The organism is Ignavibacteriota bacterium (genome assembly GCA_016708125.1).
Classification (GTDB): Bacteria; Bacteroidota; Ignavibacteria; order Ignavibacteriales; family Melioribacteraceae.
Genome location: JADJGF010000001.1, coordinates 3,867,273 through 3,924,943 on the forward strand (window position 1 = coordinate 3,867,273; position 57,671 = coordinate 3,924,943).

Consider the following 57,671-nt stretch of genomic DNA (forward strand, 5'->3'; position numbering starts at 1 on the left):
TCCTATGCGATTTCCACTTCTTGAATATTCATGTCTATGCGTTCCGCCTCTATGTGCTCCGTTAATTGTTTGAGTATTTTTAACATCGCGAAAATCTACTTTTGTAATTTTACCATTTCCCTCAGCGTCAACTTCAACCCCATTTCTATTTCGTATTCCGTAATAACCGCGTTCTTTTACCTCTTCCAAAAATGGACCGTGAATAAAAATTACTTTATTTATTTTGGGATGAAAAGACACTGCGGCAACTCCCGGAGCAGCATTTTCTCCGGTTATATTTTGCGGCTGCCACAAAATTGTTTCCTTACCGGTTTCAATTTCTACTTTTTCAATTGATTTGGAATTTGCCAAATTTTCATTATAAATAGTGGCTCTTGTATCATAGCATAAATATTTTCCATCCGGAGAAAAATTATCATTATTATCCAATGCGTGATTTTTAGTACTAAATGTTAATTGCTTTTCTTCCATCGGAATAAAAATTATTTTATTTTTATTTTGCATTTCTTCGCAACCAAAAAATATTATGTTAATACAAATTATTAAAACTATTTTATTAAATAAATATTTCATTTGCCGACTATTTTGTTAAAGGTTCGCTTATAGCATTTACATATCGTCCCGCCCAATATGGCAATAGATAAATATATGGCGGATATTCTTCTCTTCCTTTAGAATCTGCGTTATTTCTGTATGCACCATTATGTAAATGCAATGGACGCTCATCTTGCGGCAATACTTCACTGTATTCTTGTCTTCTAAAATTTTGTTCTAATTTTACGAGATCTTTACGATGATTATTTTGAACACTCCATGAAACTAAATCCATTGGAAATTCTCTCAGCCACCAAGCTGATTCTTCCGAATCATAATCCTTTCCGCCAATTAGCGCATATAAATAATTCCATAATGGATTTTTTTCTGATCTCTCAATATTCCAATGACTTTTCGCAGCTTCAAAAAATTTCTTTTTTAGTTCTTCATTAAAAGCAAAATTTATCAGATTCGGAATTGTGAGAAAATACATTTCATCATCCGAGTGATTCCAAGTATCACTTAAATCTTCACCTTCTACATATCCAATAACAGTAGCCGGTAGAGCTGCATTATCATCGTATCCGTAATTTTCCATAAGTTCAAAAGCTTTTTGCTTATAAATTTCTTCACCGGTAAAGTGATAAGTAGCTTGAAGGAATGCTAATATGAGAGAAGAATTTAATCTTCTGTCTCCGGTATGAATTGAGAATTTATTTACATAATCCGGATGCCACCTTCCCCATTGAGTTATTTCACCATTCCAAGTTTTTAAATACCAATCATTTTCTATGATGTGATCCATTTCTATTTTGAGTTGATGAATTGCACGATCTCTCCATTCTTTATCCGGAGCTATTTCTGCGAAAAGTGCATAAACAAAAAAGTGACCACAGCTTTCATCACTGCTGGTTGTGGATTTCCATCTCCATCTTTTATTTTCGGCAAGCTGCCAAATCTTTTTATCTTCAGACATATTTGGATCAGTATCACTGGATTGATACGAATCAATCTCATATGTTCTAGCCGGAAAACCTTTAACTGTACTAATTTTGGTTAATCTTTCCATAGCCTCAAAAGCTTCATAAGCATTTTGTTTAGCATCATCAGATTTTGTTACTGCGTATCTGAATAACTCACCAGCTAAATACATAGAAGTCCACAATCCATCATTATCGGTATCGTGAAGAACCATTGTTGAAAGATCACCCGGAGTTTTTAAATAACCTTCTGCATTAAATCCGTAACGAATATGACGTAACCGTTGTACTTTCTGAAAATGCTCAGCTTTTTCTGCTAAAGTCATTTTTAGGAAATTAATTTTACTCAAACCATTTTTTGTTAATACTAATACACTATTTTCTGGCCCTTTCGAAATATCAACTACAAAATCATCAACAAGCCAGCGTAGGGAAGCGTAATAGTCATATTTGCCATCATCACGCAAAGCAAAAGCTCCGTAAGAAGATCCGAACCATAATCTTCCTTCAATTTCAGTTATGCAATTAATTTCTGTACACGGCAATTTTGTATTCAAGTCAGAAGCTTTGTTACTTTTTGAATCAATATTTATAATTCCATCTTTTGTTCCCACAATAATTTTATCATTAATGATTTCAAAAGATGTAAAATCCTTACCGGTATAAATACTTGAAAACTCTTTATCATGACATTTTAATTGGAATAAATTATCACTTGATAAAATCAAAAATCGTTTACCTTTTTCATCAAATAATAATTTTTTTATTTCAATATTTTCAACGGATTTTTCCCAAACTTTTTTTTCATTTTGAAATAATGCCAATTTATTTTGGGATGAAACTAGGACAGTAAAATTATGCCCAATAACAAAATGATTTGGATTTTTAATTTCATGTTCAAAATATTTTTCTCCCGCCCAAGCATAACTAAAAATTGCTTTATCGGTCAAATAAATAAATTGATTTTCATAAGTATCAAATGAAATAATTTTTAGATCTGATAATGGTCTATATCGCAAATCAGGGACTAATCTTTTTTCCCAAGGTTGTAAAATTCCCGTACTTGCATTTATATTCATAACACCATTTCTATCACTTCTTACTTGAGATAATTCAGCACTTTCCATATCCACACTTAATTCAAACTTTTCGGCAAAATCTTGAATAAATGGTTTATCCAAATATTGCTGTGCAAAAATTTGAAATGCAATGAATGATAAAAAATATATTTGTTTTACAATTTTCATTATAACTCCTTTTGTAAACTTTGAAATGAAATTTATATTTATTTAAAGTTAGACAATCGTTTGTCTAATATCAAAAAAATTATGTAACTTGTCAAAAGTATTTTCAGCTAATTAAAATTGTTATGCTTTTTATTCACAATTTTATGTTAGTTTAGTAAAAACTTTTACGGAGATTTATGAAACCTTTATTAGATGTAATTTTCGTTTCCTTTCTTTTTATTATATGTACTTTTACTTCCATCGATGCAAACTACAAGACACAAAAAAAGATTTTATTAGTTTATGGCGGCTGGGACGGTCATCAACCAACAGAATTTAAAGATTTAATTTTACCCTGGCTTCATGAACAAGGTTTTGATGTAACCGTTTCAAATTCATTAGATATTTATGCTGATTCAGCCAAAATGAAAACTTTTGATTTGATAATTCAAACATGGACAATGGGTGAAATTACAAAGGAGCAAGAAGAAGGATTATTAAAAGCTGTTCAAAACGGCTGTGGAATTGCCGGCTATCATGGTGGATTAGGTGATTCGTTTCGTTCGAATACAAATTATTTATTTATGGTTGGCGGACAATTTGCGGCACACCCCGGTGGACAAATTGATTTTATTGTAAATATAGAAAATCAGAATGATCCAATCACAAAAGGAATTTCAGATTTTAAAGTTCACTCCGAACAATATTATATGCTTGTTGATCCAGGTGTTGAAGTTCTTGCTTCAACAACATTTTCCGGGGAACATGCTGATTGGGTAAAAGATGTAAAGATGCCTGTTGTATGGAAAAAGAAATTCGGTAAAGGAAAAGTTTTTTATTCATCAGTTGGTCATTCAATGAAAGATTTTGACGTTTACGAAGTTTATGAAATTTTAAAACGCGGAATTCTTTGGGCAATTAAAGAAAATTAAAATCACTAAAATATTGGGTTAAATATGAGTAACAATGAACTTACTCGTCGAAATTTTATAAAGAAAAGTGCTGGAACTTTAATTGGATTAACGGCTTTTCCTTATATCATTCCTTCAAACATTATTGGTAAAAATAAATTTATTTCTCCAAGCGATAAAATTAGAATTGGTTGTATTGGGCTTGGCTGGCAAGGACCCGGCAATATGGATTCTTTTTTAAATGAACCTGATGCTATAGTTGTTGCAGTTTGTGATATTGATAAAAATCATTTAATTGAAGGAAAGAAAACCGTAGATAATTTTTACGGAAATAACGATTGTAAAACGTATCACGATTATAAAGAACTTTTAGCAAGAGAAGATATTGACGTTGTTTCTATTGCTGTTCCGGATCATTGGCATGGAATAATTTCTATTGCCGCATTACAAGCCGGAAAAGATGTTTATGGAGAAAAGCCTCTTTCTCATAATTTGATGGAAGGACGTGCAATTTGCGATACAGTAAAAAAATATAATAGAATTTGGCAAACCGGAAGCTGGCAAAGATCGCAAAGCCATTTTAGATTTGCATGTGAATTAGTAAGAAACGGAAGAATTGGAAAAGTACACACAGTTGAAGTTGGATTACCTTCCGGAAATTCTGATTTTGGAGGAAACGATATTATTACAGAACCACCAACAGAATTAGATTATGAAACTTGGTTGGGTCCGGCACCATTAGCACCTTATTGTTCTGCAAGAGTACACAAAAGCTGGAGATGGAATTTGGATTACGGCGGTGGACAGTTTTTAGATTGGATTGGACATCATGGTGACATTGCACATTGGGGATTGGGATTTGATAATACCGGTCCGATTGAAATATCCGGAGTTGGAGAATATCCTAAAACTGGAATCTTTAATACTGCGAATAAATACCGCGTTGAAACAAAATATGCCAACGGTGTAAAAATGATTCTTGCCGGAGGACATCCTGATGTTTGCAACGGTGGAATGGGAACAAAATGGATTGGTGACGAAGGCTGGGTTTGGGTTGATCGTGGTGAAAGATTAGATTCAAGTAATAAACTATTGCTGCAAGATAAAATTAAACCAAATGAAATTCATTTATTTAAATCCCCGGGTCACATGAGAAATTTCTTAGATTGCGTGAGAAGTCGACAAGAAACACTTACTCCATGCGAAACCGCTCATCGATCTGCAACACCAGGGCATTTGGGACAAATCTCAATGTTATTAGGTAGAACAATAAAATTTAATCCAGAGACAGAAGAAATTATAAATGATACGGTTGCATCAAGATTATTGGGAAGACCAATGAGAAGTCCTTATCATCTTTAAGATTTTATAAACATTTTTGTTTTTCGTACTATTAAAATTTACGAGGTTTTTAATGTTAATTAAATATTTAGATTTGAAACAAAATAAATTTTTACAGAATATTTTTTTAGTAATATTCTTTTTAATTAACACAAATTTCTTTGCACAAGTAATTCCGACAAAACTGTTTGAAGATATTTCCAATTACAAAATTGGTGATGACAGAAGCAAGCTTATGGAAATTTCTGATATTGTTTTTAATTCAACAAATGATTCAGCAAAATCAATTTTAGTTGAAAAAGAAATTCTGAATTTTCTTAAAAGTAATATTTCTTATGATGCAAAAGATTTCGCTTGCAGACAATTAAGAGTTATTGGTTCTGAAGTTTCCGCAATTGAATTAAGGGATTTTTTATTAGATGATAATACTTGTGATATTGCAAGATACGCATTAGAAAATATTCAGATTGAATCAATTGATAAATTACTAATTTCAGCTCTGCCTCAAGTCTCAAAAAAAAATAAAATAGGGATCATCAATACTTTAGGAATGCGAAAAAGTGAAATTTCTGTTAAAGTATTAGCAAAAATAATTTCGGTAAACGATGAAGAATTATCAATTACAGCGGTTTCTGCATTGGGAAATATTGCAAATGAAGAATGCAAATTCGTTCTGGAAAAACATTTTAACATCCCAAATGAAAATCTAAGAAATAAAATATTTTCGGCTTATTTAAATTGTATTCAAAAAACTTCATCAAATTCATATTCTGATTATTTAAAACTCTATAATACAAATAATCTTCCAACACCAATAAAACAAGCTGCTTTAGCTGGTATTATTAATTTTTATGATAATAAAGTTGATGTAATCCAAAAGAGAATTTTAAGCGAACCAAACGATTTTAGATTTATTCCAATTTCAAAAATAAAAGAACTTCCCAAAGAAACTGATTTTTCAATCTTTGCAAAACTTCTTTCAAAATTAGAATCAGCTAACCAAATTCAACTTCTCGGCTCATTAGAATGCGTAGGTAAAAGTAATGTAAAACCTTTCGTTTTGGAAATGTTAGAATCTAAAAACGAACTTGTAAGAATTTCCGCCATCAAAGCTTTAAAAAACATTGGTGATAAAAATGATATTATAGCTCTTACTAAAATTGCCGCAGCTACTTCCGGCAGCGAAGCTGATTATGCAAGATTAACAATAGACTTAATGAAAGACTCAAATGTTGATGATGAAATAATTAAAAATATAAATTCTGTGGATGATAACGTAAAACTGGAATTAATTCGCGCAGTAGGAAGCAGAAATATTAAATCAGCATTGAAGGATATTTTCGAACTTGCTAAATCAGAGAATAAGAATATCAGATCCGAAGCATTTAAAACTTTGGGTGAAATTGCTTCAGAAGAAAATTTAAAAGATTTATTAAATGTATTGGTTCAGCAAAAAGAAGTTTCAGATAAGCGAAAAGTTGAAAAAACTATTTCAAATATTATTTCTAAGACTGAATCAAAAAACAATTCTGCGAATTTATTAATTGATGAATACAACAAAAATATCAATGCCGATAGCAAAATTTCAATTTTACGATTGCTTGGTTTCACAGATTCTGATAATGCACATTTAACATTAATTGAAGCATTGAAAAACGAAAACGAACAAATTAAAATTGCTGCGATTCAAGGTTTATCAAATTGGTCAACTCCCAAACCAATGAATGATTTATTAAGTGCTGCTGAAAACTCATCAAACGAAAATATAAAAAGTGCAGCTCTAAAAGGATATACAAATTTTATTGAGCTAAATAAAAATATTACCCCATCAGAAAAAATAGATCTTTATAAAAAATCTTTAAAACTTTCGCAAACTGATAATGAAAAAAATATTGCACTTGATTGCATTGGTCATATTGATGATTTTGAGTCTTTAAATATTTTTAAATCCTATATTAATCAGCCGGAATTAAAACAAACTATTGATGATGGAATAAATAGAGTTGCTTGGCATTTACACAAATTAAATCCGGAAAAAGTAAAAGAATATATTTTATATTTTCTTGATAATGTAAAAGATGAAAAATTTCAAACAAAGAATTCTGAATTAATAAATGTAATTGATCGTTTTATAATGGAAAGAGACGGAAAATAATTTTGTGTTATTTCTTTGCAATAATTGAATAAGTTCCACTTTCTAGAGAAAAAATATTTTTATTTTCTCCGGCAAAAAATATTTGTTTCTCCGGATATTTATTGAAAGAATTAATTTTAACTTCAGTAAATATTGAAGGAATAAAAAGTTCGGATTTTGTATTACCGGGAATAGTTAAAGTTAAATTCCATTCGTTATTTTTTACAAATAATTCAAAGTAAATTTCCCCTCTTATTGTTGGAAGTTTTAACTTAACAAAACTTAAATTTCCAATCTGCGGAACAATTCTAAATTTTTTAAATCCGGGTTCAATTGGTTCTATACCAACTAACTTTCTTGGAATAATATTCACCGGTGCGCTTCCCCAAGCATGATTCCACGTTAAATTTGGTTTGTAATATTCGTCCCAAGCTTCTGTCGTCATTGTCGAACCGACATTCAGCATATTCATCCAACTTCTTTTTGAATTGGAATTCATTAATGATATTGCAAATTCAGATTCTCCGACATTAAATAAACTTTCAAGAAAATATTGTGCTCCGTAAACACTGCATGCCATTCCTTTTGATTTAATAAATTGTTTAACAGTTTCAATATTTTTTTCTGGAACTAAATCAAATGCAAGCGGAAACATATTTGCATGTAAACTTTTATGTTTAGAAGTTTCTCCATCGTTATAAATACCTTTTAATGAATCAAACAATTTTTCATTTATACTTTTCCTAACTTCAAAAGCTCGCTGCAAAAAAAATATTTTATCATTTTCTTTACCTAAGTTTTCAGCAATTTTTGCCAATAAAATTAATGAGTTATAATGAAAAGAATTAACTACAGTATTTATATTTGAAAATTCAAAACCGTCTCTTTCTCCTTCCGGCGTTGGTCCGGCATTATTTGCTTGTCTAATTCCGATTGGTGTTCCTTTTGGCCAATCAACAATATCTTCAATTCCTTTTCCAGAGAAATTTATACTTTTTAGAAATTCTTCATTTACTTTGCCGGTAATTGTACTTATTAATTTGTCTTCCCTTGCAAGCGTAATTAGACTTTTATTTTTTAAATATTCATAATTTTTAATTAGCAATTCTTTATTACCAGTATAAATAAAATCATTCCATGCTATCATGATTGAATGCATATGCCATTCAGTCGGCCAAGACGGATTGTACACTAAAAAATCAGCAGAATATCTTGCAACAGAAAATTCTCTATCAACCGAATAATGACCAAGCTGCTGAATATATGCATCAGCTTCATAAGGCATACGTTCCCTATTTCCATCTGCATAAATTCCTAAAAATGGAGTTGCTTTTAATGTGTATTTACAAAGTTCCCAAACTTTATTAAGATTTGTATCGGAACATTCAAAATCCGAAGAACTATCATTAAAAGGATAAAATAATGCGAGCTGAGTAATTTGTTTTATATCAACATTTTTATTTTCTACAATTATTTCTACAAAACGAAACGGCATTACTTCAATTGAGAAAGGAGGTAATTTTTGATGATTCGGTGAATTCGAATGATGTGTTGGAATTTCAATTTTGTACTTATGTAATCCTTTATTTAATTTTAATGAGAATTTTTCATATCCAATATTTGATTTACCTTTATTTTTATTGACTGTTAAATCTTCATTTTTTCTTTCTCCAAGAAAAATTGTAATTGAATCATTATTGTTGTCAGCCGTTATTTCTAATTCTAAAGATGCAAAAGCCGCTTTATCGAAATCCGCGAACCATTTTTGTGAAGAAGTCTTGTTAAATATTTTTGGAGATATTTTATGAATAGTTGATGTTTGTCTATTTTCAGAAACCCAAGTGTTATTCGGCAGTTTAACAAAATTACTTTGTCCGAGCCATTCATCATTTTGTTTTTTGAATACAGATGTATGAAACTGCTGAGCTTCGCTAAAATCGCTTTCACGATTTTTAGAATCAAAAATTTTAACTTTCCACCAATAAGTAGAATTTTCTAATAGTGGATGTCCATCATAGTTGATGTTAATTGAATTACTTGATAAAACTATTCCCGAATTCCAAAAGTCTGCTTTATTTTTATCCAACAAAAACTTTGAAGAAGCTACTAAAATTTGATAACTTTTTTGTTCGGCAACTTCATAAGGTACAATCCAGCTAAACTCTGGAATTGAATCAGTAATCGCTGCAGATTCCGGAAATCTTAATAATTCGCACAATAAACCAGTAGGCGGCGAAATTCTATTATCCGAAAACGATAATGTAATTACGAATGAGAATAGTATTGAAATTATTTTAATTATCAATTTAAACTTTTGATAAATTTGCAAATTATTATTCTTTTTCAATGAACAAAACTCCAGCCGGAATTGGCTGAAAGCTAATTTCTTTTGAGCTAATCATCGCTTGTAATCCTTTACTTCCGCCGGTTTGAAAATACTCAACACTAATTTTATGAAATCCTTTTGTTAAGTAAATTGTTCCGCTTCCTTGTTTCAGAGCATGTTCTCCATCATTATCAACAACTAATTTATCATTTATATATAAATTACTTCCGTCATTTGATGAAGTAAAAAATTCATATTCTCCGTCTTTTTCAATTCTAATATATGAACTATATTGAATAGCAAAGTTATATTTTGGGATTGGAATATTTGCCAATCCAAATTGATAAATATTTCCTTGTTTTGTTGGTTTCAATTCATTGAAATCGGGAAGTTTTTTAAATTCGCCTTCAAAAAGTTTCCACTCAATTCCATTTTTTTTTGGATCAACAAAATTGTAAACTACTTTTGATAGCACACTTGGATTAAATCCATACATATATGCTTGGGCTTTTACAATCGTATTTTTTGTAATCTCAAATGGTTTTGTATAAACCGGAGAATTTAAGTTAGGTTCACTTCCATCAATCGTATAATGAACGATGGCATTTTTATCTCTACATGAAATTGATGCAATTATTTTTTTACCAAATAAAGCCGTTGAGTCCCTTGGAGAAATTACAGCATTTGAAGTAAAAGATTTAGTTACTTTTTTTTTAACTCCCTTAGTTGTAAAAGAATATTCTCCGGAACAAATTTCGAAAATTGCTAAGTTATCTTCCCAGCCAATAAATTTAATACCTTTAACACTATTTGCAATTTGGTTACCTTCATAAACATCTTCTTTATTTAAAGTAGGAATGTAAATAATTGCTGTTGTATTTGCCGGAATTTTTACATCCCACTTAAATTTATTTCCTTCCAATATCCAATTACTTTTTATTTCACCGCGCGAAGAATTATAATTTGCATTAACAAAATTGAGATCACCTAAAACTTCAGGTTTCATAATTATATGTTTGAATGCAGGGTTTAACGGATCTGTTTTTATTCCGGCTAAATTTTCATAGTACCAAATTATTAAATCACCAAGAAGCATAACATGATTTCCGGAATTCATTCCTGGATCACCATGATCCCCGTTCCATAGTTCCCAAATTGTGGTAGCACCTTGCTTAATCATGTATCCCCAACTTGGATATGTAGATTGCGATGCCAATAAATATGCAACATCAGCATGTCCGTTATAAGTTAGAGTACGCATTAACCATTGACCACCGATAATCCCATTTCCAACATGACCGTCGCTTTCACCTAAAATTTTTTGAATAAGATTTTGAATAATTTTATCTCGGAATTCGGAAGGTACTAAATCAAATGCAATGGCTAAAATATTTGATGTATGTGAATTATTTGAATACTGAATTAATTCCTTATCAAGAAATTTATTGTTGAAGGCAGTTTTAATCTCATCAGCTTTTTGTAAATATTTTTGAGCATCCCCGTCTTTACCAAGAAGTTTTGCAAATTTTGCCATTATTCTTAGTTCAAAATTGAAAAACACTGTTCCAATAAATTCCGAACTTGTAGTTCTTAAAGGATCACTTGTATGAATTAATTTCACATCTTCCGGCGGAACACACCAATCACCATAAGTATCTTTGTACATTATGCCGTCTTTAAGATATTGACTCATGTGGTCAATCCATTTCTGCATATTGGGATAATGTGTTTTAATAGTTTTTAAATCACCATATTGATTATAAAGCATATCCGAAACAAATAAATATGTTCCAGCCCAAGTTGTATTATCATTATAAAAAGGCCAATATGACGGAGCAACATCGGGAATACTTCCTTTTTCATTTTGCGCATCGCGCATATCGCAAGCCCACTTATTATATAAATTAGAAATATTAAAAATGAAACTTTCGCCAGTACTTTCAGATGATCTATCGCCAAGCCAGCCATGCCTTTCATCTCTTTGCGGACAATCAGTGGGCATGCTTCTGTAATTTCCTCTTATTCCCCAATATGCATTTTTATAAATTTGATTGATAAGTTCGTTTGAACAATTAAAAGTTCCGGTAATTTCAAGAGCATCGTGAACAACTTTACCTTTTAATGAATTTAAATTTGGTATGCCGGGATAACCAATCATTTCAACAAATCTAAATCCATGATAAGTAAATTTTGGTTCCCAGCTTTCGTTTCCTTCGCCTTTAAGAATATATGTATCGGTAACTTCAGCACTTCTGATATTATCTAAAAATAAACTTCCATCGGGATTTAATGTTTCGGCAAATCTCATTGTAACTTTGTCGCCTCTATTTCCTTTAACAAACAATTCAACCCAGCCAACCATATTCTGACCCATATCAAAAATAAATACACCGGGTTTAATTTCATTTACAGAAATTGGATTAAGTTCCTGCATAATTTTTATTGGTTCATTAGGCTGTGATAATAATTTTTCACCTGGCTTTTCAACTAACTCAGCATTCATCCATTTGGAATCATTAAAATTAATCTTGTCCCAATCAGCCATTTCCATTGTTGCATCATAATATTCTCCGTCATATTCATTATTCTTTCTTATCGGACCATCCGTAGTGAGTTTCCAATTTTTATCTGTGTATATATAATCCTTTGTTCCATCTTCATATTTAATTTCTATTTGACAAATAACTTTGGGAAACCCATAATTTCTTGTATTTACCGGAATTTCTTTTCGCGCAGCAAAAAATCTTCCGTTACCTAAAATTATTCCAATAGCATTTTCTTTATTAATATTTTTTGTTACATCGTAAGTCATATAAAAAGTTGTTTTATTGTATTCTGTCAAACCGGGAACCAAAACATCATCTCCAATTTTTTTCCCATTTATAGAAAGTTCAAACAAACCCATACCAGATATGAAGACTTTTGCATTTTTAACTTTTTTATTTATGCTGAATTCATGTCGTAACATTCTTGCAGAAAGAATTCTATTCGGAGTTTCCGGATTATCAGTTCCTACTGCTCTATCAAGTCCAATCCATTTTGCTTTCCAATCCGTTTCTTTAAATAATCCAGTTTCCCAAAAAGCAGATTCGCTTGTAAAAATATTTCCATCTTGATCCCAAACTTTTACTTTCCAAAAATACTTTGTATTACTTTCCAAAGTTTTACCTTCATAATAAACTTGGATTGTATTATCAGAATTTATTTTTTCACTGTTCCATATTTCAATATTATTTTCAGAATTTAAATTTTGTAAATCCTTAGAAACAAATATTTGATAAGCAGTTTGTTTTACACCTCGTTTTTCAGATTCCAAAACCCAGCTAAACCGAGGTTGATCAATATCAACGCCAATTGGATTGATCTTATATTCGCATCTCAAATTTTTAATAATTACCGACTCACCTTTTAAACTTGAACTAATAAATATGATTAGAAAAATCATAAATATATTTTTCATTATTGCTCCAAAGAATAATATCTAATTTTCTATCTAACTAAGTTCAGCTAATTCTATTAATTTTTCAATTTTTTGAATTCCGGTTTTTGCGACTTCATACGGATTATGTTCCCAATGATTTCTATTAAACATTTCGAGAGATAATGGACCGCAATAATTAATAGATTTTAAATCTTTGAAAAGTTGAACTAACGGTAATATTCCATCACCAGGATAAATTCTATGTTGATCGCCTTGTTCTTCTCTTGGAACTGAATCGCTGACATCGTTTATATGAAAGTTTGCAATTAAATTTCCATTTATTTTTTTAATATTGTTGAAACCGGAGTTTCCTCTGAAAAGATGAAATGTATCCATAATCAAACAAGCATCGGGATCGTTTGTATCCAAAGCTATTCCAGCGGCTTGTCCAAATTGATAAATACCTTTGAAGAAACCAACAAATTCAAAAGCTACAATAATTCCAAATTCTTCTTTCCCAATTTTCAATAATTCTTTATAACGCTTTATTCCAATTTGATGATCAAAATCAATTCTATCCGGAACCGGAATTGCCGCAACATGCTTTGAACCAACATCTGCACTTCTTCTCATTCTTTCTTTTGTTTTCAAAAGTGAATCTTTAAATCCATTTTCGTCCATCGGCATACAATCCCAAAGCCCAATAATGTTGGGTACAAACATTCCTTTTTCCTTAATCTCAATTCCGAGTTCTTTTAAATTTCCACCGGCATTTTCATAATCTTCTAATTCATTTATCCAAATTTCAATTCCATCATATCCAGCTTTTTGTGCTGAATTTATTTTATCATCTAAGGAAGCCGGTCTAATTGAAGAAGTATTTAAACAAATCGGCCATTGATGTTTAATTTTATTTTTCGTAAAAGCACTTACATTATTTAAATGAACACCAGATAGTAGAGCTGTTCCGGCTAATGATGATATTTGAATGAATTTTCTTCTTTCCATTTTCTTTTATTTTTATAAATTTTTATATGTTTTTAAGTTAACTGGGTTAGATTATAATTTGGTTATTTCAATGTTTTTCCATCTTATTTTAATACCGCCTCCGTCATGAATTTGCAAAGCGATAAATCCGTATCCTTCGCCTATTTTGCTATCTGTAAAGTTTATCATTTGTTCATCATTGAGCCATGTTTTTACATTATCATCTACGGCACGAATTACTAATTTATTCCATTGTCCTTCTTTTAAAATATTTTCTCTTTCTTCTGGAATTTGAACTAACCAGCCTCTTCCGTATGATTCATAAATTCCACCCGTATCATGATTTGGAGGCGCTACTTCAACTTGCCAGCCGCTAATTTTTACACCTTCAATTGATGAACGAAAGAACACTCCGCTATTGCCATCGGATTCTTGCTTAAACTCAAGTGACAATTCAAAGTTTTTAAACTTTTCTGAAGTACTCAAATATCCATAATCTTTATCCGGTCCGCTTTCACAAATTAATTCTCCGTTTTCTACATACCACTTTTCCGTTCCGTGAATATTCCAGCCGGTAAGATCTTTCCCATTGAAAAGTTTTGTTGTGTTTGTGTCCTTTACAAATTTATTGCATGAACATGAAATGAAATTTAAAATTGTAAAAAACGTTAATGTAATAATTATAATTTTCTTCATAATAATTTCCCGCTTAATTATAGTTGTCTAATTTTTATATTACGAAACCAAATACTGTTCCCATGGCTTTGCAAACCGATACTTCCTTCTTTGTAAAGCCCGTAATTATGATGTTCTCTCCATTTAGAATTTTGCACACGCATTTTCCAATCATTAGTCCACCGTTTAAATTCAACAATTTTCTCTCCGTTAATAAAATGTTGAACCAGCGAATCCTTAACAATAATTCTGCTCATATTCCATTCGTCAACATTTTTTAATTTTTTATTTTGAGATGGATTATGCATTGCATAATTTGCGCCGGTTTTTTGCCATTCTTCTAATTTACCTGGGAAACCAATATCATCAATTAATTGATATTCCGGTGCCGAATCAATAGGACTTCTAAAATTTTCACCTTCTTGAATATGATAGAATATTCCGCTGTTCCCGCCATTCGATATTTTCCACTCACAAATAAAATCAAAATTAAAAAATTTGTCATCAGTTATTATGTCGCTGCTTTTGTTATTTTCATCACTGAATGCAAAAAGTTCGCCATTTTTTACAACCCATCCGGTTTCAACTTTTTCTTTCCCAAACTCATGCCAGCCATTTGTGGTTTTCCCATCGAATAATAAAATCCATCCATTACTTTTCTCATTCTCGGTAAGAATATTATTTTTTGGTAAATATCGATTTACTTTTTCTGGTTCATTTTTATCAATACAATAATTTAATGTAATTGATAAAATGATTACTAATGCTAAATAAAAAGTTTTCTTCATAAAAACTATTTCTTCCTTTTAATGATTAAATTTTCTTTATCCGGTAAATTTGGAAATTTTTCATGCGGTTCGATTTGATACCAATATGCAACTGAAGCCAAATCATCCTCTAAAGGTAAATAACCATCATATCCCCAGCCTAAAGATTGAATAGTTATTTTTAAATCTTTATCAAATTTTATAGGATCTTCAATGTGCCATCTGTATTGACCGAAAACTCCAACATAGTCTGAAATTGTTGAATCTTTAACTTGATAAAATCCAGAATATAAACTGCTAAATTCTGAATAAATAGTTTTACCATTTTTTTCTCGATCGTTGTAGCCATATGATCCGCAGAAATAATCTTCTTCTCCGGTTCCACAAATTGTTGGAAATTCTTTGTCGCCATCAAGATAAAATTTTATTTCACCTTCGCCCCACCAGCCTTTTTTGCGCGCTCCGTGAGCTAAGTAAGTTCCAACATATTGCCCTTTGCCTTTAACATTATCTAAAATTGTAAAAACTTCTTTGTAAGGTAATGGATTTACTCTTCTAAACTGCGCGTGAAAATATGGAGTATTGGTTTCAAGGTTTTGCAGTGTATAGTTTATTTGATAATAAACAGTAGCTCTTTTCTCACCTAAATTTTCCATTGTTATTTTACATTTTTTTCTAAAAGGCATTTGCCAGTATGAATTAAAACCACTTCTTGGATTAACACAAACTGCAAGTGAATTTATAATTGGTTCGTTCATTATTCCCCAACCGGTTGCAAAGAAATCCCCAACTGGAACTTCTATTGACGGCACTTTTTCATCATCCCAATAAATTCGTAAAATCATTAATCTATAATCTCCAACCGGAGTCATCCAAATATGATTAATAATTCCGGAATTATTTATTTCTCCTAATGTGAATGTAGCTCCAGGTTCAATATGGATATAAGGATTAACTTTCCATCCTTGTCCTAATTTTTTTGCAGCTTTTGATGCAGTTCCTTCTTCAAGCGTCGCCATACCTCCTTTACCTTTTTCTCCGGTAAAATTTTCTGGACTTATTGATCTTGAAATTCCATCATTTAATTTATAGAGATTTTTCAAACTTGTACTTTGGCAAAATAATAATGAAATATTTGTAAAATTTATGAACACAATAAAAATCATTCTTAACATTCGAACCTCCATAAAATGTTTAAAAGTATTCTAAGATTAAATAATTTACTCAATCAATTTATAATATCTTCCCATCCAATAAGCTAATCTCCAATATACGCCATCACTTTCTGTAAGTCCGCCGTCTCCTTGAACTGCACGCCATGGATTATTATCCCATCTCATAATTCCTCTTTCGCTCGGGGAAACAAGTTTATTTGTCTGCAAATCTTCCATAATCGGAATTCTTGTTAAAATTATATCTTCTCTTTTTGAATTATCAATTTTCCATCTGACCAAATCAAGTGGATTATCTTGAAGTAAAAATATTGATCTATCTAAATTAAATTTATTTTTAGTAAATGCATTATATGTAAAATAGAAATAGGGGTTATCATCATTCACAAACGCAGAATACCAGTTATCTAAACTTTTTTTGTAATATTCCAAAACTTCGGAATCCGTTTCGTACATAAATAAAGCTGGGTAAGCCAGTGCAAGCAGTTCATCATCAATATATGTTCTCCAAGATGCCAAAGTTGTTTTAGCATTAATTACATTTTCCTTATAATAATAATCATTCCATAATTTATAATATTCTTTTTGATAAAATTCATCTCCCGAAACATGATAAGCAAGTTTTAAATATGATAATATTTCAACAGAATTTATTCCTCTTTCAGTTGCCCAATCCGGATTTTCATTTAAGTATTCCGGAGCCCAAACTCCCCATTCTGTATGCTTTCCGTCAATATCTTTAAAAACATATCCGCCATCAATTATATAATTTACAATTTTAGTAACATGATCTTTTATAATTTGTTTTTCTTTTTCATCTGCAACTAAATCATAATAATATAAATATCCATACATGTGTCCGGTAACTTCGTCACTGCTTGTTCCTCTTTTCCAGAACCATTTTTTATCTTTTGATAAAACCCAATGCTGCTCTAATCTATTGCGTCTGGGGTCATCAAGAATTCTTTTCGACCATTCGCGGTCATCAATAATTTCATTCGGATCTGCCATTTCAGTCCAGTCTGAGGGAATTACCGTTCTTGCGAAAAATCCATTAGTTTCTGTTACTGTTTGAAGAAATTTTAATGCATCAAATGCCTTCTTAGCATTATTTTTTGCATCGGAGTTTTTTGTTACTGCATACCTAAAAGATTCCATAGCCAAATACATGCTTGTATATTGTCCATCATTATCATCATCATTTGCTTTCCAATTTAGTGTGTCTCCCGGTGATGATAATTTACATTTTTCAACCAAATATGGTTTTCTTATATGTCTTTTCTCGGTAATATTTTTGTAATACTTTTCCTTTTCATCTAAAGTCATTATTCTAGTTTTAATTGCGCTAACTCCATTTGATGTTGCAATCCAAGCATTCCCATTTTTATCAAAAGAAATATCTTTAACTCTATCATCAATCAGCCATCTTCTACTGTTTCTCACACTCCAAGTTTTACCATCAAATCTTGCAACTCCAAAATCAGTTCCAATCCACATTTTTCCGTCTGGAGCTTTTTCAACACAACGCACCCAGCTATTTGGAATTCCTTCTTGCGCGATATAACTTTTAACTCGCTTATTATTTTCATAAACCGTTATTCCGCCAAGTCCAGCAATCCAAAGTTTATTATCATTTGAATAATCTAGTCCAAAAATATTATCACTAATTAGTTCATCTTCATTTTGAAAAAGTTTTATTCCTACTTTTGTTTTATGAAAGAGTCCCTTACCCGTAGCAACATAATATCCTCCGTCACTATCTTGAATAATATCTCTCACCAACAGAGATGTGGATAGATTCTCACTTTCCCAATTTGAATTATTTTGTATCCAAATTTTATCCAATGAAATTGCAGTAATTTTATTGTGTATTTTATTTACTACAGAAGTTGTCGAATTAATTTCATCAACTTTGGTAACGTTTACAATATTTCCAAAATACAATCCGTTCCAACTTGCTATCCAAATTTTCCCATCGGTATTTTCAAATAAATCATTTATTGGTCCTTGATTTTCTTTTGATAATTTCGGAATCCATTTTTTAGTTGATTTATCTAAAACAAATAATCCTTCTGAGGTACCAATCCAAATATTATTTTGATTATCAACCAATATTGTTTTTACTTCATTATGATTTTGATTTTTGAGAGGATAACTTTCGTGATATTCTTGTTCAAACAAAGTATCTTTTACTTGAGCAGTTAAACTTACACTGAAAATAAAATAGATAAATATTATTAAATTTAGTTTATAGTTCATAGTTTCCTTCGCTAATTTTTTACAGAAGAATTCTTTTACCACTTTTTGCACTTTCAATAATTTTATCAATAACAATCATATTATTTAACGAATCTTCTAATGTGATTGGTAGAATTTTATTTTTCAAAACAGCTTCTGAAAATTGATCTATTTGAATTTTATATTGATCGCAAATATCAAACTCAATTTTTTCCTTAATATTATTTTTTGTCAACCAAATATTTGAAACTTTATCATTATTAGGATTAAAAGGAAGTTCAAACTCAATAATTCCTTTTGTTCCGAATATTTTTACATTTTGGTTTTCATTTAATTGAATTGAACTAAAGAATGTAGAAATCCCGTTTTTATACTCAAGTATACAAGTTGTTGAAATATCCACATTAAATTTCGGATGAATTTCATTCGTTGCAAATATTGATTTCGGGAGATTTTCAAAAATGTAATTACTTAGTGAAACCGAATAACATCCAATATCCATAAGGCTTCCACCGCCATATTCTTTTTTATTAACAATGCTATTTTCATTGTCATCAAAAAAAGAAAAAGAAGATTGAATTAATTTTAATTTTCCTATTTCTCCTTTTTGTATAATTTTTTTTGTCTTAATCCATTGCGGATGAAATCTATACATAAAAGCTTCCATAATTTTTAGATCCGGAAACTTTCTTGCTTTTTTAATCAATAATTTCACTTCCTTAAAATTTAATGCGATTGGTTTTTCCACCAAAACATTTTTGCCGTATTCAAGCGATTTAATTGCATAAGTTACATGCAAATGATTTGGCAAAGGAATATAAACAGCATTAATTTCTTTATCTGCTAAAAGCTCTTCATATGATCCATAATATTTTGGAACGCCAAATTTCGTTGAAAGTTTTTTTGCATCATTAATATTTCTTGAAGCAATTGCTGTGAGATTGCAATATTTACTTTTTAATATTGCCGGAATGATTTGATTTTTTGCAATTGCCGCAGTTCCTAAAATTCCCCAGTTTAATTTTTTCATAACTTAAAATTATTTTATTAAAATCATTTTTTTAGTTTGAACAAATGAATCATATTTTAATTCATAAAAATAAACACCGCTTGATAATTTGGAACCATCAAAATTTATTTCATAATTTCCCGGTTTCTGTTTTTGATTTATGAGAGTTTTAATTTCTCTTCCCAAAGTGTCAAATACTTTTAATTGAACAGAACTAATATTTTCATTGCTAAAAGTTGAAGGTATTGTATATTTTATTGTTGTATTTGGATTGAACGGATTCGGGTAATTTTGATTTAATTCAAATTTGTAATGGAGTAAATTATTCTCAGAGATTTCTGTTAAATTTGAAAATGTAAATAATATTCCACTTCCTGGTAAAATTTCAAAATCAAAAGTTGTAACTCCGGAATTATTTTTAGCGTTAACCAAATTCCATTGATTTGAATTAACATCGAAATAAATAAGATTATTTGCAACTCCATTAATTGAAATTGTTGCTATAGTAGATTTTTCATAATCCTTATTCATCAGCATAAAATAATTCTTGTCGATTTTATCAATGAAATAGCCAATTACCAAATCTGAATTAGCCGAAACTGATTTTATTATGCCGTCACTTGGCAATTTCCATTTTGGTTCCGATATTTTTGTATGATATACTCCAGTTGTTTTTAACTGAACCATAATTTGACTTAGTGAATCAATTTCATTATTTATTTTTTGAATGGAAGGATAAATAATTTCTTTATCGGGATTGCCGGTTAAACCCCAATCTCCATGCCAGTGAAACCAAATTAATGCATGAACTCCATACGCCAACGAGGAATAAACCAACCAACGATGCTCAGCTTCATTTGGTGTCCGCCAGTTTAATCCCTCTTCTACTGTTCCGTTTGTTCCGATTCCTTGAATTATATTACAGAATGGAATATCATATTTTAAAGCATATTCTCTTATTACATCAATATTACTAAAGTATTCACCGCCGTCATATCCATTATAAAAATGATATCGGTCATAGCTAAGCAATTCCAGTTTTGTGGTCTGTAATAATTTATCAATATATTCTCTGTAGCCGCTGCCGCTTGGCCATATGTTTACAAAGCTCAATCGTGTTGGATCTTTTTCTCTAATTCGCTGAACGACTTTCCCGATATTTTCAAACGCTTGTTCATGAGGTTCATCACAAATATGATAGCCGATCAAATTTGGATCATACTTATATTTTTCAATAATTGCGTCTAAATTCAGCAGCATTTCTTCAGTAATTTCCGGTGGAATTTGTTCTTCCGGCGCTCTTAAATAAATATCTCCGCCAAGAATATTTGTAACTAATAGAAAATATTTTAGATTATGATTTTTGACTTTATTGATTAATTCATCTTCCGGTCTTACCCATAATACATTTTTAAAGTTAGCATTTTTATAATCTTCAAAAATATTATCTTCATAAGGTGGTCCGTACCAAGCATAAGGGGGAGACCAAGCACTTAATAAAAATTCATTTTGCTTCCAATATTTGTCTGTAACATCAAAAATTAATTTTGTTTCTGCTGTATCAATATCATTAAATAATTTTAAACTTATTTCATATTTGCCTAAGCTGGGAAATGAAATTACCCAATCAATTGTATCTGAAATTTCTTTAAAAATAATTCCATGTTCGTTTTCAATATTTCCATTTATTAAAATTGCATCCTCTGGTAGAACAAAATGACTTCTTAGATTTGTTTCAACATCACCATCATTTCTTATTATTGCCGTAAGCGGGATATTTTCATTTTGTTTAAATATTGTTCGTATCGCAGCAAAGTTTTCAATTTTGGGTAGAGCACCAAAATGTACAATTCTTATATAGTCAATATCTATTCTTGAACCAACCGTTGGATTAAAATCCAATCGCATTATTTTTGTTATTTTTCCAACCCACTGATTACTTTGATAAACCGGAATATTAAATTCTTGTAATGATGAATCACCGCTTGTTATAAATTGCATAAAGCCCCAAGCTCCGGAATCATTATTCCACATTATTTTACCGGATGTAGCACCCGGAATTCTTAATCGAATTTGAATAAATCCAAACTCATTTGCATTAATTTCAAATGGTTCACTGCTGATTGATGGAAAAACACTCGCTACTATTGCCGATAAACTACCATTTTCAACAACTGAATCTTTAAGTGATTTACTAAAAAGAATACCTTCAAAATTACCATCTTCATTAAATTCCCATGATTTACCAATGTCTTGTGCATTAATAAATTCTACTAATAAGATGAAAAGAAAAGAAATTGTAATTTTTTGAATCAATATTGTTTTCATAACAAAAAATATTATTAATAAAATTTGATTACTATAGTGTAAAACTTTTATAACTATTAAATCTTACAGCTCGTAAAGAAAACATCTGCCGGAATTTTTTGCTTTTCAATATTCGGTCCTTCATATTGTAATTCAAGTCCTTTGCCACCGCCAGCTTGAAAATAATTTAATTGAATTTTGTGTTTTCCCATTGCTAAAATTATTGATCCCGAGTTACCTAAAAAAACATGCATGTTATCAGAATCTGCAATCAATTTATTATCAATCCATAATTTGCTTCCATCGTTTGATAGAAGATAAAATGTATATTTTCCTTCTTTGGTTATCTCTATTTCACCGTTAAACACTATTCCAAATTTATCATCAAGATGCTTGAATTGATTTAGATTTACATCAAACATTTTGCCAGTTTTATGCGGATTTAATTTTGAAAAATCCGGTAACTTTTGCCAAGCTCCGATGTAATATTTATAATTCAATCCATTCTTCAAAGAATCTAAAATAATTATTCTATTCGATTTCGAATAACTATAATCAATTTTACTTCTGAAAACTTTTGCTTTTACAGTTGTACTTTTTTTTACTGTGAAAGGTTTAGTAAAAAGTAAAGAGTTAATGTTTGGCTCACTTCCATCTATGGTAAAACGAATTTCTGAATTCTTTGAATACTGTCTGATATTTACTAATACTGAATCCGGTGAAAATAAGATTGAATCCGGAGGATCAATAATGGGAATAGAAACCATCGGTGTTTTTATTTTGTCACTAATATTTTTTGAAATAAAAATATATTCACCAGAGGGAATTTGGAATTGCAATAATCCGTTTTCAAAGCCTATAAACTTTGCTTCGGAATTATTAACTTCAAATTGATTTTTATTATTTCCTGGAATATAAACTGAAGCATAAGTATTTGGCGGTATGTTGACACTCAGTTTTAAATTTCCGTTTTTATATTCCCAATTACTTTTTATTTCACCATACATTGATTGATAAGTTGAATTAACATAATCTAATTCATTTACTAATTCTGGTTTTATAATTACATGTTTAAATCCGGGTACTCCTGGGTCTGGATTTATTCCGCCTAATGATTGATTAAACCATGCACAAACGCTTCCAAACATTGGGTGACTATGAGAATCATGACCAATCCACGTTTCCCAAATTGATGTTGCTCCCCTTTCAATGTTGTAACCAAAACTTGGAAAATCTCTTCTGTTCATAATTGTATAAGCTAAATCAGTTCGCCCATATTTTGTAAATACTTCAAGCAAATATGGAGTTGCCATCATACCGGTATCAAAGTGACCTTTTTCATCAATTACAATATTCTTAACTAAATTCGCAAATACTTTTTCAACCAAATTTTTGGGGACAAGTTCAAACGCTAACGGAAAAACATTTGCTCCTTGTCTGCCGATAGAATAATTATAATCATTTAAATTCAAATATCTTTTATTAAATGATTTTTTTGTTTTTTCTGCAATTTTTGAAAATAAATTTGAATCAGAAGTTTTCCCCAAAATATTTGCAATTTTTTTAAGAAGTTTTAAATCATAATAATAGTATGCAGAACTTACAAATGAAGGAGGAATTTCAGTTTTTGTTGGAGGGACCCATTCGCCTAATTCCTTTTCAATAATTAAATTTTCAGAATCAGTTTGAGATTTTAAATAATTTATATAATTTTTCATGCCATCATAGTGCTCTTCCAAAACTGCAACGTCACCATAATATAAATACATATACCATGGAATAATAATAAATGCAGATCCCCACGCTGTACCGCCCCCGCCCCCGTGATATGGAACTGTGTTGGGGACATATCCAGTTTTTTTATTTTGGGCATCTGAAATATCTTTCAACCACTTTGTATAAAAACTGTGCATATCAAAATTGTAAATAGCAGCTTGTGCGGATATTTGACCATCGCCGGTATAACCGCGTCTTTCCCTATGCGGGCAATCGCTTGGCACGCCGCCATGTATATTTCCCAATTGTGTTTTTCTATAATCATTTTGAATTCTATTAAATAATTGATTTGAACAAACAAATTTTCCAGATGATGAAACATCTGTATTTACAATTCTACCTTCTATATTATTTATTGACAAAGAATTATTTGGAGAATTTACTTCAACAAAACGGAAAGCATGCCATGTAAAGCACGGTTCCCAAATTTCATTTCCATTGCCTTTTAGAAAATACGTATCGGATTGCTCAAATGAATTTCCGCTATCTTCAAAAAAAGTCAACTTTATTTCATCGCCTCTTTTGCCATTTATATTTAATTTAACCCAGCCCGAAAACATTGTACCAAAATCATATCTGTAATTAGTCTTATTAATTTTTGATATTGAAATAGGTTTAATTGAATTTATAATTCTATCGGGAGGCGACATTTGACAACACAATTTTCCTTCCGGAGCTCTTAATATTTTTGCATTTGTACATTTGCTATCATCATAATTTGGTAAGTTCCAATTTGGAATTTCAAGTCGCGCATCATAAATTTCTCCATGATAAAGATTATTATCTAAAATCGGTCCAGTATTAATTTTCCACGAATCATCACTTACAATTATTGTTTTGGTTTTAACTAAATTTTGAATCTCCAGTTGAGCTAATAATCGCGGAGAATCAAAATAAAGTGGTAAATATTCTTCTCGTTCATTTTGAAAATACCAGCCATTCCCAAGTATAACGGAAATTACATTTTCACCTTCAACTAAATATTTATTTATTTCAAATGTCTCGTAAAGAATTCGAGTTGACATATTTGCAATTCTACCGTTTTCAAAACTTTCCTCTTGTCGTTTATCATAATTTGTTTGATTTGGCGAGAGAACATGATCCCCAACTTTTTTGCCGTTTATATATAGTTCGTAATAACCTAATCCTGAAATATAAATTCGCGCATTGCTTGTTTTATTAACTATATTAAATTGTTTTCGCAAATAAATTGCTGGATTTTTTTGACCAACAATTACTTTTTGATTTTCATCTTTCCCAATCCATTTAGCATACCAATCAGACTTGTTTAATAAACCCATTTCCCAAGTTGATATTTCACTCCATGAAGAAACAACATTTTTTTGATCCCAAATTTTTACTTTCCAAAAAACTTTTTGACGAGAAATTAATTCCTTGCCTAAATATTTTATATGAATAGATTGATCTGAAATTATTTTCTTTGAATCCCATAAATCTCCAATATTTTTTTTTAAGTTCTCCAAATTGCTTGCAACTATTATTTGATAAGCTGTTTGTTCAATATAATTTTTATTAGAAAAAAGTTTCCAGCTTAATCGCGGAGATTTAACATCAATTCCTAATGGATTAATTAAATATTCACATTTAAGTTCAATAACTGAAATTTTTTCATCATGATTATTGCATGAATAGAATACCGAAAATGAAAGAATTAAATAAATAATTTTTATATGTGCTATAAAATTTGTATTCATTTTCTTTTCTACTTTAAATTGAGATAATGCATAATTGACTCATCACCAATAAGAGCATTGTCTGGTCTTGGATTTACTATGTTAAATACTTTTAATTGTTCAGGAGATAATATTTTTACAAAACTTTCATCGATTGTTTTATCAAATTGAACTTCACTTACATTTAGTTTAAGATGATATGCTAAAAAAATGTAAGCTGCTGCTCTTTTTGAATAACCATAATCATGCTTCTCAGATGGGAAATGTACATTTTCAACTTTATGTTCTGCATTATAAAGTGAATAAACTTTTTGAATATACGGATATTCAATTCGAGGAGTATTTCTCGTCCAATCCATTCCATCTGAAATTAACATTAATGGACGCGGAGCACACAGAGCAGCAATTTCAACATTATTTGTTTGAAAATCTTCCGTTCTATGAATTGGCATTCCGCTTTCACAAATGCATCCGCCAAAAAAATGTGCTGAAACTTGAACAACAGGCACAGAAACTTTTATACGTTTATCAATTGCTGTTAAAATAAATGTTTGAGTTCCACCACCGGATTCTCCAGTCATTCCAATTCTATTTGAATCAACATCCGGTCTCGATAGTAAATATTCTAAAACTCGTCTGCTATTAAAAGTTTGAATTGTTAATGCAATTGGAATTTTATGATTTATTTGAGTTGATTCACCATATCCAATCATATCATAAGCAAAAACTATTGCTCCCATTTTTGCCAATACTGCCGAACGATATTGAACATCTTCTTTAAGTCTTTTATTTTCTGTATGTCCATGAGTGCAAAGTATTGCAGCATTTTTTTCTTTAGCATTTATCGGCCGATATAAATTCCCGGTTATATAAAATCCGGGGAAACTTTCTATTGCAATATTCTCAACTATGTAACCATCCATTACTTTGGTGTCTCTTATTATGGGATTAAAATTCCCTTTTATTTTCGGCATCTGTTCTAATTTCATTCCACTAATTATATTTTTTCTAATTATATCTGCACGTTCTTCCCAAGATTTTAAATCATTCCATTTAGTTGCAAATTCTTTCATTTTAATATTTGCTTCGTCTTCCGACCAATATTTTCCTACACATAACATATCTTTTTGCGAATGCATTATAGATGAAATAAAAAATAATGTAATCAGTAATTTAGATTTCATAAAGTGATCCTAAATGAATTTGTATAATTTTTAATGCAAATTGTTAATCTATAAGTTTGTGGTATCTTGCCATATAATAAGGTAATAAATAAATCGTTCCTTCATTTTCCGTATAACCATTTCCCTCATTAGAATCAAGAACAAATCCGTCTCTATCTAATCTAACATGACATCTTTCATCAATTGGTAATGCTTTGCCATCTACCGCACTCCATCCAACTTTAAGATTATGTTCTTTTGCATATTCAAAAACATTTTCTGTTCTAATTGGATCAATTGGACGCCAGCCTTCATTTACAATTTGTCCCGGTGTCAAATCAAATTGAATATCCAAACGATGTCTATTATCAATGTGATAACCAATCAAATCAAGTGGAAGTCTTTGTAATGTTTCAATAATATCATTGCTCGAAAATTCTTCCATATAAAATCTTGTTGAGGTATATTCGGAATATGATCCGGCTTCAGGAAATATTTTCCCGGTTTTATAAATTCCAGAATCAACCAGATCATTAAACTTTTTAGCCATTGCATAATAAAGTGAATTCCAAAAAGCACTTTTTTGTTTACTTACATTTAGCCATGAATTTTCCAAACTTTCTCTATACATTAAAATTAGTTCAGGATCTTTTTCATAATTTAACAATCCATACATGCTCATTAAACATAAATTATTATCCCAAGGGACAACATCTTCCGGTGGAAAAAACATTTTGGATTGCATTGCGCTAATATGATAATGATAATTATCCCTTAACATTTTTGCAGTAACTAAATATTTTGAATCTTGAGTTACATGATATGCAACATTTAGAAACGATAGCATCATCATTGAATTTAATCCCTTTTGATCCCAACCCCAAATCGAATTAAAATATTCCGGTGAAAAATTTCCCCATCGAGTTGGCATTCCATCATGATCGACAAGCTTAAATCCATTACGAATTAAATGATCCGTTATTGCTGCAACAACATCTTTAACTTGCTCTTTTTCCTCTTTAATTTCCGCAACCAGATCATAATAAATTGCATAGAAAAAATAATGTCCCGTCAATTCATCAGAACTTGTGTCACATTTCCATAAATATTTTCCATCTTTACTTTTAGGAAATCTAGGAAGAATATCTTTCCAGAATGGATCTTCTTGCTGCTTAGTAATATTATATTCGTGATTATATTGTTCATTAACCGGTTCATCCCAATCAATTGGAATAATTACTCGTGCCGGAAAACCTTCTTCATGTGTAATATCAACTAACCATTTGCATGCTTCAAAACTTCTTTTTGCTAGTTTTTTTGCTTCATCATTTTTTGTAACAGCGTATCTAAATGCTTGTGCGGCACCGTACATTGCGGTGTACATTCCGTCGTTATCCGAAATATTATATTTCCAAGAATTTAGACCGTAACGTTCCGTTAATTTATTTTGTGCAATAAATCCATCTCTATTATGTCGTTCTTCAACTTGTGATGTAAAATATTCAGCTTTATTTTCTAAGCTTATTTTTTTTATATCAATTTTACTAATGCCTTTTTTTGTTGCAAACCAAATTGTGCTATCATTTTGAACTTTAATTTCATTTATAAAATCATCTGCTAACCATCTTCTGCTAAATCGATAATAAAATTTTTCTCCGTCTGATCTAATTGCACCTTTTTCTGTACCAAACCAAACATCGCCGTAATTTGTTTTTTCAATACAAGTAAAATTTTTATAAGGCAACCCTTCTTTTCCAGTAAATAATTTCCATTTATCGTTTTCTAAAAATCCTACACCTTCGTTTGAACCAAACCACAATCTATTTTTTGAATCAACAATTAATACTTTTACATTCGTAAGTTTCCAACTGTAATTTTTATCACTTGGAAATATTTCATTCCATTCTGAACCAGAAATGGCTTTGAGAAAAAGTCCGTTTTCCGTTCCAACAAATTCTAAATCATTAAATTTGATTTGCGATAAAATCGGTTCATTAAAATTTGATATCTTTTGTTTGCCTTCAACTCTAATTAATTTGGATTCACTATTCGATTGTCTCCAAAGTTTACCATCAAATATAAATTCGCTCTTATCTGAAAAAGCAATTATATTATTGTTTCTATCAAAATTGATATGTAAAATATTTGTCTCCGGTAAACCATTTTTTTCAGTGAAAACTGTTGCAGTTTCTTGAAAAAAAATATCCGTACTTTTTATTTGTCCATGCAAAAACATATATGTAAAGATTAAACAAAAAAGTATTTTCATTTTATTCCTTTAAATAAAATTTGAATTTTCATTTAGATTTTCCGAAGAATTGTTTATGGCATTTTTGATTTCTGTTACACCGGATTTTAATTTCTCAATTACTTTTTTGCTATCCATTTAGATAACTCATTTCATTAAAATTGAAAAACTGTTTGTGAGAAATTTTTTGAGATTACATTTCAGTCAAATTCAAAAAACATTAATTAAATATCTTTTTTTGAATTTATAGATACTGCATTTTCAGTTTAGTAAATCGATTTCCTAACTTAAATTAGGAATATTAATTTGATTTTACAAATTTTATAAAATTGATTTATGGATGAAATTTTGAATATGTGCAGAGGATAATATTTTAATTTATAATTAATTACTTAATCAGGAATTTGGTAAATATGATAATAAAATTCGATATGTGAATTTTATTAATTATTGATTTTATCAAGAATAAAAATTCAGTAAATTTATTATAACTAAGATATAAATCTTTCATCATCCCAAAGAGAAAACCAATGAAATTAAAGTACTTTTTATTTTTAATAATAAGTTTGCCTATTATAAATTGTTCACAGAATGTAAAAATATTGCAAGTTCCGGGAAAAGATCAATTTTGTAAAATTGATACAAACGGCGGAGTATCTATTCTTCCAAGCGGACGTTATGCAACTCCAGCTGGCGATTTTTTAAGAATCACTCATGATCCTTATGGTTTAGCAATTTCACCTGATGGAAATAAAGCGGTAACTCTTCACAATGGAGTGCTCACAATTATTGAACTAAATTCTCTAAAAGCTACAAGAGTTCCAAGTTATGATAAAAAAATTAAATCCCCTTTATCTAAAGGTTCATTTCTCGGTGTAGCTTTTTCTAATGATTCTAAAAAAGTTTATTTGAGCGGCGGTGATAACGGAGCAATAATTGTTTATGATATTTACAAATTAGAAAAAGTTGATTCAATAAGTTTAAATGGAATTGTTAGTGATATTGATTATCAAGATAGTTTTACTTCGGATTTATTATTGAATGAAGATAATAATGAATTACTTGTACTTGATAGAGGTAATTTTAGAATGGTCAGAATTGATTTGAACACTCGTAAAATTTCTGCATCAATAAATGTTGGACGACAACCTTTTGGTATTGCAATTAGTCCGGATAAAAAACAAGCATTTGTTGCAAATGTTGGAGTTTATTCTTATCCGGTAATTGATGGAGCAACTCCGGAAAATATTGATTCATTAATGATTTCTCATCATCCTTATGGCGATAATACTAAAGAATCTATTGAAGGAACAATTGTAGAAGGTAGAAAAGTTCCGGGTTTGGGAAGTCCGCTTCATCCCGATGCAATGAGTGTTTTTACTATTGATCTTAATAATAATAAAGTGAATCGTAAGTTTAAAACTGGATTTCAGATTGGGCAAACTGTTGAAGATGCTGAAGTTGTAGGCGGCGCAAGCCCTAATTCTATTGTGGTTGGTAAACAATTTGCATACATAACAAATGCGACAAATGATAATATTGCTGTTATTGACTATGAAAAACAAGAAATTGTTGATCATATTCCAATTAAGATTGATAAGCGAATAGATAAACATCGTGGTTCGTTACCATTTGGAATAACAATGAGTAAGGACGAAAAAACTTTATACGTTGCACTTTTAGGATTTAATGCGATTGCCGTGATCGACATTCCTACAAGAACTACAAAAGGATTGATACCATCTGGATGGGGTCCAACACGGGTTGAACTTTCAAAAGATGAAAATTTCCTTTATGCAATTAGCTGCAGAGGTTTAGGTGCCGGTCCCAATGGTGGAAAAGATTTTATAAGTCCAATACAAGGAAATTATGTTGGAGATATTCAGTTGGGAAGTTTTCAAAAAATTAAAATGCCGACTGATATTGAATTAGCAAATTTTACAAAACAAACTATTGATAACACTTTTATTGAAACAACAATTGTTGATGATGTGAAAAACCCATTGCCGCCTTTACCGGGTTTGCGTGAAAGTCCAATTAAACATATTGTCTATATCACAAAAGAAAATAGAACTTATGATGAAGTTTTTGGTCAATTGAAAAATGCTTCCGGCGATAGTACATTAGCCAGATTCGGTATTAATAATGAATATACTCTTCCCGAAGAATATCGTGAAAAATTTCCAAATCTAAAAATTTCTCCAAATCATATTAAAGCAGCAAAGCAATTTGCATTTTCAGATAATTATTATTGTGATAGTGATGCTTCTGTGCATGGACATCATTGGTTAGTTGGCGTTATACCAAATGAATGGGTTGAATCCAATGCAAGTACAAGTAAAACTTTTATGACTTTTTCCAAAGCTCCGGGAAGACGTTTCCCAGCTACAATCGGAAGTGTGGATCCTGAAGATTATGCAGAAATTGGCGGTATTTGGGAAGCTTTAGAAAGACAAAATGTTGAATTCTATAATTTCGGTCAAGGTAATGAAACTGGTTCCGTAAGAGAAGAATGGTATGATACAAATACCGGTGCGGCTCACGGAGTTATGGTTCCAATGCAAAACGCTTTATTCAAACGAACAAGTCACAACTATGCCGGATATAATACAAATATTCCGGATCAATATAGAATGGATCAATTTGAAAATGAGTTTACCGCAAAATGGATAAATTGCAGTGAAGAAATGCCTCCTTTAGTTACAGTTATGATTCCAAACGATCACGGTGCCGGAGTTAGACCGGAAGACGGATATTTTTATCCGCAATCTTTTATGGTGGATAACGATCTTGCAGTCGGTAGAATTCTGCACTTTTTATCCAGAACAAAATATTGGAAAGATATGCTTGTAATTATAACAGAAGATGATCCTCAAGGTGGAGTTGATCATATTGATGCACATCGTTCTATACTTTTACTGGCTGGTCCATATGTCAAAAAAGGATATGTTTCACATACGCATGCTAATTTTGGATCAATTTTAAAAACTATTTACAATATTTTAAATGTGCCTTATGTAAATCATTTTGATGTAACAGCTTCTTTGCTGCAAGATTTTTTTACAGATACACCGGATTTTACTCCATATACTTTGGAAATGCATGAAAAAAGAGTTTTCGATGCTGAATTATCAATGAAAAGATATAACAAAACTATTGACTGGCGAAAGATTGAAAAAGGTCCGGCAATGGATGATGTTGATGATGCAAGAGAAAATCATTACAAAGAGAAATCTAAATAAAGTGTAGAATTCTTTTAGATAAAACAAAATCGTGAATGAAATATTTACATTACTAACTGAAGTTACGCAATTTGAGGTCTTTGTCATATTGAGCGAAGCGAAATATCTCAAAATAGAGTAAATTTGCAACATTGAGATTTTTCACTTCGCTCAGAATGACATTTTGCGTAACTTCAGTTACTAAAATAAATTAAAAGATAATTAATAGTTAAAATTTTAAGCAAATAATTTTGGGAAGAATAATCTTATTTTAAAAATAGAAATTTTTTAGTTACCGAATATCCATTTGATGTCTTAAGTTTATAAAAATAAATTCCGCTTGTTAAATTTTTTGCATTGAATTCTGTTTTATAAGATCCGGCAAATTTATATTCGTTTACTAATTCTGCTATTTTATTTCCAAGTATATCATAAACACTCAATTTTACTTGGCTGTGTTCTGGTAGTTGATATCTAATAATTGTAGATGAATTAAACGGATTCGGATAATTTTGGTAAAGGTTAAAAATATATTTTATTTCATCAGAATTTATTGTTGAAGATGGATTGTTATATTTTAAAATGTTAACACCTTCTTCATTGTTTGCAACGAAAATAAAATCGTTCTCAATTAGAATTCTTTCTCCAACATCATTCAGTGAATACGAAGCAATGAAATTTAAATCATCCTTTCCGTAAATTTCTACACCATCATTTGTTGAAACATACAGATTTTTTTCGTCTGCAATTAAATCTTGTGGAATTCCAATAATTTGTTTTCTGAGAAGTATAGACGGAAGCACAGTATCTGTTATATCTAACATGTAGATATAATCAAGATCGGCAACATAAGCATTAGTTCCATTCACAAACACTAAATGTGAATTTTCCAAAAATCTGCCGTGCAATTTTGGATTTTGCGGATCTTCAATTTCAACAATAAATACACCGGCTGCCCAAGAGCCAATATATGCGAAATTCCCTTCTACATCAAATCTTGTAAGTCCTAATGATGATTCGGGTAAAGCTAATTTTCCTAAAATGGAAATTGTATTTTCACTGCTTATATCCAAAATATAAAAATCATATGAAGCAATTGCATAAAGAATATTTTCGGAAATAAAAATATCATTAATAATTGCATCCAACGTAATTGAAGCAATAGAATCCGGACTATTTGGATTAGCAATATCAAACTCATAAATAGTTCGATTATTTGCCACAAATATTTTTTCGGAATTTCCAACAATATCTTCACTAAAAAAAGACGAACCCAAAGTTAATTCCCCAATAAGTTGAGGTACATTTGGCGTTGAAATATCTAAAATTTCTAACTTATTATTTGTTGTAATAAATGCAAAATTATTTGAAACAAAAACAGAAGTAGTTTGACCGGTTGAATTCCATTGCCCGATATGATCTATATTTTCTTCAAATGTGAATTGGGGACTTTGATTTGGAAAACTTTTTTGCGATAATAGTTTTACCGAAAATAATAGAAGTATAATAAATGCAATTTTAAATTTCATACTAATTTGTTTTATTACATTTAATTTGAAATTGATTTCCAGTACCCGTCAACAATTGGTTCAGCTAATCTATTAACTCCGGATTTCATAAGTTGAAAAGCACCGCCTTTTGATTTTTGAGTTTCGTTAACTTTTACAGTATCAAGCATTTCAGAATTAATATAAATATCATATTTTGATTTTAATAAATTCAAATCAACATTAATTTTTTCTTTTATATTTGAATTTGATGAAGTATTCTGAGCCACGTAATTCTTAAATATTTCTTCAAATGCAAATTTTGAAGTCCATTTCATAAATTGATGTTCAAACCAAGGTGAATTATCATATCCTTTTTCCATTGCGTCAAGTTCCATAAAATAATCTCTAACTGACATGCCAATTAAAAAATTCAAATGATTTTTAAACTGTTTTCTGGTTTGATATTCTTCAGAAATTTTATCGAAGTAATAATACTTTTGAAATTCTCCAAGTGTAAAAGATCCACCATTATAGTTTATTAAAATTGAATCTTGATAAGTGAAATATTTTTGAACAATTGGATTATCCGCATTGGCTTTTATCCAATTAGAAAAACTTTGAGAATTTTTATCTTTTGAGTTATGCCAATCAATAATTGCATCTGCAAAAATATTAAATACACGGGCTTTTGTTCGTACATTTTTTGGAGTTACAAGTTTATCAACATAATCAATAACTCCATCTTGCAGTTTAGCATTAAATAGAATTTTTTGAAATGTTGGTGCTTTGCTCAAGTATTCTTCATTTCTAACTGCCTCACGCCTTATATCTTGAACTTGAAAAATAAAATATAAATCGTCAATTTTTATCGGATCAGAAAATTTATTTACCGGAAGATCTTTAATTGCTAAAAATGTTTCTTCCGGAATATCCAGCCAAGATTTGTAATCTGAAATATATTTAGAATAATCAAAATGGAAATCTGATTTTTTACCGCTTAACTTTTTAAATGTCTCATCAATACCATTTTTCTCGAACATTTCTTTAATTATTATTGCGTTATTAAAATCAGTTTCCGGCCAAAAGAAGAATTTAAAACTAACTTTTGATTTATTAATTGCATCTTTTATTTCATCGGGGTTAACCTTAATATTTTTCTTTATATCGTTATCAATAACACTTTCTAATAATAATTCTTTTTTAATTCTTTCGGTTTGAAATTGCACATCAGGAGAAAGATTTAATTGCTTTGATTCAGCATCTAAAGCAAGTAAATATTCATTAATCATAAATTGAAGGTAATTTTTTTTTCGTTCAATTGTTGTATTACCGATTTTTAAGTGCGGAAATCCAAATTCATAATTCAAAAGAAAATCTTCAAGTGTGATAACTTTTGTACCAACTTTTGCAAGTACTTTTATTTTCGAATTATTAAAATTGAAGAAATAAAAAATTACAATAAAAGTAATAACGATAAGACTTGTAAAGATTAATATATTCTTTTTTGAAAAGTATTTTTTTTTATTCATTCACAAATTTTGATGTATTATAAAGTATTTTCCTAAAAAGTCATCTGATTAAAAAATAATTCCGACAGAAAATCTTTGAGCATTTTTTAAATTTCCCCAATCAGACCAAGAATAATCAAATCTAACTCCAAATCCGGTTTCTTTATTGTAATAATCAATTCCTGCACCTAAAGTAAGACCGTTTACTGAAGTATTATCAAATAAATTTTGGTATCCGGTTCTTAGGAAAAACATATTTTTGAAACCATATTCTAATCCAACATTTACAGCTTCGGGAGAATGACTCGGGTGAAGTAGATCTGCCGCAAAAATTGCATTCCCAAAATCATCAAGATTCAATTCATATGATAAACCCGCACGAAATAAAATTGGTAAAGGATAAGAATCAGTTTTATATTGCGCAGGAACTCTATCAAAATTTTCCACTTCTTTGTCAGGATCAATCGTTGAATCAAGATCTCTGCCGCTAAATTGAACTCCGGAACCAAAGTTGGACATACTAAAACCCAATCTTAATCCTTTCAATTCTGTGTTATAAAAAATACCAAAATCAAGCGCAAATGCGTTTGCTGATTCATGCCAAATACGAGAAGTAATATATTTAGTGGATAGACCAAAAGAAAATCTATCAGTTAATGCAGTTGCCCAAGAAAGTGCTACGGAAAAATCTCTTGCATCGTACATTTCACCGGTTCCGGTGGGACGTTCGACAGTTCTTACAGCCTGTTCGTCAAATCCCATTGTTACAATACTAAGTGCCATGGAAGAATTAAACTGAGGAAGTGGAATAACTCCGCTAAATGATTGAAGTTTGGAATCTAAAAACCATTCGTTATGACTAATTTCAACTTGAACTTTATCTGCCCAAACGATACCGGCAGGATTCCAATATGTAGCCGAGGCATCGTTTGCAACTGCTACAAATGCGCCTCCCATTCCCATTGCACGGGCTCCTACGCCAATTTCAAGAAACGTCATTGTAGCTGTTCCAATTGCATCAACATCAGTTGTGGCTGATGTTTTTACAGGATCATCACCCGCAAGAATAACATTAAATGAAATTAACAGAGCCAGAGAAATTTTAATTATATAATTAATAACTTTCATATTTTTTCCAATAAAATTATTATTTAATTATTGCAAATCTACCAGTAAATTGTCCCGCTCCAGGAGCTTTAACTACATAAAAGTATATTCCGGGCGCAATTTCTAAACCATCTTTTGTTCTTAAATCCCACGATAATCTTGCTTCCGAATTTGCAGAAGAATGAAATAATTCTCTAACAAATCGACCAGAAGTAGTGTAGATTTCAATCGAACATTCATTAGGCAAATTCACAAAATCAATTCTTCTATCCCCTCTTCCTTCATCTGTATTTATAACTTTTCTTTCAAGTGAGCTTACTGCTATATATGGATCGGGAACAACATAAATATTATTTAGGTCTTTTTTAGTTTTACTTGTTTCTATATAATTTCCATCAATTGTAAAAGTGAATTTATCGTTTCTATCAAAAGGTTTTCTACTTGTTATTTTCAGAATATCTCCTTCAACCGGGTAAATTATCTGATCCGCACTCAAGTTTTCAAAATCGGGAACGTTAATATCAAAAAACCATGTTCTTTGAGCTTCATTATATTTAGATATTAGTTGAAGTTTATCGCCATGACTTAAACTTCCCTTCTTATTCTGAGTTTGAGTTCCATCTCTAAATCTAAAATCAATTTTAAAAGTGCTGTCTGGATTTGTAACATCCCATACTTGAAAATTCGTCGGCGTTTTATTTGAATAAACAGAAGTATCTGCACCGGCACCAGTTATTGAATCAATTGGAGCAAAAATTCTTATTTCATAATCGCGAGATACCATATCACTGCCTAAATCTTCGGTACTTGAAGAAATCTCAATGTTAGAATTTCCAACAATCCATTCAGCCGAATTGAAGCTTACCGAATCATTCTTCAATTTTATTCTGAAGCCATCTGCAATAAATTCATCTATTTTTTCATTGTTATCCGGATCATCAATACTATTTATTATTGCTCCGGTTGTTTCATTATATATTATTGCCCGAGTTGTTTGTCCGGTAAATGAGCTGTCATATTTTTGTTGTGAGCCATCATCTGAAAATCTAACAGAATAGGATGTATTTGTTTTTATTTCTTTTGGGCTGAAAATTTCCAATTCAACTTTCCCAGTTGCGAATCCTGAAACTTTTTCAAAACCTTTTTCGCTTAAAGTTGGGGCAACCCAACCGGCTGGATATTCGTAAGGAGTTATTATAACCGTATTCTTATCTGTTTTAACTGCTCTTCCCAATAAATCTGTTTGAATAATTGCAGAACATTCTGTCGGTGAAGTATTTACCAAACCTTCTCTTGAAGAAATATTTGGATAAAATGAATCATGGTAACCCTGATCTACAGAAACTACAGCGTAATAATATGTTCTGCCGTTTGTAACATCTGTATCTTCATAGAAATGTTTTAAACCGCTATCAGTTCCCATATTATAAGAAACGCCAAGATTGCTTTCTTGTCCAAGCTCCGAACCAATATTCACCGGATGAATACCTTTTAATCCGTCTTTTTTATCAAAAATTGCAACAGGTTCCATAAGTATTGGATTATTATAAGCATCTGTAATGGTTTTTATATTATCAAATGTCGGATCAGTACTTTTATAAATATAGTAGCATTCAAAATCAAGCCCGTACAATGGATCTTTGGAATTTTCAGCATCGCTGTTCCAATGTAAAATAATTTTTCCATCACCTGAAGTAGCAGAAACAATTGGTTTTCTTGGAGGTTTTGAGAAATTATAATCCGCATCATAAATTACTTGCATGGTTCTTTTATTTCTTAAAATGTCTGTTGCATTATTTCCAAAAACTAAAGCAATTGCATATCTGTGTTTTCTTTCTTCGCCAGCAAATTTAACATATCCGCTTCCATAGCTAAATGCTATATCGCGTTGGTATCCGGGTCGTATATTAAATACACCAGGTTTAATTTCAACATTCCAATAAGTTTCATCATCACCCATAGTATTATCACAATCTCTTAGATAAAATGATGTTAACCCAACTTGATCGGATTCATCATTATCCGTAAAGTCAAAATTTGGTTCACCAGGATTTGGGATTCCATTAGTTTCAGTTCCATCCGGATCTGGACCAAAATACCCTTCATCATCCGGTCCAATTCCATCTGAACCAACATCATTGTTTATGGATTCATTATCAAGCAATCCGTTATCATTAAGATCTTCTTCCGGTTGTAATGCTCCGTCATATTCACCAAAATCTCCCGTGGCATGAATTCTATCAATTCCTACATCTTCCCAATCCCAGACTCCATTTAAATTATCATCTTCCCATGCAAGCCAATCACCATCATCATCAATTCCATTATTTTGACTTTCATCAGTTATTCCATCAGTATCGTTATCTTTTCCATCAACTAAGCCCGGACTTTCTAAGAATGCAAAGCCAAAATAGCCAATTGGTAATCCCTGTACTGAAACACCAGTTTTTGTAAACGCATAAGTTATATCATCAACTTCATCGAAATCAGCATCATCACCTTCAAGTGATCCCCCTAAATCTGGATCAACGTACATTCCAACTGTTGCTTTATTTAATTCTTTTCCTTCATTTTCAATATCGTAAATCGAAATCATCAGATCTTCAGCAAGTCTTGCAGACCATTGATAATTGCGAACTGAAACTTTTACACCCAAACCTCTTCTTCCATTTGGCCATGGCAATCTTGATTCTGCATCAGTAAAAGGATAATAATCAAATTCGTCATTTTCCCTATCATCCATAACATAGTAGGATTCTTGATCAGAGCGAATATATGAGCCAAATTCACCGTTCCATCTTCCTGCACGTATTCCGGGTCTTTCTTCGCCAGGTTGTCTATCATCTCCGGGATAAGTCCCTACCGGCCAATATTGAGGCCAAGTTTCTTTTCTATGACTAATTGCAAACCAACCAACTCCGTTTTGTAAGTGCAAATCCAAAACGCCATTCAAATTAAAATCTTCTTCATCTTGAAGAATTCCGTCTCCTTCACCAAAATCACCTGTGTTTGGAGTTTCATCAATACCAACGTCTTCACTCAAACCTCCCATATCAGGATCAAGAGCACCAGGTTGATCATTATTAAAATATTTTCCAAGGGGCATAAATGACCACCAATGTGATTGATCTAAGGATTCTTCAACATTGCCTCTTCTAAAATTATCTGAAACAATATGAATTGAATCGCCGGATTCATCGACAACTTCCGAGGCAACAAAAAAATTGGCTCCGTATAGTATTGGAACTGATTTTGGTCCTTTAGGCCATGCCATCATCGGAGCTCCAGGAACATAATGATAAGACAAAATTCCAGAATTGATAACTGCACCAGTAATTAAATTTCCGTCATGCACAGTAAATCTGAAATATTTGGCATTTCCTTCAGCTTGCGTTTCTTCTACTTTATTAAAAACACCCGAGTAGCCTCTTGAACCAGTAATTGATTGAGGTCTTAAATAAATAGGTGTATTTTTTTCCTCGTCAACAGTTTGTCCAACTACTTTAAATGTAACTAATGCTAAAGTTAGTATTAACAATTTGGAAATAAAATTATTTAGCATAAATTCCAATTCTCCATAATTTAAAAATTTAGGGTAAACCCTAATCTAATTTTTCTTGGGCTTGAAAACCATTGCGGTTTATTATCCAATTCTTCAAGCATAAATAATCCGGCTTGTTCTAACCTTTCTACTAATGTTTCTTCAACATCTGGTAATCTTGCATTGTTGTATGCATTTCCTGTAGTAACAAATACTCTATTTTGATTTAAGTGATCAAATAAATTATCAACTTGTAAAAAAGCTGTAATAGTTGACCAGCCAACTTCAAAGTCATATCTTGCTTTTAAGTCAACACTCCATTGTACTGGTTTATTATCTGAGTTAAGATACTCAATTTTAAGTATATCATATTTTTCAACAAATTCTGGACTGTAAGGCTGTCCAGTCCAATATGTACCAATTACAGACATAAATAAATTACTTGCAAATTTCAAATCAACAAGAGCATTTAGCGTGTGTGTTTGATCCCAATCTAATGCTATTACTTGTCGATCAAGAAATTCAATTGCATCTCCGCCAATTTGGGTTGAAGATTGGATTGTTGCAATTCTTTCTGGATCAGAAGCGCTTCCGTTAACGGTTGAATATGAATAATTTAAGCTGCCATTAATAAACTCATTTCCAAATGCATTAATCCCAATCGTCAATCCTTTTGAATTTCCATAATCTCTGTTTGTAAATCTTCTAAATCTTACGTTGTCTATAGTAGTTAAATATTCAAGTCCCAGCAAATCACTCATATTTTTATAATAAACTGAGACATCTGTCGTAATTCCGGGAAAAATTTGCTGCTGCAAACCTAATTCGTATTGAATTGTCTTTTCCGGTCTTAAATCAGAATTCCCCAATTTCATATCATTAAGTTGAAGTGGAGTAAGCACATAAATCGGTTCGCTGAACATTTTTTCAAAACTTGGCATTTGGTAAAAATGTCCGTAAGCCGCGTGGAATGCTCCTGTTGCCGATATTGGGAAAGAAACACCAAACCTTGGACTTAAATTAACTTTATTGGAAGCATCCTTTAAATTTACATCGGAAGCAAGTTGTGCAGACTCAACTCTATAATTTATTGGAACTCTTTCATTCGGCATAAATAAATCTAAACGTAAACCGGCATTAATTATTATTTCTCCCAACTCAACTTTATCTTGAATGTAAGCTGCTGCTTCACTTGGAGTAATTGTATAATCACGCCATAGTGTATATTCATCTTCATAATATTTTCTATATCTCACAGTATCATAAATATTTTCCCAATTTTTCCAATAGTCAACCATTATATTCCAATAATCGTTAAATGTTAAGGTTGGGTCAGCATCAAAATTTATCCATTTTTTTGTATTCCAATCCGGAGTTGAAATATATCCCCATGAATATGTGTTAACTTCATGTCTTTTATATTCAAAACCGGCTTTTAGAAAATTATATTTATCTATCTGCCAATTAAAGTCTCCGTTAAAAATATATTGTTTTCTAAAATTTTTCCCATCAGCATTTGAATAAAATCCATCAGTATTACCAACTGAAAATCCATCTGTCGAATAACCAATTAGTTGAATTCCTGTATCACCAGGATATAGAGCTATTTTGTTTGATTTATCAAACCAAGATTCACTTCGGTTATATTGATATGATCCTGAAATATTATAATAAAAATTATCTGTAGGTGTATGTCTAAATGATAAAAAATGACTATGACTATATGATTGACCGGTACCTGCTCCATCGGGTTGATATCTTCTTAAATCTTCGTTACTTATTCCGCTTCCGCCAATTGTTTCATCATAACCTTGTCTTTCAGAAAAATCACCAAACGCCTGATAAGCAATTTTAAAACGGTCAAAAGGATAATAGTTAATTTTAATATTACCAGAGAATCTATCGTTGGTTAATAACGGACCCATTGAACCGTCGCCGGTTTTCAAGGAATCGGGAATATTAATTGCTTGCGAGGCACCTGCTTCATCCGATCTTTGTTCTCTAAACCATCTTTCGTAAGCAGCTATTCTCCATCCATCAATTGAATTGAATCGTTTCTCGTACCAATTAATACTTTCGTAATAATTATATCTTCCAACAACAGAAACTCCTAATTTATCATGGATAATAGGGATGCTAATATTTGCTTGAATATCCCGTTCGGATAAAGGATTTATATGATCAACACCAAGGAAAATATCTTTTTGATCACTTACCCAATCACCAATGAATGCATTAATATTTCCTGTTAATTTAGATGATATACCTTTAGTCACTATATTTACCACTCCGGATTGCGCAGATCCATATTCAGCATTAAATGTACCTGTGATTACTTCAAGCTGTTCAATCATGGAATTTTCTACAGAAACGTTGGAACCACCGGATTGATTAAAAGCATTTGTTACAGAAACACCATCAACAACGTAAGCAACTTCTCTTGACCTGCCTCCTCTAAAATGCAGTTCGCCTCCGGTTTTTACAACTCCAGGCTGCAAAGTAATTACTTGGCTCATTTCAGTTACCGGCAATGCTTGAATTGCATCTGAATTTACAACGGCAGATGAATAAGTTCTGTCTTTTTCAATCGGCGGCTTTTCAGCCTTTACCACTACTTCCGAAATTTCAATTGTTGAAATACTTAATTGGGCATCGACTTTTGTAGTTTTATCTACGTTAACAACTACTCCTTCCACTCTATAATCAGCATAACCAATTGTTTTAAAAACAATAGTATGAGTTCCCGGACTAACATTTAATATTGTAAAATGACCATTTAAATCTGAAGCAGTTCCTTGTGTAGTACCTTCAATCATAACATTAACACTTGGCAAGGGTTCTCCAGTAGTTTTATCAATTATAACACCTACAATTTTCCCTGTTGTTCCGGCTTGCAGATTCGGATTAAAAATTATAAATGTTATAACTATAAAAACAAATACACTGAAAGAATTTTTAATATGCAAAACATCCTCATTATTTAAATTAGAACAAAATAGTTTTAATTTACATTATCAAAATTTATTTTGAATATTTCTATAAATCAAAAATGAAGTTCAATAAATTATTTGCTAAAGTTTTACGGGTAAAAAAATATATTTTTGAAAAAATTTTGTAACAATTTCAAATTCCCCCAAGAATAATTACTTACTCTTGGAGGATTAAGAATTAACAAATTAACTTGAAATTTTGCAGTTTACTTTATTAGCATCATTTTCTGAGTTTTTGTGAAATCACCTGCTTTGATCGAATAAAAATAAATTCCGCTTGTTAAATTTCTTGCATTAAATTCAAATTGGTATGTTCCGGCACTTTGTTGTTTATTAACAAGTGTAGTTACCAATTGACCAAGTACGTTGTATATTTTTAAACTAACCATACTTTGTTTTGGAATAGAATAACTGATAATAGTTGATGGATTAAAAGGATTTGGATAATTTTGGTTCAAAGAAAATACTTCAGGTGTAAATGTTTCATTTTCTTCAACACCAACTATATGTCCGTAACCGCCTAATGCTTCAACTTCTTCTGCAGACAAAACTCTATCAAAAAGAATTACTTGAGCAACATTAATTAAACCATCATCATTGTCATTATCACCCATTAGAATTAACTGATCTACATATCCAACCGAACCAAATGAGAATCTATTATCAATTCTTTGATAACCGCTTTCTCCATGAGGAACAGCTTGTCCATCAATATAATATTTTATTGCATTTTTAGAAGTATCCATAAGATCAACAGTAATGATTAATCTATACCATTCATTTGGGGCTACTACAACGCTATCTGAATATCCAAGGTCACCAACGCCAATTTCTCCAGTTTTTTTAATAAAGAATTCAGCATCATCTTCATTAAGAGAATCTGTCTGGTAAAATGCTCTCCAATTTCCTAAAGCATCAACACTAAAATCAAATCCAATTGTATATCTATTTACTTTTAGCCCGCCGCCATTTGGCTGCATATTCGGATTAGCAATAAAATGATTTCTTGGACCAATCTTAACTGCACCATCACCAACTACAGGTCCGGCAACAGCTTCAGCCACTGGTTCAGCACCATCTTTATTTGCTAAGATTAAAGGATTTCCAACAGTTGCTAATGTTAATGAATCTGCATTATCAAATTTCCACAATCCTACTATTGATTCTTCAACAGTTCCGTGCTGATAACCACCTAATCCAGCAACAGCCTGACTTGTAAGAGCAGAATCATAAATAGCTATTTGAGAAACTTCAATTGTATTATCTTCTCCATCATTATCCGCAAAGAATAATAATGTGTTTTCTAATGAAAATCTGCTGTCAATTGTTTGAATTTTTCCTTTTACAACACGTTTACCGTCAAGATAAATATCAACCGATACTGAATCAGTTTTGAAAGCATTTGCTACCATTACCATTCTATGCCAATCACCTTGGTAAATAATTCCCGGATCTGAATAACCTAATGCTCCAACACCTATATCATAATCCGGAGATGTTAAGAAAAGATCACCGTCATCATCATTTATAGGATTTAATTGCATTAAACTTATCCAATCACTCCATTCATTTACTCTAAAATCCATACTTAATGAATATGTATTAACTTTTGTACCGCCACCGTTAGGAGCAATAGAGGTAAGTGCTTTAAAGTAACTTCCAACTCCAATAGATACAGCACCATTTCCATCTTCAGGACCAGCCACAACTTCTGCTGTTCCAACTAATTCAAGCGGTGAACCAATAGTTGCTGCGGTTAAATCTGCTGGATCATCAAAATCCCACAAACCAACAGCAGTAAATTCTTCGATTTCTTGATGTGGATAACCACCCAATGCAGCAACTTCAGCAGCGTTCAAAGCTTGTTCATATATGGATACTTTCGCAACTTCTATAATATCATCTTCTTCACTTTCATCAGCAAAAAGTAACAACTGAATTGCAGAATCTGCACTAGCAATTGAAAATCTATTATCAATTGATTGAACATGACCTGTGCTTTGTAAAGACTGCGCAACTCCATCAAAATAATATTTAACACCGCTATTATCATTTGTATCAGCGGTATTAACAACAATTGCTAATCTGTACCATTCACCAGGAGTAATTGAATTTTTTGTATAACCAGAAGAACCAACTCCTACGTTACCGTCACCTGGATTAATGAACCATTCTCCATCATTCAAATTTGTAGGATCTGTTTGACCGAAACAATGCCATTGCTCTAAATCCAATACTCTAAAATCGAAAACCATTGTGTAAACATTTACACGTTTAGCCGTATCTGCGCCATTTGGCAACATATAGGGATTTGCTATATAATAACTTCCAATTCCAATAGATACAGCACCATCCCCTGCCTCAGGTCCTGAAACTGCAGAATCAACACCAACAAGAATTAAATCATCACCAATTTCAGCTTTTGTTAAGTTACTTGGATCATCAAATAACCATTCTGCTACTGGCGTTTGGGCAAAGGAAAAAGTCATTGCCGTTAGAAAAAATAAAAATATTAACTTTGTCTTCATAGAAGATACTCCTTAATTTAGTTACTGATTTGGATAAGATTACAAATTATAAGAACTGACTTCTTTATTAATTAAGATTTTATAAATAGTAATTAAAATTTCTTAACCTAAAATTATTTTAATAATAACATTTTTTTTATATCAACAAAATTACCTGCTTTTACTCTATAATAATACATTCCACTGCTTAAATTTGACGCATCAAAATTTATTGTATAACGACCTCTATTCAAATTTCCATTATGTAATTCTTCAACCAACTCACCAAGATTATTGAACACTCTTAAATTTACATAGCTTGATTCTTTTATATCAAATTGAATTGTTGTTGTTGGGTTAAAAGGATTTGGATAATTATTGAATAATTTATATTCATCGACAAGAATCGACTCATTTTTTTCGGTATTGCTTAAGGTGCTTACAACTAAATCCAATTCCGAAGACCAATTTGACCATTGAAGATTTTTATCACGGTATCTAACTCTTGCCCAAATATCGCCGGTATAATTTAATTGAGTAACTGATAATTGTGTAAGGTCAATTCCACTATTTAAATCAATTTGAAAATAATTGGGTGCTTGAGGTTTTCCATAAATATCTTCATAATCTCTTTGAATATCTAAAATCGGCGAATCATAATTACCCTTATTGTTTGTAATTTGGAAATGGGAACTCATCATTTCATAAGTTCCGTTAAACTCTGAAGCTTCGAGAATAAAAGACGGAGAAACTTGTGCATCTCCACTTGGCGAAATAAATGTTGGAACCATTGGAGGTGTTTCATCAGCTTTATTTCTAAAAAATTTATCTATTACAATATTGTCTAATGGATTATCCGGATTGCCGATGCTGTATGTTGTAATTTCACATGATTTGTTTGCAATATCTATATCAACAATTGCATAACAATGATGATCAATAGTTTTTTGTATTTCTTGATAATTAGTTTGGTTATTATACATTTCCCAACGATCTAATGCTCCTCCGGCTCCGCCAATACACATTAATCGTAAATTACTATTTAGCGCCGTTCCTCTTTCATAATTGTGTGAGTGTCCGTAAGTTAACATATCAACTTTGGAATATTTACTTAGCGTTGGAATAATTCTATCTTGCACGTAAGTTGTATTTCCATCCGGCCAAAGTTCACTATGCCCAGGATGATGATTGAAAGCAAATATCCACTCAATTGTTTCATCATTTTCTGCAGTAGTTAATATATTATTTAACCAGTCAATTTGCGTATCATTTCTATAACCTGAGTTACTATTTAGAGCAACAATTAATACTCTTCCAATTCTAAATGAATAATATTTTTCATTTTCAGGTCCGCCAAAATCTTCATATTTCATAATATCATAAAAGTATGGAGAATCGCCTTCATGATTACCTATGCTAACCATGTATGGAATTGAAGTTGATATTAAATGCGAAGGATTTAAATATTCCTGTAAATATTGCTGCAATGACCATCCATTTCCAACTATATCTCCTGAATCAAAAACAAGATTTAAATTATCTTCAATATTATTTCCATATATTGAAGTAAATTTACTTAATAACGAATCATTGATCTCTGTAAATTTTCCGAAATTAGTTTGATTATCACTATATAAAGCAAGTCGAATATGTCCGGTTGAATCATTATCAGCAGGTTGTGTTTTAAATTTATATATTTCAGATTCTGCGCTATCTGTTTTCACTTTATAATAGTAAACAGTATTTGGAATTAGATTTTCAAGCTTTGCTGAATACCAATTAAAATAAATATTTCCGTCATCAATAGGAGTTTTTTCGGGAACTACTTGATTTCCCAAATTTGTTGTAGTACCAAATTCTGCAATTGCATTATTTCCCGCGAAAGTCCAGCAAACATAAATTGAGTTTGAGGTTGGTGATTGCAAATACGGATATGATTTAATTCCTAAATAAACCGGTTCATGTTCATATCCGCCTAAAATACTAATTTCCGTATCTGATAAATCACTTGAATATAATTGAATATCGGCAATATCAAAAATATTATCTTCACTATTTTCGTCTGCAAAAAATAATACTTTTGAAGCTAAAGAAAATCTTCCATCAATTGAACCTTTGTTTCCGCTTAATGATTTTACACCGTCTATATAATAATCATAACGAATTCCATTGGAAACACTAATTGCTATTCTATACCACTGATCAGCGAGGAGAGCTTTTGGTGTATATCCAATCTCACCAATACCAATATTTCCACTTGGATTAACGAACCAATCGCCATCATTTGAATTTGTAACATCCGTTTGATAAAGTGCGTACCACATTCCGGTAACTGGGATTTTTACATCCATTACCAACGTATATTTATTTACTAAACTACCGCCGCCATTTGGTGAAATTCCATGTGTTGCAGTAAAAAAACTTCCGATACCAATTCTTACTGCACCGGTTGTTTCAGTTGGTCCATCAACTGAAGTACAATTTCCAGATAAAGTTAAAGGATTGCCAACGGCTGCTTCCGTTAAATTATTAGGATTGTCAAATGTCCAATGACCAACTAAATTCGCAGAAATTTTTTCTAATGTCTTATTTTGCGCAAGTACATTAAGAGTCGAACTCAATAAAATTATTAAGTAAAAAAATAATCGGGAAAAACTCTTCATTCTTACGCCTTATGTTCTAAAGAAAGACAGAACTTTTTATGTTGTTTTTGCTACAATAACTTTCTAATCTTGTTCTAACTTCAACATAATTATAATTTATTTGATTGTCAATAAATAATTTTACTTTAATTATGTGCCTTTTACTATTTCCATTTTCATAGTTGCTAGATGGATTTCGAATTAGCTTACAAACTTCTACATCGTATAATACTGTTTTGATTGTATCTGCTAACAGATTGCAAAAAGGTATTATTCGAATTTTGATAAATACTTATCGTGAGTTTTAATGTTGTAAATAAATCACTAAGAAACAATTGAAAAATAAATCTAAATTATCAATTTAAGATTATGCAGATATTAAGAAATTGTTAAGCTTTTTTTGGGGGCTTAAAATTTAAATGAAAAATTAAAATTCTTGCAAATTTAATTTTAAAGCACAAAAAAAGCTATAATATTATTTTGAAAGTGTATTCTACTAAAGTTATTTGACATTAAAATATTTTATAATTACTTTTGTAGCCATTATAACATTGTTAAAATTTTCTTGTTGTATATGCTACAATGATTTTTTTAATTTGTTAGTTTTTAACAACTTTAAAATAATACAACGAATTGATTAGTTAGATAGTTGTTAAATAACATAACTAGTTTTGATAAAAAATTCGATCTGAAATAATAGAACAGAAGAATAATATGAACAGTCCGCTAAATTTGATCAACAAACGTTTTAACAATTTGAGTAAGAGTGAAAAAACTGTTGCTGAATTTGTTCAAAAACATATTGATGAAGTTGTTCTATTAACAACTCAAGGAATAGCTTCCAGATGCAAAACAAGTGATGCTACTGTTATTAGATTTTGCAGATCTCTCGGTTATCAAACTTTTAATGAATTTAAAACTGCACTTGTACCAGAACTTTTGAGAAGCGGTAAAAGTTTTATTAAAGAAATTGAAAACACAACCAACGCGCAAAATATTACACAAACTTTTTTATTCAATTTAAAACAGCAAATAGATTTTACTATTAACAATTTGGAAATGAATTCTTTAGAGTTAATTGCTGAGCAAATAATAAAATCCAAAAGAATGGTTATTGTTGGAATCGGCGGAGCTGCTGGAGTTGGTTATATATTTAACGATTCATTAAGCGTTTTAGGAATTTACAGTAATTATATCAATGATCGTTCAATTATTCAAAGTATTATTCCAACTTTAAACAGCACAGATATAGTTTTTGCAATTTCACATTCAGGGAGACTGAAGAAATTGTTTCCGCAATGAAAGCTGCAAATGAATATGGTTCGGTAACAATTGCGCTTACTAATTTCTTATCATCACCTTTAACTAAATATGCAAAATATGTTTTACACACAAGCGTACCGGATAATCTTTTAGGCAGTTTTTCTTGTCAATCAAGAATATCACAATTAGCTCTTTTGGAATTAGTACTTATAGAAATAAAAAACAAATTATCTAATAAGAATAATTTGCAAGATTAATTTGTTTTGCAAACTTAAAATTTTTGATGCTTGCTTTGGTTCAACAAAATATTAAAAGATTTTTTACTAACTATTTTCTGAAACATTTTACTAAATTTTAATTTCTACTTTACATTGTAATAACAAGGAAAAAGTGTCATGGAAAAAACATTTAAAGTTATATCACCAATTGATTCGAGTATTTATTATGAAGGAAAGCTGAATAATGCTGAAGATATTGAAGCCTCATTAAAATTAGCTTTAAAAGCTCAATCTGCATGGAAAGAAACTTCAATAACAACAAGGAAAGTTTACATAAGCAAATTCGTAGAAGCATTTAAAAGTAACGAAAAAAGAATAAGTGAAGAGTTAACGTGGCAAATGGGACGTCCTATAAAATATGGCCCATCTGAAGTAAGAGGTACAATCGAACGCACACTTGGAATGATTGACTTAGCGGAATCATCATTGTCAGATATTTTCGTTGGAGAAAAAGATGGATTTAACAGATACATTAAACGCGAACCATTAGGTATTGTCTTTGTTGTTCCAGCTTGGAACTATCCCTATTTAATTGCTATTAATAGTATTGTCCCGGCTTTATTAGCTGGTAACGCCGTAATACTTAGACATTCTGCTCAAACTCCATTGGTAGCCGAAAGATTGTTTGATGCTTTTCAAGCAAGCGGATTGCCAGAAGGACTTTTCCAATTTTTACATCTTACACACGAAGACACTTCAAAAGTTATTTTAGATTCACGAATTAATTTTGTTGCTTTCACCGGTTCTGTTAAAGGCGGATACGAAATTCAAAAAGTTGCGGCAAATAGATTTATCGGTGTTGGATTAGAACTCGGCGGTAAAGATCCGGCTTATGTTATGCCAGATGTAGATTTAAATTACGTAGTAGAAAATTTAGTTGATGGTTCGTTCTTTAATTCGGGACAATCTTGCTGCGGAATTGAAAGAATTTATGTTCATGAAAATGTTTACAATAAATTTATTGAAGGATTTATTGATTTAACGAAAACTTACAAGTTGGGAAATCCGCTTGATCATGAAACTACTTTGGGACCCGTTGCAAAAAGAAGCGGCGCTGAATTAGTTAGACAACATATTAAACAAGCAGTTAATGCCGGTGCGCGCGCAATGATTGATGAATCATTATTTCCCAATGCAAAAAGTGATTCAAATTATCTTGCTCCTCAAGTGCTTATAAATGTTAATCACAAAATGAATGTAATGTATGATGAAACTTTTGGACCAGTTGTGGGCATAATGAAAGTTAAAAATGACGAAGAAGCATTAAAATTAATGAACGATAGTCCATATGGTTTAACAGCATCAATATGGACAGAGAATCAAGATGAAGCAATTAAAATTGGAAATCAAGTTGATACTGGAACTTGGTTTATGAATCGCTGTGATTATCTCGATCCTTATTTAAGCTGGGTAGGTGTTAAAGATTCCGGCAGAGGCTGTTCACTTTCAAAAGTTGGTTATGAGCAATTAACAAGACCAAAATCATTTCATTTAAGAATTAAACATTAATATAAAATTTTATTCGGAGATATTTTATGCCACTTTTAAGACACACTTATAATTTCCCAACCAGAATTGAATATGGTCCAGGAGCAATTGCTGATTTACCAAAAATCATTAAAGGTAAAGGTTTAACAAAAGGTTTATTAGTTACAGATCAGGGTATTGAAAGTATTGGTTTAGCAGAAAAATTAAGATCATATTTTTCCGAGCAAGGAATTAATATTTTCAGTTATAGCGATGTTGTATCTAATCCCACTGAACAAAATGTTATTGACGCAACAGACATTTACAAAAATAATAACTGTGATTTTATTGTTGCGCTTGGAGGCGGTTCCCCAATTGATGTTGGTAAAACAATAAAAGTAACTGCTACCCATGAAGAACCGCTTGAGAAATTGGATGATTTCAAGGGCGGAGACAAATACATTGTAAATGAAATGCCACCGTTTTTTGCAATACCTACAACTGCCGGCACAGGAAGCGAAGTCGGAAGAAGTAGTGTAATTACTGTAAAATCAACAAATAAAAAAACAATTATTTTTTCTCCTAAAATGATGCCAGATATTGCTGTACTTGATCCTGAAGTTACATTATTATTGCCAAAAAAACTTACTGCTGCAACCGGAGTTGATGCATTTGTACATAATTTAGAAGCTTATATTATGGATACTTTTCATCCTTATGCTGATGCAATTGCAAAAGAAGCTATTTCACGTTGTTTTAAATATTTGCCAATTGTTGTAGAAGATGGAAATAATGTTGAGGCAAGAGGCGAAATGTTAATGGCTTCTGCAATGGGAGCGACTGCATTTCAAAAAGGTCTTGGTATAAATCATTCAATTGCTCATGCATTAAGTGTTTTTTATGATACTCACCACGGCTTGGCAAATGCTGCAGTCCTTGTTGAAGTTATGAAATTTAATTCAACAGATGAAAAAGTAAATAAAAAATTAGCTTCATTAGGAACTTTACTTGATACCGAAAATAATGCTGAATCCGTAATTTCGGCAATTGAAAAATGGTTAACAAAAGTTGGAATGCCTACCGATTTGAAAAATATCGGCGTAAAGGAAGAAGATATTGCGGGATTAGAAGCCTATGCAATGGAAGATCCTTGCAAACCATTAAATCCGAAACCAGTTTTAGTTGGTGATGTTACAAGAATAATTAAAAATTTATTATTGAATAGGAAATTTTATTTATGATCAAAGGAATTACATTTGATCTTTGGGATACAGTTTTTATTGATGATTCCGATGAGCCAAAAAGAAAGAAAGCCGGAAGACCAACAAAATCAGTAGAAAGAAGATTGTTAGTTTATCAATTTGTAAATAAGCACCAACAAATATCACAAGAAAAAGTAAATGCAGCTTATGATGCTCAAGATGCTGCATTTAGAAAAGTTTGGCATGAACATCATATTACTTGGACTGTGAAAGAACGGCTTGAAATTGTTCTTAAAGGTTTAAATGCAACTTTACCAAAAAATGAATTAGATGAACTTATAAAACTTCATGAAGAAATGGAATTAGAGTTTAAACCGGATTTTATTGAAGGCGTTCATGATGCTATTAAACAATTGAGTAAAAATTATAAACTTGGAGTAATTTCAGATGCTATTTTTAGTCCTGGAAGATCTTTAAGAAAATTGTTAGAAGATGAAGATCTTTTACAATACTTTTCTGCATTTGTTTTTTCAGATGAAGTTGGATGTTCAAAACCGGCTGAATGTGTATTCCATGCAGCCAAAAAAAGTTTGGGATTGGAATTTAATGAAATTGTTCATATTGGTGACAGAGAACATAATGATATTCTCGGTCCGGAAAAAATGGGTATGAGATCAATTCTTTGCCTCGCTGCACTTGATCGTGGAAGTGATAGAAACAGACCAAACGGATTTTTTGAACATTACAGCGAACTACCCAAATTAATTGAAAAATTAAAGGATATTTAATTTATGAGTGGACTGAAATTTATTATAATAGATGGTTATCCAAAACCAAGTCGTGAACAATTTGAAGAAGTTGGAATGACAAAAGCCGGTGAATTATATGCGAAATTACTACTTCAACATATGCCTGATGCAAAGTATGATATTTTTTATTCTAGTGATCCCGGTGTAGTTTTGCCAAATGAAGAAGAACTCGAAAAATATGATGGAGTTTTATGGCCCGGATGTAATTTAACTGTATATCATGATCATGATGAACGAGTAACAAAAATGGTTGATTTATGCAAAGCTGCTTATGAAGTTGGAGTTCCGCAATTTGGAAGCTGCTGGGCTGCGCAGATTGCAGTTTATGCTGCTGGCGGCGAAGTAAAACCAAATCCAAAAGGCAGAGAAATGGGACTTGCTCGAAAAGTTTTTCTTACAGAAGAAGGACTTAATCATCCAATGTACGAAGGCAAACCTCCAGTATTTGACGGTTTTATTAGTCACGATGATGAAATTACAAAACTTCCCGAAGGCGGTAAATGGCTTGCATCTAATGATTTTACAAAAGTGCAGGCAGTTGAGGTGAAATATAAAAAAGGAATTTTTTGGGCTCCCCAATATCATCCCGAATATGATTTGCATGAAGTTGCACGTTTAATAATTGCGCGTGAAGAGAAATTAATTAAACAAAATTATTTTAATTCGAAAGAAGATTTGATGAATTATGTTCAAGATTTGGAAACGATTTTTGAAAATAAAAATAACAAAGATTTGCGATGGAAATATGGAATTGATGAAGATGTACTTCAAGATTCAATAAGGCAATTGGAATTTGTTAATTGGTTAAATAAAATTGTTATACCACATTCTAAAAGATTAGAGTAATTTTGAAAAAAAATCTATCATCTAAAAATAAATCGCTTAAGCATTGGCAAATAAAAATCTTTAGTGCAACATGGATTGCGTATGTCGGATATTATTTTGCACGCAAAGCATTTTATGTAGTTAAAAGTCCGCTTGCAGATTCATTAAGTTTTACTGCATTAGATTTAGCCCATCTCGGAACAGCTTATTTAGTTTTTTACATGGTAGGTCAATATTCAAGTGCATATTTTGGAAGGAAACTTGGTCCAAAACTTTTATTACTTCTTGGAATGGGTATTTCTTTAACATGTAATTTTGTTTTTGGGCTTTCAAATAGTTTTTGGACAATTTTACTATTTCTATCATTAAACGGTTTGGCTCAGGGTACTGGATGGCCCGGATGTATTGGATCACTTGCATTTTGGTTTAAACGGGAAAAAAGAGGAACAATATTAGGATTTTGGTCAACATGCTATCAAGTGGGATCTGTAATTTCAACTTCTTTTGCAGCATACATTCTTGGTGAGTTTGGCTGGAGATGGTCTTTTTTTGGAGCTTCAATTGTATTACTGATTATTTGGTTTATTGTATTATTTATGCATCCAAACAGACCAGAAGATGTTGGACTTGAACCAATTGAAGAAGAAGATGTAACTTGTGAAAATGAGAATCTTAATTCCGGTAAATTGGGTTGGTCAAAAGATGTATGGGCTACCGTTATTACAATGGGTTTAATCTATTTTACAATAAAATTTTTACGTTATGCTCTTTGGAGTTGGGTTCCGTTTTTTTTCAATAAGAATTTTTCTATGGATGTTAGTAATGCGGGATATTTATCAGTAGTATTTGATTTAGCTGGATTTGCCGGTGTTTTATTTGCAGGTTTTGTATCCGATAAAATTTTTAAAGGAAAACGATCTTTATTATCGGCAATTATGCTTAGTCTTATGGCTTTTGCTTTTATATTGATGTATGTTAAAGGCGAATCAAGTTTATTATTTTTTACTATTTCTATGGGAATTGCCGGATTTATGTTATACGGACCGGATTCTCTAATTTCCGGTGTGGGTGCAATTGATGTTGGTTCAAAGCGAGGGGCATTAACTGCTGCGGGAATTATAAACGGAACAGGTTCAATCGGTCCAATTTTCCAAGAAGAAATTATTGGATGGCTTTATACAAAATACAATCAAGAATTAACTCCTATCTTAATTTTATTAGTCTCAATGGCGCTTTTAAGTGCGTTACTTACTTTTTATCTTTGGTGGAAATCAAAGAAAGGTGAAGTAAATTTATAAAATGCTATTTCCCAATACCTCACTTCCCCTTTTACAGTTTTTCTTTTATCTGAGATGATTTTTTTGAAAAATATTTTTCTGAATAAAAATCAATTTACATTTAGTTCAAAAAAATTTTATAAAGAATATAAGTTAAAATTTAGATGTCAGATTTGGGAAGGATTTTAAGTTGATAATTTTTAAAGACTCAACTTCAATACGAAATTGAGTCTTTAAGAAATTCTTATGCAGTTTTATTTTAATTCTTTTACAAAAATATTTTTAAAAGAAACTCTTGCATCGCTATCATGATTTTGCAATCCAAAGTAACCGGAGGAAGAAAAATCTTTAATTTTACCTCTTGGTTCGGCATTCCAATCATTTACTAAAACATCATTAAGTTCTACTTTTATATTATTTCCAACAACTGTAATTCTGTAATGATTCCATTCACCGGTTGGTTTCACTGCATCTTCTTTAGCTGGTTCAGCATCGTATACAGAGCCGGTTTTATGACTTGGATCGGCATCATCATCAATTTGAATTTCAAAAGAATGATATATATAATCATCACTTGTAACAACTTCCGGTACTCTAAAAAATATTCCGGAATTTGTTTGAGGAGCCAAACATTTATATTCTAAATCAAGAACGAAATTATCATATTTTTTTACGCTATACCAAAATAATCCCATACCACCGCTTGATGTAAGAACACCCGTATTTTCATCCAAATCAAAATATCCAGGACCATAATGGTTCCAACCATGTTTATTGTATTTTCCATTATCATTTGAACCAAGAACTTCTGTAAAACCTTTGTAATAAGTTATACTTTTAATATAATCCAATCCTTTAGCTATTGACGAACTTGGATCAGGTTGTTCATCTTCCCTTTCATGCTCGATAGAAAAAGTTCCTTTGTAATTTTGAAGTGTTAACTCAGCTAAAATATCATGAATATTAACTTTGCCAGAACCGAATGGAACATCTTCAGCTTCTTTAACACCGGCTTTATCTAAATCTTTAAGATGAACATTATGAATTCTTCCTTTAAATAATCTCAAAGCTTCAAGAGGATTTATTCCGCTTCTTAGCCAATGACCGGTATCTCCGCAAATTCCAATTCTCGAATCAAGACCATCAACATTTTTCATAACAGTTTCGGGATTCCAATATTTTGAAGGCTGCGGATGATTATGAATTCCAACTTTTATATTGTATTCTTTTACCATTTTATCAACAATTGAATAATCATCATAACTAGGCTCTAACATTATGACTTTAATTCCCATTTTTTTTGCAAAGTCAAAAGTTTTTCTTGCATCGGTTTCATTGTTTTCAAAATTAGTTACACCAAATGCACGTAAAGTAATTCCGTATTCTGCAAGTTTATCTTTAACCATTTTCATATCATCTTCACTCATTCCTGGACGCATTGTTTTTTCATCATTGTTTGCGAATAATTTTTGACCAGGAAAAGCTTCAAGATATTTTATTCCTAATTTGTTAACTTTTTCTAAAGTTTCCATAAACGAAAGTTGTCTAAATGTCCAGCATTGCATTGCCGCAGGAATTTCTTTAATTCTTACATCAGAATAATTTGTTTTCATAACTTCTTCTTTTACATCATTTAATTTTTTTTGTGAAAAAATATTTGATAATGAAATTAGAAATAATAATAAAGTCACATATTTGAGTTGTTTCATAAAATCTCCATTCTATTTTTTTAATTTTGGATTCCATTCGCCTTTAGCAACTTTTGGAACAAAAGTATCTAAATCCGGCGGAGGAAATTTAATTGTTGTTTCTTCTTCAGCACTTTTGTAAGCTGACATTAATAATTCTGTAACATTCACTCCATCGCTAAAATTTTCCTCAGGTCTTTTTCCATTTAGGAAAGATTGTACCATGTGCCTATTTTCAACATCGTAACCATATGCATTTTCTTCATTACTTACAATCGGCATTAAGCCAACTTCGGCATTTTGTTTTTCTACCAAATCTTCTCCCTGCTTACCTTGAATATCTCTGCTTAAAAATATTTTCATATCTGTATCAAGCGAATTTATAGAAAGAGAATATTCGGGACCAAGAACTTCCATACTTAATCTCAAACCGGCTCCAACATAGCACCAAGAAGTTGTGGTTTCAACAATAATTTTATCATTGTTTTCATCTTTATATTCAATTACTGAACGAGCATAATCTTCAGAAGGTCGGTTTTGATAATCCACTTTTCCATTGCTATTTTTTGAAAGAATTTGAGAATATTTTGGAATTTGCCATTTTAAACATTCTGTATGTGCAGTTATTTTTACCGGAGTTAAACTTTCCCGCGGTTTTCCGGGTTCTGTTAACAAATAACGCGCAACTTCAACGGAGTGACACATCATATCATTTAATACTCCTCCACCTTGTAATGAACCTTCCCAAAACCAAGGCATATGTGGACCGCTATGTTCTTCCGCTGCCCTTGCTAAATATGGTCTTCCGGCATTTGCTCCTCGAGACCACAATAATTGTTTACCTCTATTTGTGGTTGGAGCAAAAATTTGATCTTCTAAATATCCGTCTAATAAATTTACTTTTTCAGCAAGTTCCAACATTTTTTTTGCTTCATAAACATTTCTTC

At 31.1% G+C, this 57,671-nt stretch carries 34 protein-coding genes (2 of these 34 cut by a window edge); 11 read left to right on the forward strand and 23 right to left on the reverse strand.

Annotated elements, in window-relative coordinates:
* Both IPH62_16795 and IPH62_16800 read right to left on the reverse strand, forming a co-directional pair.
* Window positions 1-504, reverse strand: the 5' end (the start) of a protein-coding gene (locus tag IPH62_16795) for a DUF3748 domain-containing protein (protein MBK7106932.1). 810 nt of this gene lie to the left of the window's left edge; 504 of the gene's 1,314 nt are visible here — the first part of the coding sequence; its start codon is at window positions 502-504; its stop codon lies beyond the left edge, outside the window.
* 76 nt (window positions 505-580) lie between these two features.
* Window positions 581-2,761 (reverse strand): hypothetical protein, encoded by a 2,181-nt coding sequence (locus IPH62_16800; protein MBK7106933.1) that lies wholly within the window; start codon window positions 2,759-2,761, stop codon window positions 581-583.
* A 176-nt stretch (window positions 2,762-2,937) separates the two neighbouring features.
* Here IPH62_16800 and IPH62_16805 point away from each other — a divergent pair, with 176 nt between their 5' ends.
* The 3 genes from IPH62_16805 to IPH62_16815 are packed head-to-tail and all read left to right on the forward strand — an operon-like array spanning window position 2,938 to window position 7,147.
* Window positions 2,938-3,672, forward strand: a complete 735-nt coding sequence (locus tag IPH62_16805) for a ThuA domain-containing protein (protein MBK7106934.1) — start codon at window positions 2,938-2,940, stop codon at window positions 3,670-3,672.
* 24 nt (window positions 3,673-3,696) lie between these two features.
* Window positions 3,697-5,013 (forward strand): Gfo/Idh/MocA family oxidoreductase, encoded by a 1,317-nt coding sequence (locus IPH62_16810; protein MBK7106935.1) that lies wholly within the window; start codon window positions 3,697-3,699, stop codon window positions 5,011-5,013.
* Window positions 5,014-5,065: 52 nt separating this feature from the next.
* A complete protein-coding gene (locus IPH62_16815) occupies window positions 5,066-7,147 on the forward strand; it encodes a HEAT repeat domain-containing protein (protein ID MBK7106936.1) in 2,082 nt (693 codons plus the stop codon).
* Between the two features lie 7 nt (window positions 7,148-7,154).
* Here IPH62_16815 and IPH62_16820 read toward each other — a convergent pair whose 3' ends face one another.
* Genes IPH62_16820 through IPH62_16875 form a run of 12 tightly spaced genes read right to left on the reverse strand, consistent with a single transcriptional unit; the run spans window position 7,155 to window position 28,930 of the window.
* A complete protein-coding gene (locus IPH62_16820; protein MBK7106937.1) occupies window positions 7,155-9,473 on the reverse strand; it encodes an alpha-L-rhamnosidase in 2,319 nt (772 codons plus the stop codon).
* On the reverse strand, window positions 9,460-12,912 hold the full coding sequence (locus IPH62_16825) for a family 78 glycoside hydrolase catalytic domain (protein MBK7106938.1): 3,453 nt from the start codon (window positions 12,910-12,912) through the stop codon (window positions 9,460-9,462). The genes IPH62_16820 and IPH62_16825 overlap by 14 nt, the downstream gene beginning before the upstream one ends.
* 33 nt (window positions 12,913-12,945) lie before the next feature.
* Entirely contained in the window at window positions 12,946-13,881 is a 936-nt protein-coding gene (locus tag IPH62_16830; protein MBK7106939.1) for a sugar phosphate isomerase/epimerase, read from the reverse strand.
* Window positions 13,882-13,932: 51 nt separating this feature from the next.
* Window positions 13,933-14,556 (reverse strand): DUF1080 domain-containing protein, encoded by a 624-nt coding sequence (locus IPH62_16835; protein ID MBK7106940.1) that lies wholly within the window; start codon window positions 14,554-14,556, stop codon window positions 13,933-13,935.
* A gap of 17 nt (window positions 14,557-14,573) precedes the next feature.
* Window positions 14,574-15,323 carry a DUF1080 domain-containing protein gene (locus IPH62_16840; protein ID MBK7106941.1) on the reverse strand — a complete coding sequence of 250 codons (750 nt, stop codon included), beginning with the start codon at window positions 15,321-15,323 and terminating at the stop codon, window positions 14,574-14,576.
* A gap of 5 nt (window positions 15,324-15,328) precedes the next feature.
* Window positions 15,329-16,477, reverse strand: a complete 1,149-nt coding sequence (locus IPH62_16845) for a DUF2961 domain-containing protein (protein MBK7106942.1) — start codon at window positions 16,475-16,477, stop codon at window positions 15,329-15,331.
* A 45-nt stretch (window positions 16,478-16,522) separates the two neighbouring features.
* Complete coding sequence (locus IPH62_16850) at window positions 16,523-18,733, reverse strand: regulator (GenBank protein ID MBK7106943.1); 2,211 nt, start codon at window positions 18,731-18,733, stop codon at window positions 16,523-16,525.
* A 19-nt stretch (window positions 18,734-18,752) separates the two neighbouring features.
* Entirely contained in the window at window positions 18,753-19,742 is a 990-nt protein-coding gene (locus IPH62_16855; GenBank protein MBK7106944.1) for a Gfo/Idh/MocA family oxidoreductase, read from the reverse strand.
* A 9-nt stretch (window positions 19,743-19,751) separates the two neighbouring features.
* The gene (locus IPH62_16860; protein MBK7106945.1) at window positions 19,752-22,049 is read right to left on the reverse strand and encodes a T9SS type A sorting domain-containing protein; all 2,298 of its coding nucleotides are present in this window, start codon (window positions 22,047-22,049) and stop codon (window positions 19,752-19,754) included.
* 56 nt (window positions 22,050-22,105) lie between these two features.
* On the reverse strand, window positions 22,106-25,519 hold the full coding sequence (locus tag IPH62_16865) for a family 78 glycoside hydrolase catalytic domain (protein MBK7106946.1): 3,414 nt from the start codon (window positions 25,517-25,519) through the stop codon (window positions 22,106-22,108).
* An 8-nt stretch (window positions 25,520-25,527) separates the two neighbouring features.
* Window positions 25,528-26,682, reverse strand: a complete 1,155-nt coding sequence (locus IPH62_16870; GenBank protein MBK7106947.1) for an acetylxylan esterase — start codon at window positions 26,680-26,682, stop codon at window positions 25,528-25,530.
* 43 nt (window positions 26,683-26,725) lie between these two features.
* A complete protein-coding gene (locus tag IPH62_16875) occupies window positions 26,726-28,930 on the reverse strand; it encodes a hypothetical protein (protein MBK7106948.1) in 2,205 nt (734 codons plus the stop codon).
* A gap of 509 nt (window positions 28,931-29,439) precedes the next feature.
* On the opposite strand from IPH62_16875, the gene IPH62_16880 reads away from it, so the two are divergent.
* A complete protein-coding gene (locus IPH62_16880; GenBank protein MBK7106949.1) occupies window positions 29,440-32,151 on the forward strand; it encodes a bifunctional YncE family protein/alkaline phosphatase family protein in 2,712 nt (903 codons plus the stop codon).
* 245 nt (window positions 32,152-32,396) lie between these two features.
* On the opposite strand, the gene IPH62_16885 is transcribed toward IPH62_16880, so the two are convergent.
* The 7 genes from IPH62_16885 to IPH62_16915 form a co-directional block, all read right to left on the reverse strand.
* Entirely contained in the window at window positions 32,397-33,659 is a 1,263-nt protein-coding gene (locus IPH62_16885; GenBank protein ID MBK7106950.1) for a T9SS type A sorting domain-containing protein, read from the reverse strand.
* 20 nt (window positions 33,660-33,679) lie between these two features.
* Entirely contained in the window at window positions 33,680-35,149 is a 1,470-nt protein-coding gene (locus tag IPH62_16890) for a hypothetical protein (GenBank protein MBK7106951.1), read from the reverse strand.
* A gap of 48 nt (window positions 35,150-35,197) precedes the next feature.
* Window positions 35,198-36,256 carry a PorV/PorQ family protein gene (locus IPH62_16895; protein MBK7106952.1) on the reverse strand — a complete coding sequence of 353 codons (1,059 nt, stop codon included), beginning with the start codon at window positions 36,254-36,256 and terminating at the stop codon, window positions 35,198-35,200.
* A gap of 19 nt (window positions 36,257-36,275) precedes the next feature.
* Window positions 36,276-39,797 carry a hypothetical protein gene (locus IPH62_16900; protein ID MBK7106953.1) on the reverse strand — a complete coding sequence of 1,174 codons (3,522 nt, stop codon included), beginning with the start codon at window positions 39,795-39,797 and terminating at the stop codon, window positions 36,276-36,278.
* 20 nt (window positions 39,798-39,817) lie between these two features.
* Entirely contained in the window at window positions 39,818-42,742 is a 2,925-nt protein-coding gene (locus tag IPH62_16905) for a TonB-dependent receptor (protein MBK7106954.1), read from the reverse strand.
* Between the two features lie 230 nt (window positions 42,743-42,972).
* Complete coding sequence (locus tag IPH62_16910) at window positions 42,973-45,294, reverse strand: T9SS type A sorting domain-containing protein (GenBank protein ID MBK7106955.1); 2,322 nt, start codon at window positions 45,292-45,294, stop codon at window positions 42,973-42,975.
* Between the two features lie 113 nt (window positions 45,295-45,407).
* On the reverse strand, window positions 45,408-47,894 hold the full coding sequence (locus IPH62_16915) for a metallophosphoesterase (protein MBK7106956.1): 2,487 nt from the start codon (window positions 47,892-47,894) through the stop codon (window positions 45,408-45,410).
* 777 nt (window positions 47,895-48,671) lie between these two features.
* Between IPH62_16915 and IPH62_16920 the strand changes: the two genes are divergently transcribed.
* The 7 genes from IPH62_16920 to IPH62_16950 all read left to right on the forward strand — a co-directional run bounded on the left by IPH62_16920 (window position 48,672) and on the right by IPH62_16950 (window position 55,057).
* A complete protein-coding gene (locus IPH62_16920) occupies window positions 48,672-49,217 on the forward strand; it encodes a MurR/RpiR family transcriptional regulator (protein MBK7106957.1) in 546 nt (181 codons plus the stop codon).
* On the forward strand, window positions 49,214-49,435 hold the full coding sequence (locus IPH62_16925; protein MBK7106958.1) for an SIS domain-containing protein: 222 nt from the start codon (window positions 49,214-49,216) through the stop codon (window positions 49,433-49,435). The genes IPH62_16920 and IPH62_16925 overlap by 4 nt, the downstream gene beginning before the upstream one ends.
* A 138-nt stretch (window positions 49,436-49,573) precedes the next feature.
* Window positions 49,574-50,965: an aldehyde dehydrogenase family protein gene (locus tag IPH62_16930; protein ID MBK7106959.1), complete on the forward strand. Its 1,392-nt coding sequence runs from the start codon at window positions 49,574-49,576 to the stop codon at window positions 50,963-50,965.
* Between the two features lie 26 nt (window positions 50,966-50,991).
* Window positions 50,992-52,164, forward strand: a complete 1,173-nt coding sequence (locus IPH62_16935; GenBank protein ID MBK7106960.1) for an iron-containing alcohol dehydrogenase — start codon at window positions 50,992-50,994, stop codon at window positions 52,162-52,164.
* Entirely contained in the window at window positions 52,161-52,913 is a 753-nt protein-coding gene (locus tag IPH62_16940) for an HAD family hydrolase (protein ID MBK7106961.1), read from the forward strand. The genes IPH62_16935 and IPH62_16940 overlap by 4 nt, the downstream gene beginning before the upstream one ends.
* Window positions 52,914-52,916: 3 nt before the next feature.
* Entirely contained in the window at window positions 52,917-53,780 is an 864-nt protein-coding gene (locus IPH62_16945) for a type 1 glutamine amidotransferase (protein ID MBK7106962.1), read from the forward strand.
* A gap of 2 nt (window positions 53,781-53,782) precedes the next feature.
* A complete protein-coding gene (locus IPH62_16950; GenBank protein MBK7106963.1) occupies window positions 53,783-55,057 on the forward strand; it encodes an MFS transporter in 1,275 nt (424 codons plus the stop codon).
* Between the two features lie 233 nt (window positions 55,058-55,290).
* On the opposite strand, the gene IPH62_16955 is transcribed toward IPH62_16950, so the two are convergent.
* A complete protein-coding gene (locus IPH62_16955; protein ID MBK7106964.1) occupies window positions 55,291-56,745 on the reverse strand; it encodes a DUF1080 domain-containing protein in 1,455 nt (484 codons plus the stop codon).
* Between the two features lie 12 nt (window positions 56,746-56,757).
* On the reverse strand, window positions 56,758-57,671 hold the 3' portion of the coding sequence (locus IPH62_16960; protein MBK7106965.1) for a Gfo/Idh/MocA family oxidoreductase. 337 nt of this gene lie beyond the right edge of the window; 914 of the gene's 1,251 nt are visible here — the last part of the coding sequence; its start codon lies beyond the right edge, outside the window; the stop codon is at window positions 56,758-56,760.

What these genes read in the sequence shown, in the direction of transcription:
- IPH62_16935 (MBK7106960.1), top strand. Translation starts at nt 50,992, where the DNA reads ATGCCACTTTTAAGACACACTTATAATTTCCCAACCAGAATTGAATAT.
- IPH62_16900 (MBK7106953.1), bottom strand. Translation starts at nt 39,797, where the DNA reads ATGCTAAATAATTTTATTTCCAAATTGTTAATACTAACTTTAGCATTA.
- IPH62_16845 (MBK7106942.1), bottom strand. Translation starts at nt 16,477, where the DNA reads ATGTTAAGAATGATTTTTATTGTGTTCATAAATTTTACAAATATTTCA.
- IPH62_16810 (MBK7106935.1), top strand. Translation starts at nt 3,697, where the DNA reads ATGAGTAACAATGAACTTACTCGTCGAAATTTTATAAAGAAAAGTGCT.
- IPH62_16865 (MBK7106946.1), bottom strand. Translation starts at nt 25,519, where the DNA reads ATGAATACAAATTTTATAGCACATATAAAAATTATTTATTTAATTCTT.
- IPH62_16875 (MBK7106948.1), bottom strand. Translation starts at nt 28,930, where the DNA reads ATGAAAATACTTTTTTGTTTAATCTTTACATATATGTTTTTGCATGGA.
- IPH62_16870 (MBK7106947.1), bottom strand. Translation starts at nt 26,682, where the DNA reads ATGAAATCTAAATTACTGATTACATTATTTTTTATTTCATCTATAATG.
- IPH62_16925 (MBK7106958.1), top strand. Translation starts at nt 49,214, where the DNA reads ATGAAAGCTGCAAATGAATATGGTTCGGTAACAATTGCGCTTACTAAT.
- IPH62_16885 (MBK7106950.1), bottom strand. Translation starts at nt 33,659, where the DNA reads ATGAAATTTAAAATTGCATTTATTATACTTCTATTATTTTCGGTAAAA.
- IPH62_16940 (MBK7106961.1), top strand. Translation starts at nt 52,161, where the DNA reads ATGATCAAAGGAATTACATTTGATCTTTGGGATACAGTTTTTATTGAT.
- IPH62_16805 (MBK7106934.1), top strand. Translation starts at nt 2,938, where the DNA reads ATGAAACCTTTATTAGATGTAATTTTCGTTTCCTTTCTTTTTATTATA.
- IPH62_16860 (MBK7106945.1), bottom strand. Translation starts at nt 22,049, where the DNA reads ATGAAAACAATATTGATTCAAAAAATTACAATTTCTTTTCTTTTCATC.
- IPH62_16830 (MBK7106939.1), bottom strand. Translation starts at nt 13,881, where the DNA reads ATGGAAAGAAGAAAATTCATTCAAATATCATCATTAGCCGGAACAGCT.
- IPH62_16800 (MBK7106933.1), bottom strand. Translation starts at nt 2,761, where the DNA reads ATGAAAATTGTAAAACAAATATATTTTTTATCATTCATTGCATTTCAA.
- IPH62_16895 (MBK7106952.1), bottom strand. Translation starts at nt 36,256, where the DNA reads ATGAAAGTTATTAATTATATAATTAAAATTTCTCTGGCTCTGTTAATT.
- IPH62_16930 (MBK7106959.1), top strand. Translation starts at nt 49,574, where the DNA reads ATGGAAAAAACATTTAAAGTTATATCACCAATTGATTCGAGTATTTAT.
- IPH62_16835 (MBK7106940.1), bottom strand. Translation starts at nt 14,556, where the DNA reads ATGAAGAAAATTATAATTATTACATTAACGTTTTTTACAATTTTAAAT.
- IPH62_16890 (MBK7106951.1), bottom strand. Translation starts at nt 35,149, where the DNA reads ATGAATAAAAAAAAATACTTTTCAAAAAAGAATATATTAATCTTTACA.
- IPH62_16855 (MBK7106944.1), bottom strand. Translation starts at nt 19,742, where the DNA reads ATGAAAAAATTAAACTGGGGAATTTTAGGAACTGCGGCAATTGCAAAA.
- IPH62_16850 (MBK7106943.1), bottom strand. Translation starts at nt 18,733, where the DNA reads ATGAACTATAAACTAAATTTAATAATATTTATCTATTTTATTTTCAGT.
- IPH62_16825 (MBK7106938.1), bottom strand. Translation starts at nt 12,912, where the DNA reads ATGAAAAATATATTTATGATTTTTCTAATCATATTTATTAGTTCAAGT.
- IPH62_16910 (MBK7106955.1), bottom strand. Translation starts at nt 45,294, where the DNA reads ATGAAGACAAAGTTAATATTTTTATTTTTTCTAACGGCAATGACTTTT.
- IPH62_16815 (MBK7106936.1), top strand. Translation starts at nt 5,066, where the DNA reads ATGTTAATTAAATATTTAGATTTGAAACAAAATAAATTTTTACAGAAT.
- IPH62_16840 (MBK7106941.1), bottom strand. Translation starts at nt 15,323, where the DNA reads ATGAAGAAAACTTTTTATTTAGCATTAGTAATCATTTTATCAATTACA.
- IPH62_16945 (MBK7106962.1), top strand. Translation starts at nt 52,917, where the DNA reads ATGAGTGGACTGAAATTTATTATAATAGATGGTTATCCAAAACCAAGT.
- IPH62_16955 (MBK7106964.1), bottom strand. Translation starts at nt 56,745, where the DNA reads ATGAAACAACTCAAATATGTGACTTTATTATTATTTCTAATTTCATTA.
- IPH62_16880 (MBK7106949.1), top strand. Translation starts at nt 29,440, where the DNA reads ATGAAATTAAAGTACTTTTTATTTTTAATAATAAGTTTGCCTATTATA.